The 57,671-nt window shown below is 62.0% G+C and carries 49 protein-coding genes and 1 pseudogene (2 of these 50 running past the window's edge); 21 read left to right on the forward strand and 29 right to left on the reverse strand.

The window, feature by feature from the left end:
- The 8 genes from HKK54_RS04595 to HKK54_RS04630 all read left to right on the forward strand — a co-directional run.
- Window positions 1-1,248, forward strand: the 3' portion of a protein-coding gene (locus HKK54_RS04595; protein ID WP_010170420.1) for an alginate export family protein. The gene continues 240 nt to the left of window position 1, outside the view; the window shows 1,248 of its 1,488 coding nt (coding positions 241-1,488); its start codon lies beyond the left edge, outside the window; it ends in the stop codon at window positions 1,246-1,248.
- Window positions 1,248-2,840 (forward strand): mannuronan 5-epimerase AlgG, encoded by a 1,593-nt coding sequence (gene algG, locus HKK54_RS04600; RefSeq protein ID WP_029615879.1) that lies wholly within the window; start codon window positions 1,248-1,250, stop codon window positions 2,838-2,840. The genes HKK54_RS04595 and algG overlap by 1 nt, the downstream gene beginning before the upstream one ends.
- An 11-nt stretch (window positions 2,841-2,851) precedes the next feature.
- Window positions 2,852-4,300, forward strand: coding sequence for an alginate O-acetyltransferase (locus tag HKK54_RS04605; protein ID WP_010170425.1), 1,449 nt, complete (start codon window positions 2,852-2,854; stop codon window positions 4,298-4,300).
- Between the two features lie 8 nt (window positions 4,301-4,308).
- Complete coding sequence (locus HKK54_RS04610) at window positions 4,309-5,418, forward strand: mannuronate-specific alginate lyase (protein ID WP_169386266.1); 1,110 nt, start codon at window positions 4,309-4,311, stop codon at window positions 5,416-5,418.
- 145 nt (window positions 5,419-5,563) lie between these two features.
- Window positions 5,564-7,129 (forward strand): MBOAT family O-acyltransferase, encoded by a 1,566-nt coding sequence (locus HKK54_RS04615; RefSeq protein WP_169386267.1) that lies wholly within the window; start codon window positions 5,564-5,566, stop codon window positions 7,127-7,129.
- A gap of 11 nt (window positions 7,130-7,140) precedes the next feature.
- On the forward strand, window positions 7,141-8,325 hold the full coding sequence (locus HKK54_RS04620) for an alginate O-acetyltransferase (RefSeq protein WP_169386268.1): 1,185 nt from the start codon (window positions 7,141-7,143) through the stop codon (window positions 8,323-8,325).
- 16 nt (window positions 8,326-8,341) lie between these two features.
- The gene (locus HKK54_RS04625) at window positions 8,342-8,989 is read left to right on the forward strand and encodes an alginate O-acetyltransferase AlgF (RefSeq protein WP_008434181.1); all 648 of its coding nucleotides are present in this window, start codon (window positions 8,342-8,344) and stop codon (window positions 8,987-8,989) included.
- A gap of 184 nt (window positions 8,990-9,173) precedes the next feature.
- Entirely contained in the window at window positions 9,174-10,625 is a 1,452-nt protein-coding gene (locus tag HKK54_RS04630; protein ID WP_010170433.1) for a mannose-1-phosphate guanylyltransferase/mannose-6-phosphate isomerase, read from the forward strand.
- Window positions 10,626-10,739: 114 nt separating this feature from the next.
- Here the strand turns inward: HKK54_RS04630 and HKK54_RS04635 are convergent, their stop codons facing one another.
- Window positions 10,740-11,231, reverse strand: coding sequence for a hypothetical protein (locus HKK54_RS04635; protein WP_141629496.1), 492 nt, complete (start codon window positions 11,229-11,231; stop codon window positions 10,740-10,742).
- A 211-nt stretch (window positions 11,232-11,442) separates the two neighbouring features.
- Here HKK54_RS04635 and HKK54_RS04640 point away from each other — a divergent pair, with 211 nt between their 5' ends.
- A complete protein-coding gene (locus HKK54_RS04640; protein WP_010170436.1) occupies window positions 11,443-11,907 on the forward strand; it encodes a hypothetical protein in 465 nt (154 codons plus the stop codon).
- Window positions 11,908-11,927: 20 nt separating this feature from the next.
- Window positions 11,928-12,740 carry an SDR family oxidoreductase gene (locus HKK54_RS04645; RefSeq protein WP_169386269.1) on the forward strand — a complete coding sequence of 271 codons (813 nt, stop codon included), beginning with the start codon at window positions 11,928-11,930 and terminating at the stop codon, window positions 12,738-12,740.
- Window positions 12,741-12,800: 60 nt separating this feature from the next.
- Here the strand turns inward: HKK54_RS04645 and HKK54_RS04650 are convergent, their stop codons facing one another.
- The gene (locus tag HKK54_RS04650) at window positions 12,801-13,664 is read right to left on the reverse strand and encodes a LysR family transcriptional regulator (RefSeq protein ID WP_010170441.1); all 864 of its coding nucleotides are present in this window, start codon (window positions 13,662-13,664) and stop codon (window positions 12,801-12,803) included.
- A gap of 111 nt (window positions 13,665-13,775) precedes the next feature.
- Here HKK54_RS04650 and HKK54_RS04655 point away from each other — a divergent pair, with 111 nt between their 5' ends.
- Together HKK54_RS04655 and HKK54_RS04660 are read left to right on the forward strand one after the other, a co-directional pair.
- Entirely contained in the window at window positions 13,776-14,966 is a 1,191-nt protein-coding gene (locus HKK54_RS04655) for an MFS transporter (RefSeq protein ID WP_169386270.1), read from the forward strand.
- Window positions 14,963-15,355 carry a DUF4440 domain-containing protein gene (locus tag HKK54_RS04660; RefSeq protein WP_169386271.1) on the forward strand — a complete coding sequence of 131 codons (393 nt, stop codon included), beginning with the start codon at window positions 14,963-14,965 and terminating at the stop codon, window positions 15,353-15,355. Before HKK54_RS04655 ends, HKK54_RS04660 begins: the two co-directional genes overlap by 4 nt.
- 214 nt (window positions 15,356-15,569) lie before the next feature.
- Here the strand turns inward: HKK54_RS04660 and HKK54_RS04665 are convergent, their stop codons facing one another.
- Genes HKK54_RS04665 through HKK54_RS04680 form a run of 4 tightly spaced genes read right to left on the reverse strand, consistent with a single transcriptional unit; the run spans window position 15,570 to window position 20,336 of the window.
- Complete coding sequence (locus HKK54_RS04665; protein WP_169386272.1) at window positions 15,570-16,430, reverse strand: efflux RND transporter periplasmic adaptor subunit; 861 nt, start codon at window positions 16,428-16,430, stop codon at window positions 15,570-15,572.
- A 10-nt stretch (window positions 16,431-16,440) separates the two neighbouring features.
- Window positions 16,441-16,641 carry a DUF1656 domain-containing protein gene (locus tag HKK54_RS04670; protein ID WP_003216262.1) on the reverse strand — a complete coding sequence of 67 codons (201 nt, stop codon included), beginning with the start codon at window positions 16,639-16,641 and terminating at the stop codon, window positions 16,441-16,443.
- Window positions 16,631-18,814 carry an FUSC family protein gene (locus HKK54_RS04675; RefSeq protein ID WP_010170447.1) on the reverse strand — a complete coding sequence of 728 codons (2,184 nt, stop codon included), beginning with the start codon at window positions 18,812-18,814 and terminating at the stop codon, window positions 16,631-16,633. The genes HKK54_RS04670 and HKK54_RS04675 overlap by 11 nt, the downstream gene beginning before the upstream one ends.
- A 10-nt stretch (window positions 18,815-18,824) precedes the next feature.
- Window positions 18,825-20,336: an efflux transporter outer membrane subunit gene (locus HKK54_RS04680; RefSeq protein WP_169386273.1), complete on the reverse strand. Its 1,512-nt coding sequence runs from the start codon at window positions 20,334-20,336 to the stop codon at window positions 18,825-18,827.
- 191 nt (window positions 20,337-20,527) lie between these two features.
- Between HKK54_RS04680 and HKK54_RS04685 the strand changes: the two genes are divergently transcribed.
- Window positions 20,528-21,496 (forward strand): LysR family transcriptional regulator, encoded by a 969-nt coding sequence (locus tag HKK54_RS04685; protein ID WP_010170450.1) that lies wholly within the window; start codon window positions 20,528-20,530, stop codon window positions 21,494-21,496.
- 13 nt (window positions 21,497-21,509) lie between these two features.
- Here HKK54_RS04685 and HKK54_RS04690 read toward each other — a convergent pair whose 3' ends face one another.
- The 4 genes from HKK54_RS04690 to HKK54_RS04705 are packed head-to-tail and all read right to left on the reverse strand — an operon-like array spanning window position 21,510 to window position 27,831.
- Complete coding sequence (locus HKK54_RS04690; RefSeq protein WP_010170451.1) at window positions 21,510-22,874, reverse strand: heavy metal sensor histidine kinase; 1,365 nt, start codon at window positions 22,872-22,874, stop codon at window positions 21,510-21,512.
- A complete protein-coding gene (locus tag HKK54_RS04695) occupies window positions 22,864-23,541 on the reverse strand; it encodes a heavy metal response regulator transcription factor (protein ID WP_003216255.1) in 678 nt (225 codons plus the stop codon). Before HKK54_RS04695 ends, HKK54_RS04690 begins: the two co-directional genes overlap by 11 nt.
- Window positions 23,542-23,572: 31 nt before the next feature.
- Window positions 23,573-26,668, reverse strand: coding sequence for a multidrug efflux RND transporter permease subunit (locus HKK54_RS04700; RefSeq protein WP_169386274.1), 3,096 nt, complete (start codon window positions 26,666-26,668; stop codon window positions 23,573-23,575).
- Window positions 26,665-27,831, reverse strand: coding sequence for an efflux RND transporter periplasmic adaptor subunit (locus HKK54_RS04705; protein WP_010170455.1), 1,167 nt, complete (start codon window positions 27,829-27,831; stop codon window positions 26,665-26,667). The genes HKK54_RS04700 and HKK54_RS04705 overlap by 4 nt, the downstream gene beginning before the upstream one ends.
- A 214-nt stretch (window positions 27,832-28,045) precedes the next feature.
- Between HKK54_RS04705 and HKK54_RS04710 the strand changes: the two genes are divergently transcribed.
- From HKK54_RS04710 to HKK54_RS04725, 5 genes and pseudogenes are all read left to right on the forward strand, one after another.
- Window positions 28,046-28,288, forward strand: a complete 243-nt coding sequence (locus HKK54_RS04710; RefSeq protein ID WP_010170456.1) for a hypothetical protein — start codon at window positions 28,046-28,048, stop codon at window positions 28,286-28,288.
- A 168-nt stretch (window positions 28,289-28,456) separates the two neighbouring features.
- Entirely contained in the window at window positions 28,457-29,248 is a 792-nt protein-coding gene (locus HKK54_RS04715) for a transporter substrate-binding domain-containing protein (RefSeq protein ID WP_169386275.1), read from the forward strand.
- Window positions 29,249-29,355: 107 nt separating this feature from the next.
- Window positions 29,356-29,637 (forward strand): annotated as a pseudogene (locus HKK54_RS33920) (PAS domain-containing protein); the annotation flags it as partial.
- 237 nt (window positions 29,638-29,874) lie between these two features.
- Window positions 29,875-30,930, forward strand: coding sequence for a methyl-accepting chemotaxis protein (locus HKK54_RS04720; protein ID WP_442962330.1), 1,056 nt, complete (start codon window positions 29,875-29,877; stop codon window positions 30,928-30,930).
- Window positions 30,931-31,089: 159 nt separating this feature from the next.
- Entirely contained in the window at window positions 31,090-32,247 is a 1,158-nt protein-coding gene (locus HKK54_RS04725; RefSeq protein WP_169386277.1) for a transporter substrate-binding domain-containing protein, read from the forward strand.
- A gap of 1 nt (window position 32,248) precedes the next feature.
- Here the strand turns inward: HKK54_RS04725 and HKK54_RS04730 are convergent, their stop codons facing one another.
- The 4 genes from HKK54_RS04730 to HKK54_RS04745 all read right to left on the reverse strand — a co-directional run bounded on the left by HKK54_RS04730 (window position 32,249) and on the right by HKK54_RS04745 (window position 35,638).
- Window positions 32,249-32,992 (reverse strand): YkgJ family cysteine cluster protein, encoded by a 744-nt coding sequence (locus HKK54_RS04730; protein ID WP_169386278.1) that lies wholly within the window; start codon window positions 32,990-32,992, stop codon window positions 32,249-32,251.
- A gap of 108 nt (window positions 32,993-33,100) precedes the next feature.
- Window positions 33,101-33,583: a GNAT family N-acetyltransferase gene (locus HKK54_RS04735; protein ID WP_169386279.1), complete on the reverse strand. Its 483-nt coding sequence runs from the start codon at window positions 33,581-33,583 to the stop codon at window positions 33,101-33,103.
- A 3-nt stretch (window positions 33,584-33,586) separates the two neighbouring features.
- Window positions 33,587-34,489, reverse strand: coding sequence for a chemotaxis protein CheV (locus HKK54_RS04740; protein ID WP_010170462.1), 903 nt, complete (start codon window positions 34,487-34,489; stop codon window positions 33,587-33,589).
- 174 nt (window positions 34,490-34,663) lie between these two features.
- A complete protein-coding gene (locus tag HKK54_RS04745; RefSeq protein WP_169386280.1) occupies window positions 34,664-35,638 on the reverse strand; it encodes a 2-hydroxyacid dehydrogenase in 975 nt (324 codons plus the stop codon).
- Window positions 35,639-35,987: 349 nt separating this feature from the next.
- Between HKK54_RS04745 and HKK54_RS04750 the strand changes: the two genes are divergently transcribed.
- The 3 genes from HKK54_RS04750 (at window position 35,988) to HKK54_RS04760 (ending at window position 40,447) form a co-directional block, all read left to right on the forward strand.
- On the forward strand, window positions 35,988-37,310 hold the full coding sequence (locus tag HKK54_RS04750; protein WP_169386281.1) for an OprD family porin: 1,323 nt from the start codon (window positions 35,988-35,990) through the stop codon (window positions 37,308-37,310).
- Between the two features lie 86 nt (window positions 37,311-37,396).
- Entirely contained in the window at window positions 37,397-38,890 is a 1,494-nt protein-coding gene (locus tag HKK54_RS04755) for a sensor domain-containing diguanylate cyclase (RefSeq protein ID WP_169386282.1), read from the forward strand.
- 51 nt (window positions 38,891-38,941) lie between these two features.
- Window positions 38,942-40,447, forward strand: a complete 1,506-nt coding sequence (locus tag HKK54_RS04760) for a diguanylate cyclase (RefSeq protein WP_169386283.1) — start codon at window positions 38,942-38,944, stop codon at window positions 40,445-40,447.
- Window positions 40,448-40,556: 109 nt separating this feature from the next.
- Here HKK54_RS04760 and lpxC read toward each other — a convergent pair whose 3' ends face one another.
- The 15 genes from lpxC to rsmH form a co-directional block, all read right to left on the reverse strand.
- Window positions 40,557-41,468 carry a UDP-3-O-acyl-N-acetylglucosamine deacetylase gene (gene lpxC / locus HKK54_RS04765; RefSeq protein ID WP_003216227.1) on the reverse strand — a complete coding sequence of 304 codons (912 nt, stop codon included), beginning with the start codon at window positions 41,466-41,468 and terminating at the stop codon, window positions 40,557-40,559.
- A gap of 112 nt (window positions 41,469-41,580) precedes the next feature.
- Window positions 41,581-42,777 (reverse strand): cell division protein FtsZ, encoded by a 1,197-nt coding sequence (ftsZ, locus tag HKK54_RS04770; protein ID WP_010170471.1) that lies wholly within the window; start codon window positions 42,775-42,777, stop codon window positions 41,581-41,583.
- A 66-nt stretch (window positions 42,778-42,843) separates the two neighbouring features.
- Window positions 42,844-44,106, reverse strand: a complete 1,263-nt coding sequence (ftsA, locus tag HKK54_RS04775) for a cell division protein FtsA (RefSeq protein ID WP_003216224.1) — start codon at window positions 44,104-44,106, stop codon at window positions 42,844-42,846.
- A gap of 15 nt (window positions 44,107-44,121) precedes the next feature.
- Window positions 44,122-44,988, reverse strand: coding sequence for a cell division protein FtsQ/DivIB (locus tag HKK54_RS04780; protein WP_029615882.1), 867 nt, complete (start codon window positions 44,986-44,988; stop codon window positions 44,122-44,124).
- A 4-nt stretch (window positions 44,989-44,992) separates the two neighbouring features.
- A complete protein-coding gene (locus HKK54_RS04785) occupies window positions 44,993-45,949 on the reverse strand; it encodes a D-alanine--D-alanine ligase (RefSeq protein WP_010170475.1) in 957 nt (318 codons plus the stop codon).
- The gene (gene murC, locus HKK54_RS04790) at window positions 45,946-47,391 is read right to left on the reverse strand and encodes a UDP-N-acetylmuramate--L-alanine ligase (RefSeq protein ID WP_169386284.1); all 1,446 of its coding nucleotides are present in this window, start codon (window positions 47,389-47,391) and stop codon (window positions 45,946-45,948) included. Before murC ends, HKK54_RS04785 begins: the two co-directional genes overlap by 4 nt.
- Window positions 47,384-48,454, reverse strand: a complete 1,071-nt coding sequence (gene murG / locus HKK54_RS04795; protein ID WP_169386285.1) for an undecaprenyldiphospho-muramoylpentapeptide beta-N-acetylglucosaminyltransferase — start codon at window positions 48,452-48,454, stop codon at window positions 47,384-47,386. Before murG ends, murC begins: the two co-directional genes overlap by 8 nt.
- A complete protein-coding gene (gene ftsW / locus HKK54_RS04800; RefSeq protein ID WP_003216215.1) occupies window positions 48,444-49,667 on the reverse strand; it encodes a putative lipid II flippase FtsW in 1,224 nt (407 codons plus the stop codon). Before ftsW ends, murG begins: the two co-directional genes overlap by 11 nt.
- The gene (gene murD / locus HKK54_RS04805) at window positions 49,664-51,010 is read right to left on the reverse strand and encodes a UDP-N-acetylmuramoyl-L-alanine--D-glutamate ligase (RefSeq protein ID WP_010170481.1); all 1,347 of its coding nucleotides are present in this window, start codon (window positions 51,008-51,010) and stop codon (window positions 49,664-49,666) included. The genes ftsW and murD overlap by 4 nt, the downstream gene beginning before the upstream one ends.
- A 6-nt stretch (window positions 51,011-51,016) precedes the next feature.
- Entirely contained in the window at window positions 51,017-52,099 is a 1,083-nt protein-coding gene (gene mraY / locus HKK54_RS04810) for a phospho-N-acetylmuramoyl-pentapeptide-transferase (RefSeq protein ID WP_010170484.1), read from the reverse strand.
- On the reverse strand, window positions 52,099-53,469 hold the full coding sequence (locus HKK54_RS04815) for a UDP-N-acetylmuramoyl-tripeptide--D-alanyl-D-alanine ligase (RefSeq protein ID WP_010170485.1): 1,371 nt from the start codon (window positions 53,467-53,469) through the stop codon (window positions 52,099-52,101). The genes mraY and HKK54_RS04815 overlap by 1 nt, the downstream gene beginning before the upstream one ends.
- Window positions 53,462-54,925, reverse strand: a complete 1,464-nt coding sequence (locus HKK54_RS04820) for a UDP-N-acetylmuramoyl-L-alanyl-D-glutamate--2,6-diaminopimelate ligase (RefSeq protein ID WP_169386286.1) — start codon at window positions 54,923-54,925, stop codon at window positions 53,462-53,464. The genes HKK54_RS04815 and HKK54_RS04820 overlap by 8 nt, the downstream gene beginning before the upstream one ends.
- On the reverse strand, window positions 54,925-56,667 hold the full coding sequence (locus HKK54_RS04825; RefSeq protein WP_169389246.1) for a peptidoglycan D,D-transpeptidase FtsI family protein: 1,743 nt from the start codon (window positions 56,665-56,667) through the stop codon (window positions 54,925-54,927). The genes HKK54_RS04820 and HKK54_RS04825 overlap by 1 nt, the downstream gene beginning before the upstream one ends.
- A complete protein-coding gene (ftsL, locus tag HKK54_RS04830) occupies window positions 56,667-56,960 on the reverse strand; it encodes a cell division protein FtsL (protein WP_003216203.1) in 294 nt (97 codons plus the stop codon). Before ftsL ends, HKK54_RS04825 begins: the two co-directional genes overlap by 1 nt.
- Window positions 56,957-57,671, reverse strand: the 3' portion of a protein-coding gene (gene rsmH, locus HKK54_RS04835; protein ID WP_010170491.1) for a 16S rRNA (cytosine(1402)-N(4))-methyltransferase RsmH. It continues 233 nt past the right edge of the window; the window shows 715 of its 948 coding nt (coding positions 234-948); its start codon lies off the right edge, out of view; it ends in the stop codon at window positions 56,957-56,959. Before rsmH ends, ftsL begins: the two co-directional genes overlap by 4 nt.

Here is a 57,671-nt window from a genome sequence, read left to right on the forward strand (position 1 = left end):
GGCCAGGCCGTGACGTCCAGCGACATCATCGAGACCGACACCCTGCAACAGTCCTCGGATGACGCCACCCAACAGACCAGCAATGACGACCGCAAGAGCAAGAAAAACTACCTGGCGATGCGCGAGTTCTGGGTCGCCTACGGCGGCTTCACGCCCTACCCCGGCGAGATCCTCAAGCTCGGTCGCCAACGCCTGCGCAATGACGACGGCCAATGGCGCGACACCAACATCGAAGCGCTGAACTGGACCTTCGACACCACCTTGCTCAAGGCCAATGTCGGCGTCGCCGAGCGTTTCAGCGAATACCGCACCGACCTCAAGGAACTGTCGCCCAAGGACAAGGACCGCCAGCACCTTTACGCCGACGCTGCCTATCAGTGGACGCCAGGCCAGTGGATCGGCCTGCGCGCTCACCACACCCATGACGACGGCAAGCTCGACTACCCGCAACCGGGCGTGGCCACCGACTCGCTGGACAAACGCGAGAACGGCGACCTGACCTGGCTCGGCATCGAAGCCAACAGCGACGCCTACAACTGGCGCAACACCAACACCGTCAACTACTGGGCGAGCGTCACCGGCATGCAGGGTGACCGCGACACGGTCAACGCCTTGAACGCCGACGGCACCCGCCCCGCCAATGCCAAGCGCAGCGATGACGTGAATGGCTGGGCCACCGACCTGGGTGTGCGCCTGCGTCTCGACCCGCAGTGGCAAGTGGGCGCGGCTTACTCCCGCGCGAGCGCCGAATACGAGCAGAACGGCCTGCAAAGCAACCGTTCGAACTGGACCGGTACCCAGTCCCGCGTCCACCGCTTCGGCGAAGCGTTCCGTGGCGAAATGAACAACATGCAGTCCATGAGCCTGTTCGGTTCCTGGCAGTTGCGCGAGGACTATGACGCCAGCCTCGTGTACCACAAGTTCTGGCGCGTCGACGGCAACAAGCCGGTCGGCAGCAACGGCATCGATGCCGTGCAGAACAACACCGATGACGTGACCGGCGCGATCCTGTCCAGCACTTCCCTGCCGCTTGAAGACGGCAAGAAAGACCTGGGCCAGGAGATGGACCTGGTGGTCACCAAGTACTTCAAGAAAGGCCTGCTGCCGGCCGGGCTCAGCCAGTCGATCGACGAACCGTCGGCCCTGGTACGCTTCCGTGCCGGTGTGTTCAAACCGGGCGACGCCTATGGCAGCCAGGTCGACTCGTACATGCATCGCGCCTTTGTCGACGTGATCTGGAAGTTCTGATGGGAGCCTGCGCAATGAACCCTCAAGCCCTCAAAGGCTCGGTCAGCCTGCTGGTCGCAGCCATGCTGCTGGCCAGCACTTCGGCCTTCGCCGATGTCGCGCAGCAGGTCAAGGCGCCGACCATCGCCAAAGAGCTGCAACAGGCCAAGACCTACACCATTTCGAGCCCGCCGACCGAGCCGCTGGAAATGGCCAAGCCGGCGCTGCCGGACGTGTCCGGCTACACCGCGGCGAATATCGCGAAGAAAATCGTGCGCAGCAAGCCGGGCAAAATCAGTATCCGCCGGATGATGCAGGAAGACGCCCTGAAGGACTTCATCGGCGGCGACAACAAGATGGCTGAATGGGTGGTGCGCCAGCACGGCATTCCCCAGGCGATCTTCGTCGACGACGGCTACATGAACCTCAAGGACCTGCTGAAGAAAGTGCCCAAGCAGTACTTCAGCGAAACCTCGCCGGGGGTGTTCCTGGCCAAGTTGCCGATCGTGGTGGGCCGTAAAGGCATCCTCGAAATCGACAAGCAGACCCAGGAATTGCGCCTGTCCCAGGAGGCCGGTTCGTTCCTGATCAACGACGGCCAGCTGTTTGTGCGCGACACCAGAATCACCGGCTGGCGCGAGAAGACCAACGGCCCGGCGACCTTCCAGTCGCCCAAGGAGTTCCGCCCGTTCCTGCTGGCCTGGGGCGGCACCGAGACCTACATCGCCAACAGCAAGATGGCCAGCTTCGGCTACGCCAACAGTAAGTCGTATGGCGTGAGTATTTCCCAATACACGCCGAACATGGCCAAGGTGCTCAAGCGTCCCGAGCCGACGGGCTGGATCGTCGACTCCGAGTTCTCGGACATGTGGTACGGCTTCTACTGCTATGAGACCACCGGCTTTGTGCTCAAGGGCAATACCTACAAAGACAACATCGTCTACGGTATTGACCCCCACGACCGGTCACACGGCTTGATCATCACCGACAACACCGTCTACGGCACGAAGAAGAAGCACGGCATCATCATTTCCCGGGAAGTGAACGACAGCTTCATCTTCAACAACCGCAGTTTCGACAACAAGCTCTCGGGCCTGGTGATCGACCGTAACAGCGTCAACAACCTGATCGCCGACAACGAGATCTACCGCAACCACACCGACGGCATCACCCTCTATGAGAGCGGCGATAACCTGCTGTGGGGCAACAAGGTGATCAGCAACCGTCGCCACGGCATCCGCATACGTAACAGCGTGAACATTCGCCTGTACGAAAACGTGGCCATGGCCAACGGGCTGACCGGCGTATACGGCCACATCAAGGACCTGACCGACACCGACCGCGACATCGCCCTCGACCCGTTCGACACCAAGGTCTCGCTGATCGTGGTCGGCGGTGAACTGGCCGCCAACGGCAGCGGGCCGCTGTCCATCGACTCGCCGTTGAGTGTCGAGCTGTACCGCGTGTCGATGCTTGCGCCGACCAAATCCAGTGGCATCAGCTTCTCGGGCGTCCTCGGCGATCGCCAGGAAGAGATTCTCGACTTGCTGGTACGCCAGAAGAAAGCCGTGCTGATCGACCCTGTCGAACGCCAGACCGAAATGCAGGACTGAGGATGACCTTTATGCACCCACACATGATCAAACTGCTCAGCCTTTCGGGTTTGACCCTCGGCCTGCTCGCGGCCAGCCAGGGCGTGCGCGCCGACGAAGTACAGGCCCCGAAGTTCAGCGCCGAGCCGTGCTGCAGCCTGTGCCCGGCCGCCCACGACGCGAAGAATTACACCACGCGCTACCAGCAGAACTTCACCACCCTGGTACAAGCCCAGGGTGACTGGCTGTTCCGTACCCAGGAAGACCTGCGCACCGAATTCGACACCAGCCCCGCCGGCTACAAACGCATGCAACAGCTGCACGATGCGTTCAAGAGCAAGGGCGTGGAACTGGTGGTGGTGTACCAGCCGACCCGTGGCCTGGTGAACCGCAACAAGCTCAACCCGGAAGAGAAAGCCAAGTTCGATTTCGACAAGGCCCTGGGCAATTACAAGACCATGCTCGGCCGCTTCGCCAAGATGGGCTACGTGGTGCCGGACCTGTCGCCGTTGACCAACGAGCAGCTGCCGGATGAGTTGCCGGCCCACGACTTCTACTTCCGCGGTGACCAACACTGGACGCCGTACGGCGCCCAGCGCACCGCCAAAATCGTCGGTGCCAAAGTGCGCGCGATGCCTGAATTTGCCGGCATCCCGCAGCGTGAATTCGAGACCAAACGCTCCGGGCGCATGGGCAAGACCGGCACCCTGCACAACATGGCCGGGCAACTGTGCGGCACCAGCTACGCGATCCAGTACATGGACCAGTTCACCACCGAGCCCAAGGGCGAAGCGGGCGACGGCGACCTGTTCGGCGATTCCGGCAACCCGCAGATCACCCTCGTGGGCACCAGCCACAGCGGCAAGAACTACAACTTCGCCGGCTTCCTGGAACAGGAAATCGGTGCCGACATCCTCAACGTCGCCTTCCCCGGCGGTGGCCTCGAAGGCTCGATGATCCAGTACCTGGGCAGCGAAGAATTCCAGAAGACCCCGCCGAAGATTCTGATCTGGGAATTCTCGCCGCTGTATCGCCTGGACCAGGAGACCATCTACCGCCAGATGATGTCGCTGCTGGACAACGGCTGCGAAGGCAAGACCGCCCAGATGACCGCCAGTACCACGCTGAAACCCGGCAAGAACGAATTGCTGGTGAACAGTTCGAACAAAGACCTGCGCAATGCCAGCCATCAGGTCGACATCCGCTTCGCCGACCCTTCGGTGAAAACTCTGCAAGCCACCCTCTGGTACATGAACGGGCGCCACGAGGACATCAAGATCGAGAAACCCGAAACATCCGATACAGACGGGCGTTTCGCCTTTGAACTGCGCACCGATGAAGACTGGGCCACGCAAAACCTGCTGGCCGTGGAAGTGCAGGGCCCCGAAGCGGGTCAGGCCGCGCAGAAGGTTGAAGCGAAAATTTGCACACGCAACGTATTCCCAAGCGGTGGTCAACAGACCGCCCAACTCGGGCAATGAGGTTACTTATGCAGAAGTTATTGATTCCAACTTTACTGGGCATGGCGATCTTCGCCGGCTCAGTCAACGCCGCCGCGCCACTGCGTCCGCCCCAGGGTTATTTCGCCCCGGTGGAAGCGTTCAAGACCGGCGACTTCAAGAATGACTGCGACACCATGCCTGCGCCGTACACCGGTTCGCTGCAGTTTCGCAGCAAGTACGAAGGTTCGGACAAGGCCCGTTCCACGTTGAATGTGCAATCGGAAAAAGCCTTTCGCGACAGCACCGCCGACATCACCAAGCTGGAAAAAGACACCAGCAAGCGCGTGATGCAGTTCATGCGCGACGGTCGCCCGGAGCAGCTGGAGTGCACGCTCAACTGGCTTACCAGCTGGGCCAAGGCGGATGCGTTGATGTCCAAGGACTTCAACCATACCGGCAAGTCGATGCGCAAATGGGCGCTGGGCAGCATGGCCTCGGCCTATGTGCGCCTGAAGTTCTCCGACTCTCACCCGCTGGCCAACCATCAGCAGGAGTCACAGTTGATCGAGGCCTGGTTCAGCAAAATGGCTGACCAGGTGGTGAGCGACTGGGACAACCTGCCGCTGGATAAAACCAACAACCACTCCTACTGGGCCGCCTGGTCCGTCATGGCGACCTCCATCGCCGTGAACCGCCGCGACCTGTTTGACTGGGCCGTGAAGGAATACAAGGTCGGCGCCAATCAGGTCGACGACCAGGGCTTCCTGCCGAACGAATTGAAGCGTCAGCAACGGGCCTTGTCGTACCACAACTACGCCCTGCCGCCGCTGTCGATGATCGCCAGTTTTGCGCTGGTCAACGGTGTGGACCTGCGCCAGGAAAACAACGGCGCGCTGAAACGCCTGGGTGACAAGGTGCTGGCCGGGGTGAAAGACCCGGAAATCTTCGAGAAGAAGAACGGCAAGGAGCAGGACATGAAGGACCTCAAGGAGGACATGAAATTTGCCTGGCTTGAGCCCTTCTGCACCCTCTACACCTGCGCGCCGGACGTGATCGAGCGCAAGCACGGGATGCAGCCGTTCAAGACCTTCCGCCTCGGGGGTGACCTGACCAAGGTCTTCGACCCGGCGCACGAGAAAGGCAACAAAGGCAGCTGATACAAAGCGCCCACACCTGGACTCGGTCCAAATGTGGGAGCTGGCTTGCCTGCTCCCACACTGAACGCGTACACCCTCCCAGATTCGTGGGGGGTTTGGGGGGGCCGTTGGCCCTTGACTGTTGGTTAAACATGGAGAGATCGGGATGGTTTTCTCGTCCAATGTGTTCCTGTTTCTGTTCTTGCCGATCTTCCTCGGCTTGTACTACTTGAGCGGGCAACGCTATCGCAATCTGCTGCTGCTGATTGCCAGCTACGTGTTCTACGCCTGGTGGCGAGTGGACTTCCTGGCGCTGTTCGCCGCCGTGACGCTGTGGAACTACTGGATCGGCCTCAAGGTCGGTGCGGCAGGCGTGCGCACCAAGCCGGCCCAGCGCTGGCTGCTGTTGGGCGTGGCGGTCGACCTGTGCATTCTCGGCTACTTCAAGTACGCCAACTTCGGCGTCGACAGCATCAACCTGATGATGAAGTCGGCGGGCCTGGAGCCCTTCATCCTGACCCACGTGCTGTTGCCGATCGGGATCTCGTTCTACATCTTCGAGTCCATCAGCTACATCATCGACGTGTACCGCGGCGACACTCCGGCCACCCGCAACCTGATCGACTTTGCGGCGTTCGTGGCGATCTTCCCGCACCTGATTGCCGGCCCTGTATTGCGCTTTCGCGACCTGGCCGACCAGTTCAACAACCGCACCCACACCCTCGATAAATTCTCCGAGGGCTGCACACGGTTCATGCAGGGTTTCATCAAGAAGGTGTTCATCGCCGACACCCTGGCGGTGGTCGCCGACCATTGCTTCGCCCTGCAAAACCCGACAACGGGTGACGCCTGGCTCGGCGCGCTGGCCTACACCGCGCAGCTGTACTTCGACTTCTCCGGCTACAGCGACATGGCAATCGGTCTGGGCTTGATGATGGGTTTCCGCTTCATGGAAAACTTCAAGCAGCCGTACATCAGCCAGTCGATCACCGAGTTCTGGCGGCGCTGGCACATCAGCCTGTCCACCTGGCTGCGTGACTACCTCTACATCACCCTGGGCGGCAACCGTAAAGGCACGCTGACCACCTACCGCAACCTGTTCCTGACCATGCTGCTCGGTGGCCTTTGGCACGGTGCGAACATCACTTACATCGTGTGGGGCGCCTGGCATGGCATGTGGCTGGCGATTGAAAAAGCCATCGGCCTCAACACCGCACCGCGCAGTTTCAACGTCGTCCGCTGGGCCTTCACCTTCCTGCTGGTGGTGATGGGCTGGGTGATCTTCCGCTCGGAAAACCTGCACGTCGCCGGCCGCATGTACGGCGCGATGTTCAGCTTCGGCGAATGGTCGCTGTCGGAACTCAACCGCGCCAGCCTCACCGGCCTGCAAGTGGCAACCCTGGTGGTGGCGTACGCAACCCTGGCGTTCTTCGGCCTGCGGGACTTCTACAGCAACCGTCCACCGGAAAAAACCAAGCCTGCGGTCAACACCCAGGCCGATGGGCCGGCCACTGCCCAACCGGGCTTGATCAAGGCCGTACCGGGCGACAACCCGGGCAGCATCCATGAGCCCGGCTACACCGTGGGCACCGAGGCCACCGTGCAACCGGCCTACTGGAGCGCCACCTGGCCACGCTATGCGATGCGCGCTGCAGTGCTGCTGCTGTTCGTGGCATCGATTCTCAAACTTTCGGCGCAGAGCTTCTCGCCGTTCCTTTACTTCCAGTTCTGAGGGAGCCGACCATGACCCGTTCATTACGCGTCCTCTATATCGCCTTGTTCCTGGCCGTGCTGTTGGCCTTGGGTGCCTGGTCGATGCGCAGTTTCCTGGGCTTCAGCACCAACGCCGACGCGACCGTGCTCAACGGTCGCTGGACCAAGGCCGTCGAGACCCATTACGACGACCAGTTCCCGATCAAGCGCCTGGGCACCAACCTCTGGGCAGCCCTGGACTACAAGCTGTTCAACGAAGGCCGTCCCGGCGTGGTGATTGGCCGCGATCACTGGTTGTACAGCGACGAGGAATTCAACCCCATCGTCAACGAAGACCAGAACCTGCAGGGCAACTACGCCCTGGTGGAAGGCGTGCGCCAGAAGCTCAAGGCCCAGGGCATCCAACTGGTGATGGCGATCGTGCCGGCCAAGGTGCGCCTGTACCCGGAACACCTGGGTGAAGTGCAGCCGGCCAGCATCCACGCAGGCCTGTACCAGGACTTCCATGCCCGCATGGCCGCCGACAAGATCATCGCTCCCGACCTGATGGGCCCACTGCAACAGGCCAAGCTGCACGGCCAGCAAGTGTTCCTGCGTACCGACACCCACTGGACACCGGACGGCGCTGAAGTCGCGGCCAAGCAACTGGCCAAGACGATTAAAGATAAAACCCCACTGAGCGGCGAGCCTCAACGCTTTGTCACCGAAGCCGAGAAGACCGAACCGCACAAGGGCGACCTGCGCCTGTTCCTGCCCCTGGACCCGCTGTTCGAAAACCTGATGCCGCCCAAGGAGCCGCTGCAAAAGCGCGTGACTCACTTGGCCGAATCCAAGGGCGACGACGCGCTGTTCACCGACAGCGAAACCCCGGTGGCACTGGTAGGCACCAGCTACAGCGCCAACCCGAACTGGAACTTTGTCGGCGCGCTGAAGCAAGCCCTGGGCAGCGACGTCATCAACTACTCCGAAGACGGCCACGGCCCGATCCTGCCGATGCTCAGCTACCTGAAAAGCGACGACTTCAAGAACAGCCCGCCCCAGGTGCTGATCTGGGAGTTTCCCGAACGCTATCTGCCCGTGAACAACGAAATCGGCGACGCCGACCCGCAGTGGGTTGCGCAGCTCAAACAAGCCGGTACGCGCCAACAGAACATGGCCCTGAACACCCCAGTTAAAACCCAAAAATCCGAGACGCCCGACCGGGCGCAAAACTGAAAGAGAGGTAACTCACATGACTTTCACTACTAACCTCGCAAAAACTTTTGCCCTCGTCGCCGGCATGAGCGTTGTTTCGATGTCTGCCTTCGCCGGTGGCGACGCCGCGCTCTATGGCCCCGTCGCGCCAAAAGGCTCGAGCTTTGTGCGGGTGTACAACGCCAGCAACCAGGAAGTCAGCGCCACCGTCGGCAGCACCAACCTCAACGAGGTTGCACCGCTGGCCAGCAGTGACTTCAGCTTCATGCCGGGCGGTGACTACAGCGCCAAGGTCGGCAGCCAGACCCTGCCGGTCAAGCTCGCCGCCGACCACTACTACACGCTGGTCAGCAGCGGCAGCGGCCAGCCACAACTGATCGAAGAACCGCCGTTCAAGAACAAGCAGAAATCCCTGGTGCGCGTGCAGAACCTCAGTGACAAGTCGCTGACCCTGAAAACCGCCGACGGCAAGACCGACGTGGTCCAGGCCGTGGCCGCCAAGGGCCGTGGCGAGCGCGAGATCAACCCGGTGAAGGTCAGCCTGGCACTGTACGAAGGCGACAAGAAAGTCGGTGATGTGAAGCCAGTGGCCCTGGAGCGCGGTGAGGCAGCAGTGCTGTACGTCACCGGCACCGGCGCCAACCTGTCGCCAGTGTGGGTGAAACGCCCTGTGTCGACCCGCTGATTTTTTCTCTGAGTTGACACGTCCCCTTGTGGGAGCTGGCTTGCCAGCGATGGCGGTCTTGAAGGCGCCATCGCAGGCAAGCCAGCTCCCACATTGTCAGAATTTCAACTCAGGACCGGACAAAAACAAGAGTGAAACGACAAACCTTCGTAGCTCTGACCCATATCGATTCAAGGAGAAACACATGATCCCAGTAATCCTTTCCGGTGGTAGCGGCTCACGTCTTTGGCCGCTTTCCCGCAAACAGTTTCCCAAGCAGTTCCTGGCCCTGACCGGCGAACACACCTTGTTCCAGCAAACCCTGGAGCGCCTGGTATTCGACGGCATGGACGCGCCCATCGTGGTCTGCAACAAGGACCACCGCTTTATCGTCAACGAGCAACTGGCCGCCCGCAAACTGGACACCCAGCGCATCCTGATGGAACCGTTCGGCCGCAACACCGCGCCGGCCGTGGCCCTGACCGCGATGATGCTGGTCAACGAAGGCCGCGACGAGCTGATGCTTGTGCTGCCCGCCGACCACGTGCTGGACGACCAGAAAGCCCTGCAACGCGCCCTGGCCCTGGCCACCGTGGCCGCCGAGCGCGGCGAGATGGTGCTGTTCGGCGTACCGGCCACCCGTCCGGAAACCGGCTACGGCTACATCAAGTCGACCAACGATTCACTGCTGCCCGAGGGCGTCAGCCGGGTGCAGCAGTTCGTCGAAAAACCCGATGAAAAACGCGCCACCGAGTTCGTCAAAAGCGGTGGTTATTTCTGGAACAGCGGCATGTTCCTGTTCCGCGCCAGCCGCTTCCTGGAAGAGCTGAAAAAGCACGACCCGGACATCTACGACACCTGCCTGCTGACCCTGGAACGCAGCAACCACACCGCCGACACCATCGACATCGACGAATCCACCTTCGCCTGCTGCCCGGACAACTCCATCGACTACGCCGTGATGGAAAAAACCCAGTTGGCCTGCGTGGTGCCATTGACCGCCGGCTGGAGCGACGTGGGTTGCTGGGCATCGCTGTGGGACGTGAATGAAAAAGACGCCAACGGCAACGTCAGCAAAGGCGACGTGGTGATCCAGGACAGCCGCAACTGCATGATCCACGGCAACGGCAAACTGGTGTCGGTGATCGGCCTGGAAAACATCGTGGTGGTGGAAACCAAGGACGCGATGATGATTGCCCACAAGGACAAGGTCCAGGGCGTGAAGCAGATGGTCAACACCCTCAACGAACAGGGCCGCAGCGAAACCCAGAACCACTGCGAGGTGTACCGTCCGTGGGGCTCGTATGACTCGGTGGACATGGGCGGCCGCTTCCAGGTCAAGCACATCTCGGTCAAGCCGGGCGCTTGCCTGTCGTTGCAGATGCACCACCACCGCGCCGAACACTGGATTGTGGTCAGCGGCACCGCCGAAGTCACCTGTGACGAGAACGTGTTCCTGCTCACCGAAAACCAGTCCACCTACATCCCGATTGCCTCGGTGCACCGTTTGCGCAACCCGGGCAAGATTCCCTTGGAGATTATCGAGGTGCAGTCCGGCAGCTACCTGGGTGAGGACGATATCGAGCGCTTTGAAGATATCTACGGTCGGTCTACGCCGATCGAGCGTGGCGTGTCGGTGAAAACCATCGCGCAGTAAACAGAGCAACACAAGAAGCCCTCGCCCCACCGGCTGCGTCCCTATCCGCAGCCGGTGGGGCGGGGGCTTTTTTTCATGCAAGATTCAGACGGTGGCTCGACCCCGTCGCAGGCACTACTTGTTGTTGCTGTTACCGGAATCACCTATCCCCCTACCGGTATAAAAACCTCCAAACGCGTTAGTGTTGCCGCTCGAGCTGCTACTGCTGCCTCCATAGGTGTTTTTGCCGACTTCCTCAGCGGCCCGGCCACCCCAAATCATACCCGCCCCCGCTATTTTTGACCCGAGCCCACCGGCAGAGCCGAGTTTTTTGCCGAGCCCTTGCATCGCCGCGCCCGCTAACGTCATGGCTGCGCCTTTTGACTTGTCATCGTCAAACCCATTAAGCGCGGTTGGAAAGTAAGAAGAGAGCTCTTGATTAATGGCTTGTTTGAGCATATCCGCCAGGCCGGAACTCTCTTGTTCATGAAGGCTCATGGGCGAATAGGCCTGGACTTCAGAACGAATCGCTTGCCTAAGACCTTCTGACAGCATCGGCGCAGTTTCTTTTGCCTCAGGTGCACTGAGAGGGGAAGTCACGGGAAGATCTATAGCGGAAGTTTTCATGGTGGTTCACTTCATTATCTTGCTGGTTGACGCCGTCCTGACTTGAGTAGTGTTATCCATTCACCACCTGTGTGGATAACCTTGGCGAATCAGTTCCTTGGCCTGACTGAAAACATACACATCGCTGTAGGTGAAGGCTTCTCATCAGTGCGGATAGTAAATCCGATAACCGGGCGGGTAGGATGGCTTATCTGTCTGTGAGGTTTTCATCATGTTCTTTGGCGTCTTGCTGATTATCACCTGGCTGATCCTCCTGCTGCGCTACCCGGCCAAGGCGTTGCCGGTTTCCCTCGCGGCTGCCGTCGGGCTGGGCCTGGTGGCGGTATGGGTGGTGTGGCTGGACAACCGCGAAGCCCAGCAATTGGCGCGCCTGGAACTGCGCACCGTCTACGCCCCCAAAGAATGCCCGGCGGACCGCCCGCTCAAGCTCACCTTGAACAACGGCAACAGCGTGCCACTGACTGAACTGCGCTGGCGTGTCGCCGCCTATGCCCCGGGCGATACGGTCAACCTGGCCGACAACGTGTACGCTGCCCCGCGCTATCGCGGCCCCGGCGAGTTGCAAGCCGGCGCCACCTGGGAAGACTGCCTGCCGGTGCCGCCGCTGCGCCCCGGCTACCGTCCGCAAACCCTGGAATTTCGCGCCGAGCATTTGCAAGGCAGCTTCTCCGACTAATCACCACAAAGGACTGATCCATGCCCAACGTACTCATCACCGGGTGTTCCAGTGGCATCGGCCGTGCCCTGGCAGACGCCTTCAAGCACGCCGGTTTTGACGTGTGGGCCAGCGCCCGGCGCACCGAAGATGTCACCGCACTGAGCGCCGCCGGCTTCAACGCTGTACGGCTGGACGTCAACGACAGCACCGCGCTCGCTGAATTGGCCGGGCAGATCGGCGAGCTGGACGTGCTGATCAACAACGCCGGCTACGGCGCCATGGGCCCGTTGCTCGACGGTGGCACCCAGGCGATGCAACAGCAGTTTGAGACCAATGTGTTTTCCGTGGTCGGGGTGACCCAGGCGCTGTTCCCGGCCCTGCGCCGGCGCAAAGGCCTGGTGGTGAATATCGGCAGCGTCTCGGGGGTGCTGGTCACGCCGTTTGCCGGTGCCTACTGCGCCTCGAAAGCGGCGGTGCACGCCTTGAGCGACGCGTTGCGCATGGAACTGGCGCCGTTTGGCGTGCGGGTGATGGAAGTGCAGCCGGGCGCCATTGACACGAGCTTCGCGAAAAACGCCGGTACCCAGGCCGAGCTGTTGATCAATGAGCAATCGCCCTGGTGGCCGCTGCGCGAAAGTATCCGCGCGCGGGCCAAAGCCTCCCAGGACCGGCCGACACCCGCCAGCCAGTTTGCGGCCGACGTGCTCAAGGCCGTGCAACAGACCACCCCGCCACGCCTGTTGCGCTCGGGCAATGGCAGCCAGGCGCTGCCGTGGATGGCGGCGTTGTTGCCCAAGGGGTTGCTGGAGACCGTATTGAAAAAACGCTTTGGCCTGAGCGGCCAGCTCTAAGAGCGCCCGCCTCCCCGTGGCGAGGGAGCTTGCTCCCTCGCCACACGGTTTCTCGGCTGATCAGCCCTTCATGAAATCAATGAAGGCCCGCACTTTCAGCGGCAGGTGCCGGGTGTCCGGGTACAGGGCATACACGCCCTGCGGCGTAAATCGATGATCCGGCAGCAGCCGTACCAAACGCCCGGCATCGAGGTCATCCTGCACCAGCCACTGGGGCAGGATCGCCACGCCATGCCCGCGCACGGCGAAGGCCTGGAGAATGGCGGCACTGTCCGCAACCAGTGAAGCCTTGCCAGGCCCGGGGCGATACAGGTGCTCGTGGCCTGCCGGGTCAACCACCGCCAACTCCGTCAGACGTCCATGGCCGAGCCTGGGCAGTTGCTCCAGTTCATCCAGCGTGGAGATTCCGGCAAACCCCGGCGCGGCCACGGCAAAGATCTCGTAGCTCGACAGCTGCACCGCCCGATGATTGGAATCGAGCATGCGCCCCAACCGGATAGCCACATCAAACCGCTCGGAGATCAGGTCAGCATGACTGGAGGAGGTGGATAACTGAATGTTCAATTCCGGGTGCAGGCCGCGAAAGGTTTCCAGCGCCGGCACCACCACCGCCAATCCGTATTCGACGGTGGTGGTGATACGCAGCGTGCCCTTGAGCTGGCTGTGCTCCGAACGCGCCTCTTCCACTGCCAGGCGCGCCTCTTCCAGCATCCGTGTGCAGCGCAGGTAAAAGCGTTCACCGGCATCGGTCAGCGCCAGTTGGCGGGTACTGCGGGTCAACAGGGTGACGCCCAGCTCGGCCTCCAGGCGCTTGAGGTTGAAGCTCACCACCGCCCGCGTCTGCCCGAGGAAATCCGCGGCTGCGGTCAATGAACCGGCCTCGACCACGGCCTTGAAGGTGTCGAATCGATCGAGGCTGACCATTGGCCACACCCTCCTTTGTCAAAATATTTTTGACAAACTAACAGTCAAACCGCTGTTTCCCAAGTGCCCGCACCCGCCTACCCTGCCGCCATCCACTGCAGGAACAGCGCAATGACCTACCGCTCGAAAGTCACCTGGATCTTTCTACTGGGCTTCGCCCTGGACCTGGTGAACATGTTTGTCGCCACCATCGCCTACCCGGATATCGCCAGCGAGTTGCACGCTTCGGTCACGCAACTGGCGTGGATCGGCAACGCCTACATGCTCGGCCTGACCGTCGTCATTCCCCTGAGTGTGTGGCTGGCGGCGCTGCTGGGTGAGCGCCGGTTGATTGCCGTCAGCCTGTTGCTGTTCGGCGTGGCGTCGGTGCTGGTGGGCCAGGCCGCATCGATTGAAGCGCTGATCGGCTGGCGCCTGCTCCAGGGTTTGGGCGGCGGCTTGCTGATCCCGGTGGGCCAGGCGTTGGCTTATCGGCAATTTCCGCCGGCAGAACGCAGCCAGTTGACGGCCAAAGTCATGTTTGTGGCGCTGCTGATTCCAGCCCTGTCGCCCGCCTTGGGCGGGGTGGTGGTGGACAGTGTGTCGTGGCGCTGGATCTTTTTCGCCAACCTGCCGTTGGCGCTGATCACCCTGATGCTGACGTGGCGCTGGCTGGAGACCGACACCCCGGCTTCCGCGCGCCCGTCCCTGGACCTCGGCGCCATCCTGGGGCAGATTCGCCAGCCAATGCTGCGGGTCGCGATGCTGGTCTACCTGTTCATTCCGGGCGTCTTTATCGGCACCAGCCTGGTGGCGATTCTTTACCTGCACGGCCTGGGGTTTACCGCCAGCCACATCGGCGCGCTGATGCTGCCTTGGGCGCTGGCCTCAGGCGTAGCCATCGCCTTGAGCAAAAAACTGTTCAATCGCTGCGGGCCGAGGCCGTTGTTGTTGGCGGGCATGCTGCTGCAAGCCATTGGCATCGTGTTGTTGATCGAGCCACAGCCGCTGGTCGTGGTGCTCGCCTACACCCTGATGGGCCTGGGCGGCAGCCTGTGCAGCAGCACCGCGCAAACCCTGGCCTTTCTCGATATTCCGGCCGATCGCATGGGCCACGCCAGCGCCTTGTGGAACATCAATCGGCAGTTAAGTTTTTGCCTCGGGGCGGCGTTGCTCAGTGCGGTACTGGCGGCACTGCACTCCTTCACCGCGACCTTCGTGATTGCCGCGGCGTTGACCCTGTTCCCATTATTTGCAGTACTGTGCCTGGATGCGTCCACGGTACGGACACTGCTTCACCCTGCCAGCGAGCCCACACAATGATTGATTACCGCGACTTTTTTGATGAAGTGATCCAGGCCCATGTCGAGATCGAACAATGGTTTGCCGGGACGGCACCCGAGGGAACACTGGAGGTGTTGCTGGGCCGTTTCTCACCGGACTTTTCCATGATCACCCCGGCCGGCAAGCAACTGGACGTTGCGCTGCTCAACCAACTGTTCAGCCAGGCCGGTGGCAAGCGGCCCGGGTTCAAGATCAGCCTCAGCGAGTTTGCCGGGATTGACCGACATGCCCGTGGTGCAACGGTGAGTTATCGCGAGCAACAGGTGGATGGCAGCGGTACACACACCGACCGGCGTTCGACGGTGGTGTTTGAAAAGCAGGCCAGCGGCGCCCTGCTGTGGCGCCACTTGCACGAGACGTTTTGCTGACCTGTGGTGGGGGGGATTGTCTCCTGTTGGGTTGCGCAGCGGCCGCAAAAAAAAGCGGGAGCGCTTCGCACTCCAACGGGGGACAAGCCCCCTCACCACAGGACAAGCCCCCTCACCACAGGACAAGCCCCCTCACCACAGGACAGGCCCCCTCATCATCACAGGACAGGCCCCCTCACCACCACAGGACAAGCCCCCTCATCAACACAGAAAATCAGTTCTGTGCTTGGTTAACAATCACGGTGCAGGTGATGCCCGCCGCCAACAGCACACCCTCCGGCACTTCATCGATGTGAATCCGCACCGGCACCCGCTGGGCCAGGCGCACCCAGTTGAACGTCGGGTTCACATCGGCAATCAGTTCGCGGCTTTCCGGGTTGTCACGGTCGTAGATCCCTCGCGAGATGCTTTCCACGTGGCCCTTGAGGGTTTCGCCGCTCATCAGTTGCATGTCGGCTTTATCCCCGACTTTGACGTGAGGCAGCTTGGTTTCTTCAAAGAAGCCGTACACCCAGAACGAGTTCATATCCACCACCGCCATCTTCGCCTCGCCGATGCGCGCGTAGTCGCCCCGGTGCACGTTGAGGTTGGTGACGTAGCCATCCACCGCCGCCACCACCTGGGTGCGCTTGAGGTTGAGTTCGGCCGCTTCCAGTTGCGCCAGCGCGTGCCGGTAATCCGCCAGGGCGGAGTCGGCGATGTTGCTGGCGTCGTCACGGTTTTCCTTGGAGATCACCAGGGCATCGAGGTCGGCGCGGCGGTGGGCGTTGACCTTGCGCATTTCCCAGGTGGCCTTGCGGGACGCCACCAGCGACTGCGCCTGCTTGACGGCAATCTGGTAGTGCTCGGGGTCGATCTGCATCAGCAGGTCGCCCTTTTTCACCAATTGGTTGTCACGCACCGGGACGTTGACCACCTCGCCCGTCACGTCGGCGGCGACGTTGATGATATCGGCACGCACCCGGCCATCGCGGGTCCAGGGGGTTTCCATGTACTGCACCCACAACGTGCGGCCAATCCAGATCGCCAGGGCCAGTACCAGCAAGGTCGCGAGCAGGCTGAAAAACTTTTTCATCGGGGCATTCTCAACGGTAGACGGTCAGCGCCAGGGCGCCGAACAAGCAAGCGAACAGGCTCAGGCGCAGCAGCGCCGGGTGCCAGAAAAAACGGTACAGGTCAAAGCCGGCCAGGAACCGGTCGAGGGCCCAGGCCAGGCCCGCCGCGATCAGAAACATCAGGGTCATGGTGGGCATGTACACGCCGTGGAAGGCGATTTCACGAGGCATGAGCGGGTCCTTCGGGCTTTAGGGCAGCCAGGGGTGATTGCGGGTCCAGCAATGAGGTGCGGATAAAGTGCAGGTAACTTTTGACCCGGCGCAGGGCCGAGGTGTCGAAGTGCGGGGCGAACGGTTCGTCGGTGGCCTGCACGCGGCTGATGGCATGGTCGACGGCGATCAGGCTGCGCTCCAGGTTGCTGGCGCTGGGTTGCAGGAACAGCCGCACCAATGAACGGCCCATCACCCGGATTGCCTGGCGCCACGGCTGGGACTCGGCATACGCCGGGTGCACCGGCAAGATCGCCTGTTCTTTGCGCAACTCGATAATTGCGTGGCCGACTTCCAGCACCACGAACATCCAGCGCAGCAGGTTGCGTTGCACCTGCGGTTGCCCGGCAGCGAAACCATAGGCCTGATGCAGCAGGTCGCGGGTGCGGCTTTCGAAACCTGACGCCAGGCCCTTGAGCTTGCCGCTGATGGCGAACACCACTTGCTCGCGCAAATCCTGCTCCAGCCGGCGCCACAACCAGCGGCTGTTGGGCGGCAGGATGATCGCGCCCGCGGCCGCACACACCAGCATGCCGATGACCATGGCGATGTAGTCGTTGATGAAGGTGTAGGGGTTGTAGATCGTCAGGTTATCCGGCACCGAGCCGGTGCTGAAGAAGATCAGCAACCCGACGCCGACTCCCGCGTATTGCGGGCGCGAGGCCAGGAACGAGCCGAAGATGATCACCGGGGCGAGCATCACGCACAGCAGCGGGAACCCGTCGATCCAGGGGAACACGAAGAACATCTCGACAAAGCCCACCAGCGCCCCGATCAACGTGCCGCAGGCCATTTGAAACGCCATGCGCTTGGGGTTGGGCGTGGCAGCGGACAAGCCCACCGTCGCGGCAGCGATCAGGGTCATGGTGGCGCCGCTGGGCCAGGCGGTGGCCACCCAATAACTGCCGAGTACGATCAGGATAAATGACGCGCGAATCCCCGAGGCAGCGCAGGCCAGCCAGTTGGTTTTCGGGGTGTAGGGTTCGTCCCAGTGTTCGCGTTCGTGGCTGTGGTCGGCCAGGGAGGCGTGGGTTTGTGCGTAGCTGTGCAACTCGTCGACGAAGCGGTACAGCAGCTCGTAGGCGGTGTGAAAATCCAGCTGCTCGGCGTCGCTGGGGGCGCTTTCCTGAAAGCTCGCCCGCAGGCTGCGGACCTTGGCGGGCAGGCCCTCTTTGTAGGCCGTCAGTTGGCTGACCAGGCGCGCCGCATCGGGGCTGGTGAGGGCGCGACCGGAGAAGCCGTCGAGCAATTCGGCCAGGTCTTGCAGGCCCGGCTTGATGGCCGCCACCACATGATCGGCCTGGTTACTGCGCAGGCGCTCCAGCAATTGGTGCAAGGCGTTGAAACGGGTGGTGATGCCCATGAACTCGCTGTTCAAACGGGTCAGACGGCCATTGCGCCGACGCATGTGCGGGTCTTCGAACACGGTGATGCTGCGTAGCCCTTCCAGGCCCACGGCTTCGGCGATAAAGCGCACGTTGCTGCGTTCAAACCCTTCGCGCTCACTGCGACCGCGCAGGCCGTCGGTGACGAACAACGCAAACACCCCGAAGCGCTGGTACAAGGCATTGCGCATCGCGGCACTGGCGGTTTGCGGCAGGATCGCGGCGCTGACCAGCGTGGAGCAGACAATCCCCAGGGAAATTTCCAGCACCCGCCACACCGCCGCCATGAACGCGCCGTCGGGATGGGCCAGGGCCGGCAGGCCGACCATCGCCGCGGTGTAGCCGGCCAGTACAAAACCGTAGGCGCGGAAGTTGCGGTTGCGGGTCGCGCCAGCGGTGCAGATGCCGACCCAGATCGCCAGCGAACCGAGGAACAGCTCAGTGTTCTGCGCAAACAACGCGATCAGAAACACCATCACCGCCGACCCCGCCAGGGTGCCAAGGAAGCGGTAAAAACTCTTGGCGAACACCTGGCCGCTTTGCGGCTGCATCACGATAAATACGGTGATCATCGCGGTGCGCGGTTGCGGCAATTCCAGGCGCATGGCGAGCCACAAGGTCAGGAAGGCCGCGATCAGCACCTTGAAGATATAGACCCAGGTCACGCCGTCACTGCGTGCCCAATCGAAGAAACCACGGCGCCACTCAAGCGAGTGCAACCAGCGCAGCGGTGCAGGCAAGGGAGTCATCGCATCCTACTCAGTGATCAAACACGGCCAGGGCCGCCGGGGTCTTGCTCGGTAAGGTCTTGCTGTCCTGAGGCACATCGCTGCCGGCGCCCAGGCCACCGCCCAATGCGGTCACCAGTTCGGCGTGGGCACTCAGGCGTGCGGCCTGGACCTGTTGCTGCACCTGCTGCTGGCGGAACAACAGGCTCTGGGCATTCAGCACGTTGAGGTAGTCGGTAAGGCCGCGCTGGTAGGCGATCATCGCGATGTCGTAGGTTTTCTGCGCAGAGGCCACAGACTCGGCGGCGAAGGCCTGCTGCTTGTCCATCGACTCGCGGCGGATCAATTGGTCGCTGATGCCCTTGAGCGCGTTGACCAGGGTCTGGTTGTAGTGGGCCACGGCGATGTCGTAGCCGGCACTGGCTTCACCCAGTTGCGAGCGCAGGCGGCCGCCGTCGAAGATCGGCAGGCTGATGGCCGGGCCGGCGGTGTAATTGAGTTTCTTGCCGGTCAGGAACTCCAGCATGCCGCCGCCGGTGGCGACGTAGCCGAGGCTGCCCACCAGGTCGACGTTGGGGTAGAACCCGGCGTGGGCCACATCAATGCCACGGGCCTGGGCCGCCACTTGCCAGCGGCTGGCGACCACGTCCGGGCGCTGGCCGAGCAGTTCGGCGGGCAAGCTCGAGGGCAATTTCAGCGGCGCACCAAGGGACAGGGTGGGCCGCTGCAACTGCGCGCCCGCCCCCGGCCCTTTGCCTGCCAGCGCAGCCAACTGGTTGCGGCTCAGGGCAATCTCTTCGTCCAGGGCGTCCAGTTGCCGATGGGTTTCCGGCAACGGCGTCTCGGCCTGGCTGACTTCGAAGTGGGTGCCGATCCCGCCATTCAAGCGCTTTTGCGCAAGATCGAGGATCTGTTGTTGCTGTGCCAGGGTGGCGGCGACGATGTCTCGCTGGGCGAAGTGCAGCGAGAGCTGGATATAGGCGCGCACCACGTTGCTCTGCAATTCAAGCTGGGCCTGGCGCGCTTCGGCGGCGCTCATGTGGGCCATGTCCACGGCGCGCTCGGTGGCATTGCTTTCGCGGCCCCAAAGGTCGAGGGCATAGCTGAAGCCCAGGGACGCGTTGTTGTCCCAGGTGGTGGAATTGTCCAGCGCGCCCGGGCCGTAGAATTGGTCGCTCGGCCAGTTATGGCGTTTGAGCGTGGCGTCGCCATTGATCTGCAACGACTCGGCCGACTCGGCAATCCCGGCCAGGGCCCGGGCTTCACGCACCCGCGCTGCGGCCATGGCCATGCTCGGGCTGCCTTGCACGGCGAGGTCGATCCAGTGGTTGAGTTGCGGGTCGCCGTAGGCTTGCCACCATTGCGCAGTGGGCCAGTGGGCGTCCTGGGCAGCGGTTTTGATCGCTTCGTCGGTGGCCAATGTATTGGCGGCGAGTGCCTGCCCTTTGGGGGCAATTCCTCCGGTTCCGATGCAGCCGCTGATTGCTAACGATAAGGCCCAAACACTGAGAGTCTTCAGCTCTCTGCTGATGCGACGCGGCACTGCTGCGAATTCCTGAGAGGGTGTTGCGGGGAAGGTGGCGCAATTCTAAGGGGCGGGCCGGATGGCGATAAGGTGGGATTCTTGTGAATCTTTGTTACCGTTCAGGCGATAATCTTTTGGTAGGTTCATTATTCGCTCTGCAAAAAAAAGAAACTTCGTGTCACAATTTGCCATCTCCCAGAGAGCACCCCATGGACACTTTGCAAAACATGCGCGCCTTCAGTTGTGTGGCCGAAGCCGGCAGCTTCACCGCCGCCGCCGTGCAACTGGATACCACCACTGCCAACGTCTCGCGCGCGGTCTCCAACCTTGAGGCCCATCTGCAAACCCGTTTGCTCAACCGCACCACCCGCCGCATCGCCCTGACCGAGGCCGGCAAGCGCTATTTGCTGCGCTGCGAGCAGATCCTGGCGTATGTCGAGGAAGCCGAGGCCGAAGCCAGCGACGCCCACGCCCGCCCCGCCGGCCAGCTGAAAGTGCACACCATGACCGGCATCGGCCAGCACTTCGTGATCGATGCGATTGCCCGCTACCGCCGCACCCACCCGGACGTGACCTTTGACCTGACCATGGCCAACCGCGTGCCGGACCTGCTGGACGAGGGTTACGACGTGTCCATCGTGCTCGCCAGCGAGCTGCCGGATTCGGGTTTCGTCTCGCAGCGGCTGGGGATAACTTACAGCATCGCCTGTGCCTCGCCGGCCTACGTCAAGGCCAATGGCTGCGCACAACGGCCCAGTGACCTGCTCAACCACGCGTGCCTGCGCCTGGTCAGCCCGGTGATTCAGTTGGACAAATGGTCGTTCAACGGGCCAGAGGGCCAAGAGAGCGTGGCGATCAACAGCTCACCGTTCCTGGTGAACTCGGCGGATGCGATGAAAACCGCGATCACCAGCGGCATGGGCGTTGGCCTGTTGCCGGTGTATGCGGCGATTGAAGGGCTGCGCAACGGCACGCTGGTGCGGGTGATGCCCAACTATCGTTCCCAGGAACTCAACCTGTACGCCATCTACCCTTCGCGCCAGTACCTGGATGCGAAGATCAAGACGTGGGTCGAATACCTGCGCAGTTCACTGCCGGAAATCATGGCCGCGCATCAGGCGGAACTGGCCGCCTATGAGCTGAGTGGCAGTCTGGGCGGGGCCCGGCTGAGTAACTGAAGCTGGTCAGCGGCTACACCGGCAGCGTAATGCCAAAGGTGTTGCCGCCACCCTCGCTGCGCACAAACACATCCCCGCCATGCATCAGCGCGATCGCCTTGACGATCGCCAGCCCCAATCCGTGATTCGCCCCGCTATTGCTGCGGGACGCGTCCACCCGATAGAACCGCTCGAACAACCGAGGCAGATGCTCGCTGGCAATCTCATCGCCCGGGTTGGTCACCCCGATCGCCACGTGGTCCTCCAGCACTTCGATCTTCACCTCGATCACCTGCCCCGGGGCCGTGTGCTGCACCGCGTTGCTCAACAGATTGATCAACGCCCGGCGCAGATGCGCCTTCTCGATCTGCACCTGGGCATCGCCGCTCACGCGTACCTGCACCTGGGCGTCTTCCAGGATGAAGTCGAGGTAATCCAGGGTGGTCGCCACTTCATCCGCCAGTGAACTGGTGATCAGCTTGGTGGCCTTGCTGCCCTGGTCGGCGCTGGCCAGAAACAGCATGTCATTGATGATCGAACGCAGGCGCTCCAGCTCTTCCAGGTTCGATTGCAGCACCTCGAAATAATGCTCGGCCGAACGCCCACGGGTCAGCGCCACCTGGGTCTGGCCAATCAGGTTGGTCAACGGCGAGCGCAGTTCATGGGCCACGTCGGCGTTGAACGATTCCAGGCGCGAGTACGCTTGCTCCACCCGGTCCAGGGTCGAGTTGAAGGAATTGACGAACTGCTTCAGCTCCGGCGGCAATGGCGACAATTGCAGGCGCCCGGAGAGTTTCGGCGGCGCGAGTTTCTGCGCCTCATCCGACAGCTTGATCAACGGCTTGAGGCCGATACGTGCCACCCAGAACCCCAGCAACGACGCCAGCAGCACCCCCACAAACGCCAGGCCGATCAGCGCCACCAGCAGTTGATGTTGGGTGGCGCGGAAATTCTCGGTGTCGACCGCGATCATGAAACGCAGCGGCGGGCGCTGGTCCTTGGCCGGGAACTGGCTGACCAGCACTTTGAACGGATGATGATGGCCCGGCAGGTGCAAATCACGCTTGCCGGTCGGGCCTTCGGCGAAGGCGCGAATCTGCGCGTCCGGGTTGCCATATTCGTAGGTGGGGTCGCTGCTCACCACCCAGAAACGGATGCGCTTGTCTTCCTCACCCAACAGCTTGAGCTTGGCGGTGATCTTGGCCCAATGGTCCGGCGTACCAAAGCGATTCACCGAGGACTCCAGCACGCTGTAACGCGCATCCAGCTCGGCACCGGGCAGCAAGCCCAGGCCTTTGTCCACCTGCTGGTACAGCGCGCCGCCGATCAACAGGAAGATCAGCAGCGCCACCAGCGTGAACATCCCGCTCAGGCGCAGGGCGATGGAGTTAGCCGACACTGCGGTTCTCCAGCACGTAACCCATGCCGCGAATGGTGTGCAGCAGCTTTTGTTCGAACGGGCCGTCGAGCTTGGCCCGCAGGCGCTTGATCGCCACCTCCACCACGTTGGCGTCGCTGTCGAAATTGATGTCCCAGACCATTTCCGCAATCGAGGTCTTGGACAGGATTTCACCCTGGCGCCGGGCCAAAACGCTGAGCAGCGAGAACTCCTTGGCGGTCAGGTCGAGCCGAACCCCGTTGCGACTGGCCTTGCGGCTGATCAGGTCGATCCACAGGTCGGCGATGGTCACCTGCACCGGCTCGTGCCCGCCGCTGCGACGGGTCAGGGCTTGCAGGCGCGCCACCAGTTCAAGGAACGAGAACGGCTTGCCGAGGTAATCGTCCGCCCCTTCGCGCAGGCCACGGATGCGGTCTTCCACGCGCTCGCGGGCGGTGAGCATAATCACCGGCGTTTGCTTGCGGGCCCGCAGCGCGCGCAATACGCCAAAGCCATCCAGGCCGGGCAGCATTACGTCGAGCACGATCACCGCGTAATCGTTCTCCAGGGCCAGGTGCAACCCTTCGACGCCTTCACGGGCAACGTCGACGGTATAGCCCTGCTCCGTCAGCCCGCGGTGCAGGTAGTCGGCGGTTTTTTCTTCGTCTTCAATAATCAGTACACGCATGAGCCTTTTGTTCCAGGACGGGGCCTCAGCCTCAGTGTGTGGTTGCCAGCTGGGGAGCTGGTTTGGGTCTATGGAAAAACTTCTCGAGGTACAAGTATATGACCGGCGTGGTGAACAGCGTCAGCGCCTGGCTCACCAGCAACCCGCCCACCACCGCGATACCGAGGGGTTGGCGCATTTCCGCACCGGGGCCTGAGCCCAGCATCAACGGCACCGCACCCAGCAGCGCGGCCAGGGTGGTCATGATGATCGGCCGGAACCGCGTGACGCACGCTTCATAAATCGCCTCTTCAGGCGGCAGGCCGCGTACGCGCTGGGCGTCCAGGGCGAAGTCGATCATCAGGATACCGTTCTTCTTCACGATCCCGATCAGCAGCACCAGGCCGATCAGCGCCATGATCGAGAAGTCCTGGCCCATCAGCGACAACATGATCAGCGCCCCAAGCCCCGCCGACGGCAATGTGGAAATGATCGTCAGCGGGTGCACGAAGCTCTCGTACAGCACGCCCAGGATAATGTAGACCGCCACCAGTGCCGCGAGGATCAGCCAGGGCTGGCTGGCCAGCGAACTCTGGAACGCCTGGGCCGCACCCTGGAAGTTGCCGATGATGGTGGTCGGCATGCCGATTTCATTCTTGGCCTGGTTGAGCATGATCACCGCATCCCCCAACGCGACGCCCGGCGCCAGGTTGAACGACAGGTTGGCCGCCGGGAACATGCCGTCATGGCTGATGGACAACGGCCCGACCGTAGGCGGGTCGACCTTGGCCAGTGCCGACAGCGGCACCATCTCGTTGGTCAGCGGCGAGCGCAGGTAGAAGTAGTTCAGGCTTTCGGCCTTGCCGCGCTGCTGGGTGTCCAGTTCCAGTACCACTTGGTATTGGTTGATCTCGGTCTGGAATTCGTTGATCTGGCGCTGGCCGAAGGCGTCGTACAGCGCCTGGTCCACATCGGTGGCAGTGAGGCCAAACCGCGCGGCGGCCTGACGGTCGATGCTGATGTGGGTGATGCTGCCCCCCAGTTGCAAGTCGTTGGACAGGTCGCGGAACGCCGGGTTGGCCCGCAGTTTTTCGGTGAGGCGCTGAGTCCAGGTATTCAGCGTGGGGCCGTCATTGCTCTTGAGCACGTACTGGTACTGGGCGCGGCTGGGGCCGGAGCTCAAGTTGATGTCCTGGCCGGCACGCAGGTACAGCACGATGCCCGGCACTTTCGCCAGTTTTGGCCGGATACGGTCGATAAACTGGCTGGCCGACACGTCGCGGTCCCCGCGATCCTTCAAGGCGATCCAGAACCGGCCGTTGGCGATGGTCTGGTTGCTGCCGGTCACGCCCACCGAATGGGAGAACGCTTCCACTGCCGGGTCGTCCTTGACGATCTCGGCGAGCGCCTTGTGCTTGGCGACCATGTCCGGGAACGACACGTCGGCCGCCGCCTCGCTGGTGCCGAGGACGAAGCCGGTGTCTTGTACCGGGAAGAAGCCCTTGGGAATAAACACGTAGCCAACCACGGCCAAGGCCAGGGTCACCATAAAGATCGCGGCCATGGTGCGTTGGTGGGCCAGGGCGCGGCGCAGATTGCGCGCATAGCCGGCGAGCAGGCGTTCGCTGAAGCCGGGTTTGTCGTGGGCGTGATGGGTCGGCGCGCGCATGAACAAGGCGGCCAGGGTCGGCGCCAGGGTCAGTGAAACCACCACCGAGATCAGGATGGTCGACGTGGCCGTCAGCGCAAACTCCTTGAACAACCGCCCCACCACACCGCCCATGAACAGCAGTGGAATAAACGCCGCCACCAGCGAGAAGCTGATGGACACCACGGTAAAGCCGATTTCCCCCGCGCCCTTGATCGCGGCTTCGCGCTTGTCGAGGCCCGCCTCCAGGTGCCGGTGAATGTTTTCCACCACCACGATGGCATCGTCCACCACAAACCCCACGGCGATCACGATCGCCACCAGGGTCAGGTTGTTCAGGCTGAAGCCCATCAGGTACATCAGCGCAAAACTGGCCACCAACGACACACCCAGTACGCTGGACACGATCAACGTGGCCGACAACTGGCGCAGGAACAGCGCCATCACCGCCACCACCAGCAGGATCGCGATCAGCAGGGTCACTTCCACTTCATGCAGGGACGCGCGGATGGTCTTGGTGCGGTCGGTCAATACGCTGACCTGCACCGAGGCCGGCAACATGGCTTGCAGGCGTGGCAGCTCGGATTGAATACGGTCCACGGTCTCGACGATGTTCGCGCCGGGCTGGCGGGAGATCACCAGGTTGACGCCCGGCGTGTCGCCGGACCACGCCTGCACGTAGGCGTTTTCTGAACCGTTGATGACTTTAGCGATGTCGCGCAGCTGGACCGGTGCCCCATTCTTGTAGGACACAATCAACTGGGCGTATTCCTCGGGATGGAACAGCTGGTCGTTGGTCGACAGGGTCGACACGCTGTTATCGCCGTAGATCGCGCCCTTGGCCAGGTTGAGGCTCGATTGCTGGATGGCCAGGCGCACGTCGGCCAGGGTCAGGCCGATGGCCGCGAGTTTATCGGGCGACGCCTGCACGCGGATGGCCGGGCGTTGCTGGCCGGTGATGTTGATCTGGCCGACTCCGTCGATCTGGCTGATCTGACGGGCCAGCAGGGTTTCCACGTAGTCGCTCAGCTCGGTGCTGGGCATGCTGTCGGAGCTGACGCTGAGGATCAGCACCGGGCTGTCCGCCGGGTTGACCTTCTTCCAGGTCGGCAGGCTCGGCATGTCGCTGGGCAGTTTGCCCGACGCGGTGTTGATCGCCGCCTGCACTTCTTGCGCGGCGGTGTCGATGCTCTTGTTGAGGGTGAATTGCAGGGTCAGCAGGCTGGAGCCCAAGGCACTGCTGGAGGTCATCTGGGTCATGCCGGGGATGGCACTGAATTGCACCTCCAGCGGGGTGGCCACGGAGGAAGCCATGGTGTCCGGGCTGGCGCCGGGCAGCGTGGCGCTGACCTGGATCGTCGGAAACTCGGCTTCCGGCAGTGGGGCGATGGCCAGGCGCGGGAAGGCAATCATCCCGAGCAACACCAGGGCGAAGGTCAGCAGCAAGGTGGCGACCGGGTGGTCGACGCACCAGGCCGACGGCGAACGACTGCCACTCATGGCTGCACCTTGGCATCAACCGTCTGGATCGCTTGTGGCGGTTCCTTGAGCACGTCGACCTGAGCGCCGGCCTTGAGCCGCGACTGGCCATCGCTGACCAGTACATCACCGGCCTGCACACCCCGGAGGATGTTGATGTCGCTGTCCTGATACACCACTTGCACCGGCACGATGTCGACCTTGTCACCGTTGACCCGGTACACGAAGTGCGAATCCAGGCCGCGTTGCACCACCGTGGTCGGCACCACCAGGGCGTTCTTGTGCAGGGCGGTCTGGATCTTAATGGTCACCAACTGCCCCGGCCAGAGTTTTTGCGCACCGTTGCTGAACTCGGCCTTGGCGCGGATGGTGCCGGTGGTGCCGCTGATCTGGTTGTCGATCAGGCTCAGGCGGCCTTCGCCCAGCAGGTCGCCGGTCTCGCCATCGGTGTCGGCGCCCATGTAAGCGTTGACGTCGGCAGGCAGTTGCGCAGCGATCAGGCCTTGCAGGGTCGGGAGCATTTGTTGCGGCAGGGAGAACTCCACGGCAATCGGGTCAATCTGAGTGACGGAGAACAACCCCTGGGTGTCGCTCATGCGCAGGAAATTGCCTTCATCCACGGTGCGAATCCCGACACGGCCGGTGACCGGTGAGCGAATCTGGGTGTACGAAAGCTGCACCTGGGCCGAGTCAATAGCGGCCTGGTTGCCTTGGGCCGTGGCCTTGAGCTGATTGACCAAGGCTTGCTGCTGGTCATAGGTCTGCTTGGACACGCCGTCGTCGATGCTCAGTTCCTTGTAGCGCTTGAGGTTGACCAGCGCCACTTGCAGTTGCGCCTGGCTTTCCCCCAGTTGCGCCTTGGCCTGGTCCAGGCTGGCGCGGATCGAACGGTCATCAATGGTCGCCAGCAGGTCGCCGGTTTTCACCAGTTGGCCTTCCTTGACCAGCAATTTGGTGAGGATGCCGTCGATCTGCGGGCGAATCACCACGCTGTGCAACGACAGCACCGAGCCAATACCGCTGACAAAACGCGGGATGTCCTGCTCTTTGACGCTGATCACCCGCACCGGAATCGCCGTGGGCGCGGTCAGTTTGGTCTTGGCCGGGCGGGTCAGCGCCCAGGCAACCACGGCCAGTACCACGAGGACGCCCACGATCAAGGCAGGTTTTCGTTGAATGTGCATGGGGTGAGGCGCCAGGGCAAAGGATCGGAAGAATGAAGGTTCTTTATAGCCCGCCAACCCGGTCAGCAAGGTGACTGCTAACTGACAGCGCCGTCAGTAAAGTCCGACCATTCGTACGAGCAGTGGTTAAAGATCCGAGGCGCGCAGGTATACTGCGCGCCGGTGTGGCCTGCAAGTCGGGCCCGCGTCATTTTCAGTACTCCCCGGAGCCACCATGAATTCCCCGACACAACCCGCTGCTGAAGCGGTCGACATCGACCCACAGGCCAATCCTGACAGCGTCGAAGGCGAAACCAAGGCCGAGATCCCGGCGTTCAAGTTTCCGTTCAAGCCGGGCGAACTGGCCGGGGCGAAAAATGCCAGCCAGCCGTGGTACAAAAACGGCGCGAAGAACGGTCATACCAAGAGCCCGGGCATGGCACCTCCCGGCACCCGTCGCTCGATGGGCAAGCGCTGACCGGTAACAATTCCCTCGCAATCGCGATGAGTGCCTACAACGTTTACTGACGTTTCGCCTTGTAGGCCTGCGTCCAATTCTTGAAAGCTTGCACGACACCCGCGGGCCCCGATTCTTATTCCCGGGCCCCGCCGCGGTGACGCTGGTTTTCCGGAAAAGGACGTTCCCGTGATTCTGATACGCAGCTGCGTTGTGCTGGGCCTGTCGCTGACGGTCGGTGTTTTTTCCACCGCTGCGGCCGTAGAGCAACCACGGCATGAAATTCGTTTCGCCGTCGCCGCGCAATTCCCTCCTTTCCAAAGCCGCAATCAACAAGGCCAACTGGTCGGGCTGAACATCGAATTGGGCAACGCCTTGTGCGTACAGCTCAATGTGCGGTGCACCTGGGTGGATCAGGTCCTTATGGAGAATTTCCCCGCCCTTGAAGCCAGGCAATTCGACGCGATCATGGGCATGGCCCCTACGTCGAAGCGGCGCCAGCGGGTGAGTTTCACCGACGACCTTTATCCGATCACCACGCGTCTGGTGGCCCGCAAGAAATCAGGCTTGATGCCGACCCCTCGGTCGCTGAAGGGTAAGCGCGTGGGCGTGCTGGTGGGCAGCAACCGCGAGGCCTTCGCCCTGTCGAAGTGGGGGCCGAGGGGCGTCATCATCAAGGGTTTCTGGCGCAATGACGAACTGATCCGCAGCCTGTTGGCGGGCGACATCGATGCCACGCTGCAAGGCACGGTGGAGATCCGTGAGGCACTGCTCGACACCGACGAGGGCCAGATTTTCGACTTCCTCGGCCCCGCCGTCATCACCGATCTGTTGGGCAACGGCGTAGCGATTGCGCTGCGCAAGCCCGACACTGCCTTGCGCAATGCCCTCAACGGCGCCCTTGAGCAACTGATGCAGAGTGGCGAGTACCAACGCATCGTCCAGCCCTATCACCTGGAGGCGCCGCCCTCCAAACCGTAATGGCCAATTAATTGCGCAGAACATGAGCTGGATCAGTATTTGCCCAAACGGTGCGCTTAGAGTCGACGCCCTGCCGACTCCTCCAACAATCACGAGCGCGCGTTTCCATGAAGATCAATCTGCCGGTCACCGATCGAAATGTGGACTTTGCCCCCGACGCCAACATCCTCTCGACCACCGACCTGACCAGCGCAATCACCTACGCCAACCAGGACTTCATCGACATCAGCGGCTACACCCGAGAGGAGTTGCTGGGCGCGCCCCATAACCTGCTGCGCCACCCGGACATGCCTGCGGCTGCCTTTGCCCACATGTGGCAGGTGTTGAAAAGCGGCCGCTCGTGGATGGGCATGGTGAAAAATCGCTGCAAGAACGGCGATCACTACTGGGTCAGCGCCTATGCCACACCGGTCACCCGGGAGGGCGTGACGGTGGAGTATCAGTCGGTGCGCACCAAACCCGATGCGCGGCGGGTGCACGTGGCCGAGCGCGCTTATGCCCGCCTGCGTGCCGGCACGCGGCGAGTACGGCCCGTGGTGGGCATGCCCCTCAAACTGTCGGCCTGGGTTTTGGGGGCTTGCGCCGCCACCTGGGCATTGGGTCTGGGGCTTGCGAGCTACCCGGTGATCTGGCAACTGCTGGCGGTAACGGCCGCGTGTGCCGTGGGGGTAGCGGGCGTTCACGGGTTGTTGCGGCCCCTGGCCCGGTTGAACCGGCGAGCGCGGTTGATTGCTGACAACCCGCTGAGCCAGGCGATCTACACCGGGCGTGAGGATGAGTTCGGGCGCATCGAGTTTGCCATGCAGATGCTGGAAGCCCAGGTGGGCGCCGTGGTGGGGCGTATTGGCGACGCCTCGCAACGCTTGTCCGGGCATGCCGCAGCTTTGGTGCGGCAGTTGGACAGCAGCCACAGTAGCAGCCTCGGCCAACAGACCCAGACCGATCAGGTCGCCGCCGCGGTCAATCAAATGGCCGCCAGCGTGGCCCAAGTCGCCGAACACGCGTTGCAGGCCTCAAAGGCCGCTGACCAGGCCGGCAGCGAGACCCGGGAAGGCCACCAGCGCGTGGATGAAAGCCGCGACGCGGTGCTGCGGCTTTCCCAGGAACTGGCGCGTGCCACCGAAGTGATCCATCAACTGGAAAGCCACAGCGGCGATATTTCCGGGGTACTGGAAGTGATCCGCGCGATTGCCGAGCAGACCAATCTGCTGGCACTCAATGCCGCCATCGAAGCAGCACGGGCCGGAGAACAGGGACGCGGGTTTGCCGTGGTGGCCGATGAAGTACGCGGCTTGGCCCAGCGCACGCAGCAGTCGACCAATGAAATCCAGCGCATGATCAGCACCCTGCAAGGCGGCGCCCGGGACGCGGTGCAGGCGATGGCGCAAAGCAGCCAGCATGTCGAGGCCAGCGTCGATCAGGCCCAGCGCGCTGCTGCCGCGCTGGACGGGATCAGCCAGCGGGTGACCCGGATTACCGCCATGAGCCAGCAAATCGCAGCAGCGGTGGAAGAACAGAGCGCGGTGAGCGAAGACATCAACCGCAACATCATCGGCATTCGCAACGCCGGGGAAGTGACGGTCACAGCCGGCCAGCAAAGCCAGCTCAGCTCGGGGGATGTGGCAGGGCTGGCGGATGACTTGCGGCGGCTGGCGGAGGAGTTCTGGGGCAAGCGGCGCTAGGTCGAAAAATGTCCGATACGATTTTGAGTCAGCTCCTACAGGAAAGAAGGAAGTGTCTTGATTGAAGGCCTGGGTGTGTCTGTTAAAGCTTCTGAGCAGGTCAGGCGCCGGAGACGGGGCCGGAACGGCCTCCCATTTTTCTTCCTACAGGACAGGCAAATGACATCCCTGAGAATACTGTTGGCACTGGTTTTATCTGCGGTCACAGGAACCCTGTGCTCCGTGACGTACGCGGCTGAAAAAACGCTGGCCGAGATACGTTTCGGGGTAGAGGCCTTGGTACCACCGTTTGAAAGCCGCAATGCCCAAGGTGAGTTGATCGGGTTGAACATAGAGCTGGGCAACGCCTTGTGTGCAGAGCTCAAGGTGCGTTGCGTGTGGGTTGATCAAGACTATTCAACCAATCTTGCAGCACTCGAGGCGCGTCGATTCGATGCGATCATGCCTATGTCGGCCACCCCGGCACGGCGGGAGAAAATCGACTTTACCGATAATCTCTACCCACTGGAAACGAGGCTTGTCGCACGCAAGCGTCTCGGGCTGGCGCCTGAGGCCAACGCACTTCAAGACAAACGGATTGGCGTCCTGGCGGGTACCAGCCGAGAAGCCTATGCCTTGGCGCGGTGGGCTCCCCATGGCGTGGTAGTCCGAAGTTTCAACCTGAATGCGGAGCTGATCAGCAGCCTGCTGGCTGGCGACATAGACGCAACCTTGCAAGACACCCTCGAGATCTCCGACGCCTTGCTGAAAACGCCCGAAGGCGCCGACTTTGAGTTCGCGGGTATCGGCATTGTCGATGAAATGCTCGGCAATGGTGTGGCCATCGGGGTTCGCAAAGACGAGCCCGATCTGCGATTGGCCCTGAACCAGGCCCTGCAACGTCTGAAGGAAAGTGGCCAATACGCGCTGATTACCCAGCATTATCTACGGACTTCAAACAGCGATCCGACCCCGATGTTGTACACACCGGCAGGCGGCGACTTGCCTTTCTCACAAACGGTGCAAGTGGGGCAAACCCTCTATATCTCCGGGCTGCTGGGACTCGATGAGCACGGCAAACTGGTGAGAGGAGGCATTGGTGCACAAACAGCCAAGGCCCTGGAAACATTACGCAGCACACTCAAGGACAAAGGGCTGGCCATGGACAGGGTCGCAAAATGTACGGTGATTCTTGTCGACATCGACGATTTCGCGGCCATGAACAATGTCTATGCCAGCTACTTTCCAGCGGATCGCCTTCCCACCCGAACGACCTTTGCTGCTGCCAAGCTAGTGCTGGATGCCCGGGTCGAAATCGAGTGCCTGGCCAGCTTTTAGCTCAAGCCGCGCGCAACGAAATGAACGCATAGTTGGCCGGCACCTCGGTGGCAATCCGGGCGCCGGCATCCAGCAACTGCTCTGCAATGTCCATCCCGGACACGTGAAACACCCACTCATTGGCCTGCACCGTCTCGTGCAGCGCCAGCTCGATGGCCTGGGCAAACAGGCCCATGTCCGGCAGGTACGCGGTAAACCCGTCACCCTTGAGCGCGGTGGTGTGAATGCCCAGCAGCCCACACACCGCTTCCTTGGCCTGGATATCGTCGCGGTCAGCCTGGCGTGAACGGCGGATCAACTCGGCCAGTTCCTTGTCCATCAACTCGCCGCCGACGATCAGCGCCGGCCCCTGTTCCCAGGATTCCGGCGGGCAATCCTTCGCACCCGGGTTCAACGGGATATGCGGGTTGATCTCCATCGGGTAGATACGGCACACCAAAGGCCGGCGCTCATAGATGCCGCAACGGTTGTCTTCGTCAAGATTCCGGCAGCGCCCGGCGTTGTAGGCGGCAAAGGTGATTGCCACATACGCCTCGGTATTGCCGCTGGGCACGACGGCGGACCGGCGTTGTGCATGCTCGCGCTGCAACTCGGGCAGCCCCAGGCCACTGCCGAGGAATCCTTCCACCAGCACGATGACATTGCCGCCGTCAGCCGCCCAGCTGCGGGCTTCTTCAAGGGTCAGGGGTACATGGTGGTCGGTGCAGCATTTGCCGCAACCGACGCAGGAAAAATGGGTATTCATGGAGGATCTGTCACCAGGCAAGGTCAGAAGGCACTCATCAACGGTGGCGGGTTTTTGCCTCTGTTCACCGTTCTGCCCCTGTACAAAGCAAGTTATGCGCCAGCGCCTTCAGTCCTCGGGGGCGATGTCCCGCAGCACAAACACCATGCCCGCACGCTCATACACGTGCCGGGCCCGCTGGTTGGACTCCAGCACCTTGAGGTCGACAAACGCCTCGCCACGTTGCTTGAACACCTGGAACGTGTGCAACAGCAAGGCCCGGCCCAGTCCCATGCCCTGGGCGCACGGATGAATGGCCAGGTTCTTGATGTAGGCGCTGGTCCAGCATTGCGACACCCCAAGAATGCCGCTGGCGTTACTGGCCACCAGGCACAGCTTCGGGTCGAACTCGGCGTCAGTGACGAACTGCTGGCGCCAGTGCTCAAGAGGGCCCACACGCCCGCCACCCTGCTCCTGGGCCAGACTTAATACCGCGTGAATCGCCGGGGCCAGTGCTTCGTGGTAATGATCCAGCTGAATGTCTGCCGGCCATTGCGGGGCGGGCAGGCTGCCGGTGAGGTCCCGGCGCAGGAGCTGGAAGTATTCACCCACCGGTCAGATGCCCTGTTGCGCCACGGTCTGGGCGGCGATCACCAGGCACTTGGTCAGTTCAGGCGACGAAAATTTGGTGAGCACCGCGTTGGCGCCGGCCAGACGGGCTTTTTCGCTGTTCATCGCACTGTCCAGGGAGGTGTGCAGCAGCACATAGAGGTCCTGGAAGTCCGGGGTTTCCCGCAAGGTGCGGGTGAAGGCGTAACCGTCCATTTCAGACATTTCGATGTCCGAGACCACCACGTTGATTTGCTCGACCGTGCCTTGCAGCTCCAGCAAACGGTCGATCGCTTCCTTGGCGCTGCGGGCGGTGTGGCAAGTGAGGCCGAGGTTGCGCAAGGTGTGCACCGACTGCTGCAGCGCCACCTGACTGTCATCCACCACCAGGATTCGGGCGTTGCCCAGCACTTCGGCTTCTTCCATGGTCAGGTCGGTGGGCGCCGCTTCGATCTGCGCCGGGGCGATGCCATGGATGACTTTTTCGATGTCCAGTACCTGCACCAGAGCGCCCTCAACCTGGGTCACGCCGGTGATAAACGAACGCGTGCCGCCAGAGCCAAACGGTGGCGGGCGGATATCCGTGGTCAGGCAGTGCACGATCTTGCTCACCGCCTGCACATGCAGGCCTTGCTTGGAACGGCTCACATCGGTGACGATCAGGCAGCCGCCGTCCGGGTCTTGCAGGGGCATTTCCCCCAGCGCCCGGCTCAGGTCGATCACCGACAAGGCCGCGCCGCGCAAGGTGGCGATGCCTTTGACGTGGGGGTGCGACTCCGGCAGCTTGGTCAGCGGTGGGCAGGGAATGATTTCACTGACTTTCAGCAGGTTGATCGCCATCAGCTTGCCGCTGCGCAAGGTAAAGAGCAGAAGCGAGAGTGAGTCTGCGCGGACTTTGGTGGTGGACATAAAAACCTTCTGTGGATCACGGATGACGATCTATAGACCGTTATCGACCCCACGACCAAAAACTGTAGGAGCGGGCTTGCCCGCGAAAAATGTCAACGATAACGCGGGCAGCCTGAATAAACACAGCGCCCTCAGGTTCTTCGCGAGCAAGCTCGCTCCTACAAAAAGCAGTGATCAGCCCTTCCACACCTGCGGGTTGACCAGATCCTGCGGGCGCTGGCCCAGCAAGGCGCTGCGCAGGTTTTCCAGGGCGCGGTTGGCCATGGCTTCGCGGGTTTCATGGGTGGCCGAGCCGATGTGCGGCAGAGTCACGGCGTTGCTCAGCTGGAACAGCGGCGACTCGGACAGGGGCTCCTGCTCATACACGTCCAGGCCTGCACCACGGATGGTCTGGTTTTGCAGAGCCTGGATCAGCGCCGGCTCATCCACCACCGGGCCACGGGAGATGTTCACCAAGATCGCGCTGGATTTCATCAGGCCCAGTTCACGATGACTGATCAGGTGACGGGTTTTCTCGCTCAACGGCACCACCAGGCAGACGAAGTCGGCCTCAGCCAGCAACTGATCGAGGCTGCGGAATTGCGCGCCCAGTTCCTGTTCCAGTTCGGTCTTGCGGCTGTTGCCGCTGTAGAGAATCGGCATATTGAACCCCAGGCGCCCCCGACGGGCGATGGCCGCGCCGATGTTGCCCATGCCGACGATGCCGAGGGTCTTGCCGTGCACATCACAGCCAAACAACGGCGCACCCACGCTGGCTGTCCACTGACCGGCCTTGGTCCAGGCGTCCAGCTCGGCGACGCGGCGGGCGCTGCTCATCAGCAGGGCGAAGGCCAGGTCGGCGGTGCTTTCGGTGAGTACATCGGGGGTGTTGGTGAGCATGATCCCGCGTTCATTGAAGTACGCCAGGTCGTAGTTGTCATAGCCCACCGACACACTGGAGACCACTTCCAGCTTGCTCGCGCCTTCCAGTTGCGCGCGCCCCAGTTTGCGTCCTACGCCAATCAGGCCATGGGCATGAGGCAAGGCTTCATTGAACTGGGCGTTGATGTCCCCCAGCTTGGGGTTGGGGGCGATGACATCGAAATCCTGTTGCAGGCGTTCGATCATTTCCGGGGTGACGCGGCTGAAGGCGAGGACAGTCTTTTTCATGGAAGGCGGGCTCATCGACTACGTGGGAATGGCAAGCACGCTAACATTCTTGCGTGGGGTTGTCAGGACGCCCCGCAGCCTTACCACCAGACTGTTGTGATTTGGGCAACAGTCATTATCTTGTTACACTCTGTATCGCACCGCTCACCTGCGCTAATTTGTCGCATCGATGAGCGCAGCGGTTAAGACCGACCCGCTCTCCCCCGATTTCCCTCGACTTATTTCCAGGGCTCTACACTGGGAATCTGTCTTAAAGCCGCTGAGTTCAGCGGCTTTTTTTTGCGCTGAAAAAAGGCCAGGAACCCCAACAACACTGGCCGGTTACGATTGACCCAAAGGAGCTCCACCGGTGAAAACCTCGCTGACGTTCACCCCGTTATTCCTCGCGATTGCTGCAACGATCGTTCCCCTTGCCCACGCGGCAGACACCCCGGCCGCCGACGGTTTCGTCGACGGTGCAAGCTTCAAGATCAACACCCGCAACTACTACATGAACCGCGACCGCCGTGACATTCACACCGATGACAGCAAGGAATGGGGCCAGGGCTTCATCGGGATCTTCGAGTCGGGCTACACCCCCGGCACCGTCGGCTTTGGCCTGGACGCCAACGCCATGCTCGGCCTCAAGCTCGACGGCGGTGGCGGCACCGACGGTTCCAGCATCCTGCCGGTGAGCTCCGGCAACGGCAAAGCCCCCGGCTCGTTCTCCACCGCCGGCGCCACCCTGAAAATGCGCGCCTTCGACACCGAGCTGAAAGCCGGCGACCTGTTTCTCAACAACCCGGTGATCGCCGGCGGCATGACCCGCATGCTGCCCCAGACGTTCCGTGGCGTCAGCCTGACCAATCACAGCCTCGACGGCTGGATGTTCGAAGGCGGCCAGGCCAGTTTCACCAAGCTCTACAACCAGAGCGGCCACCGGCGCATCGGCACCAGCTACGGTGCATTGCCCAGCGGCGAAGACAGCCGGCACCTGGACTGGGCCGGCGTGTCCTTCAGCGGCGTGCCGGGGTTGAGCAGCAACCTGTACGCGTCCGAGCTCAAGGACATCTGGAACCAGTACTACTACGACCTCGACTACACCTGGCAACTGAACGAACTGGTCAGCCTCAACCCGGGCCTGCACTACTACCACACCCAGGAAACCGGCAAGGCCCTGCTGGGTAACATCGACAACAACACCTACAGCCTGCATTTCACCGTGGGCGTAGGCCATCACAGCGTCACCGCCGCTTACCAGCGGGTCAACGGCAACACCCCGTTCGACTACATCAGCCAGGGCGACAGCATCTACCTGGATAACTCCCAGCAATACTCCGACTTCAACGGCCCCAACGAGCGTTCGTGGAAGCTCAAGTACGCCTATGATTTCGTCGGGCTGGGCCTGCCGGGCCTGACCTCGGCCGTGTCGTACATCAGCGGCAAGACCGACCTGACCACGGTCGACCCGGACAGCCGTGGCTATTCCTCCTGGTACAGCGCCGACGGCAAGAACGCCAAACACTGGGAGCGCGACATCGACCTCAAGTACGTGGTGCAAGGCGGCAAGGCCAAGGACCTGGCCGTGCGCCTGCAATGGGCGACCAACCGCGGCGGCAATGGCTACGCGGCCGTGGACCGGGACGTGGATGAATACCGGGTGATCGTCGACTACCCGATTGACGTTTTTTAACGTTCGGGCTTTCTTTTTGCGGCGACGACTTATTTTTCACAGCATGGAACTAAACTGCCAGCATCTTGAGTGCCGAAGCCAGTCCCATGAGTCAACGCCGCGCCTTCACCCTGCCTGCACGCCCGGAGCTTTTGCTGATTCTGGGCAGTGGCCTTACCGTCACGCTGATCGTGATCATCGTTGCTGTCCTGCTGATTCGCGAACACGCCAGCGCCCTGCAGGCCGCCAAACGTTCCACCAGCAACATCACGCAGTTGATCAACGCCGATGTGTTGCGCAACGTTGAACTCTACGACCTCGCCCTGAACGGCCTGATCACCGCGACCACCCGCAACGACTTGCCCCAGGTCTCGGCCGAAGTGCTGCACATGGTGCAGTTCGACCAGTCCACGGCCGCGCCTTTCAAAGGCGAAGTCCTGCTGCTGGACAAGGCCGGTGAGGTCACCGCCGACTCCTCGACGCTGACACCCTCGCCGCGCAACTTTGCCAACCGCGACTATTTCCAGGTGCACCAGCAGAACCCCGACGCCGGGTTGTTCATCAGCCGTCCCTTCAAAATCCGCTGCGACTGCGATCAAGTCTGGCGCATTGCGTTCAGCCGCCGCGTGCCCGGGCCGAACGGCGAGTTTGCCGGGGTGGCGGTGGCGACCATGCACCTGGCGTACTTCGACCAGTTGTTCAACAGCCTCACCATCGGCAGCGGCAGCAGCATCAACCTGCTGAACAACGACGGCATTCTGTTGGCCCAGCAGCCCCTGCTCGAAAAAGACATGATCAACAAGGACCTGAGCGCGCGACCGAACTTCAAACGAATGCTGCGTGAAGGCAGCGGCAGCTTCAGCGGCGTCTCCGCCATCAGTGGCACGCAACGGCTGTACACCTTCACCAACGTCGGCGCACTGCCGCTGATTGTGGTGGTGGCGCTGTCCAGCGATGACGTGTTTGCCGCCTGGAAGCGCGCGGCCCTGCTGATCAGTGGCGCCACCGGCGTGCTGTGCGTGGGCCTGTTGTGGCTGACCTGGATGCTGCGCCTGGAGCTGCGCCGTCGTTATCGCGCCGAAAAGGTCTTGTCTGAACTGGCAGCCACCGATGGCCTCACCGGCCTGGCCAACCGCCGCACCCTGGACCAGCGCCTGCGCCTGGAGTGGGAGCGTGCGCAACGCTCCGGCGAGCCGCTGGCCCTGCTGATGATCGATGTCGACCACTTCAAGGCCTTCAACGACCGGCACGGCCATCAGGGCGGTGACGAGGCATTGCGTAACGTGGCCCGGGTCATCGGCAGCAACATTCGCCGCCCCGCCGACCTTGCCGCCCGTTATGGCGGTGAAGAGTTCGCAGTCATCCTGCCGGACACCGACGGCGACGGCGCGAGCGTTATCGCCGAACATATCCGCAGCGCCGTGGAGCACTTGCCGCCCGCCGACGGTGACGCGCTGTCGGTGACGGTCAGCGTCGGCGTCAGCACCTGGGACAAACGCAGCCGTGGCGCACTGGAAGAGCTGCTGCTGAGTGCCGACCGGGCGCTGTATGAAGCCAAGCATTCCGGGCGCAACCGCATCGTTCACAGTCAGGCCACATGAGCCGTTATCAGCAACTACGCTAAGGGCATCCTCGAAGCAGAAGTACGCCCGATGAGCCCAAGCACCACCCGCCCGCCCCGCCCGACCCACCGTCCGGAGCTGCTGCTGATTATCGGCAGTTGCGTCACGGTGCTGCTGATCCTGTCAGTGGTCGCAGTGTTGCTGATCCGCGAACACGCCAACACCTTGCAGGCCGCCCAGCGCACGGCCAACAACATCACCCAACTGATCGACGCGGACGTGCTGCGCAACGTGGAGCTGTACGACTTGTCGATCAAAGGCCTGATCGCAGCCGCCGAACGCAGCGATTTGGCCGACGTATCGGCCAGCATCCGCCATCTGGTGCTGTTCGACCGCTCGGAGGCGGCGCCGTACAAGGGCGATATCCTGCTGCTGGACAAGAACGGCGAGGTGATTGCCGACTCTTCGCTGCTGACGCCTAAAGCCGCCAACTTCGCCGACCGCGACTACTTTCAGGCCCACCGGCAGAACCCTGACCTGGGCCTGTTCATAAGCCGGCCCTTCATCGCCCGCTGCGTGTGCGACGACCAATGGCGCATCGCTTTCAGCCGCCGGGTTTCCGGGCCCGACGGGCGATTCCTCGGGGTTGCCGTGGCGTCCATGCGCCTGTCCTATTTCCAGCAGCTGTTTCGCAGCCTGAATATCGGCAATGACAGCACCATCAACCTGATTAACCAGCGAGGCATCCTGCTGGCCCAACAGCCGTTGCTGGAACGGGACATGATCGACAAGGACCTCAGCCAGCGCCCCAACGTCGCGCGCATACTGCACGACGGCGACGGCAGCTTTCGTGGCACCTCCAGTGTGGATGAGGAGAGCCGCCTCTACACCTTCTCGACCGTGGGGGACTTACCACTGATTGTCGTGGTGGCCCTGTCCACCAACGACATATTCGCGCCCTGGAAGCGTGCGGCGTTGCTGATCAGCGGTGCCACCGGGGTTTTGTGCATCGGCCTGCTGTGGCTGACCTGGATGCTCTGCATGGAACTGCGCAGGCGCCACCGCGCCGAGCAGGTACTGTCAGAACTGGCAGCCACCGATGCCCTCACCGGCCTGGCCAACCGCCGCACGCTGGACCAGCGCCTGCGCCTGGAATGGGACCGCGCCCAGCGTTCGGGCGAGCCGTTGACGGTGCTGATGATTGATGTGGACCACTTCAAGGCCTTCAACGACCGGCATGGCCACCAGGGTGGCGACGAGGCATTGCGCACGGTGGCGCAGGTGGTCGAGGGCAATATCCGCCGCCCTGCCGACCTCGCGGCGCGGTATGGCGGTGAAGAGTTTGCGGTGGTGCTGCCGCATACCGACAGCCAGGGTGCGTTGTTGATTGCCGAACATATCCGCAGCAGCGTCGAGCACCTGCCAAGGGTCGGCGGGGACAGGGTGCCGATTACCGTCAGTATTGGCCTGAGTACCTGGACCAAAAAAAGCCGTATCACCCTGGAAGCGTTACTGCTCAGCGCGGATCAGGCGTTGTATGAGGCCAAGCACACCGGGCGTAATCGCATTGTGGATGCGTCCGCTTTAAAGGCGTGACGCGGAGCGTCACAGGAGGCGTTCCCACGCAGAGTGTGGGGAACGATCAGGCATAAAAAAAGGCCACCCGAAGGCAGCCTTTAAAAACAAAAGGAAAGAGAGTTGTTACTTACACCGCCGCGACGGGACGCATGTAAGAGATCGGTGCGGTGCTGGCATCTTCGAAGGTCACGACTTCCCAGGCATCTGTCTGTGCAATCAGCTTGCGCAGCAGTTGGTTGTTCAGGGCGTGGCCCGACTTGAAGCCTTTGAACTCGCCTATCAGGCTATTGCCCAGCAGGTAGAGGTCACCGATTGCATCGAGGATCTTGTGCTTCACGAACTCGTCTTCATAGCGAAGGCCGTCTTCGTTCAGTACACCATCCGCGTCGACCACAATGGCGTTTTCAACGCTGCCGCCGAGTGCGAGGTTGTGCTTGCGCAGGTACTCGATGTCACTCATGAAACCAAAGGTACGGGCGCGGCTGACTTCTTTTACGAACGAAGTGCTGGAAAAATCCACGCTTGCACTTTGGGTGCGGTCACGGAATACCGGGTGATCGAAATCGATCTCAAAGCTCACTTTAAAGCCTTCGAACGGGACGAAGGTGGCGCGCTTGTCGCCGTCTTCTACTGTCACTTCCCGCAGAATGCGAATGAACTTCTTGGCTGCGTCCTGTTCTTCCAGGCCGGCAGATTGAATCAAGAATACGAAGGGTCCAGCGCTGCCATCCATGATTGGGACTTCGGACGCGGAGAGCTCGACGTAGGCGTTATCGATGCCCAAACCGGCCATGGCCGAGAGCAAGTGCTCCACCGTGTCCACTTTGACGTCACCGTTGACCAACGTGGTCGACATCGTGGTTTCGCCAACATTTTCCGCGCGAGCAGGAATCTGCACCACAGGGTCCAGGTCGGCACGAACAAACACGATGCCGGTGTCGACAGGTGCGGGCTTGAGGGTCAGGTATACCTTCTCCCCGGAGTGCAGACCTACACCTGTGGCACGGATAATATTCTTCAGGGTGCGTTGTTTAATCATGGCTTGGACCGCTTCAGCGCAAATTGCGAACTGGTATCAACAAAGGCTGGCGATAATAGCAGACCAGACCTTTGCTGAACACCAATCACCTTCATAGCCCTGATACATTCCATTAATCGGCCTGACGACGCAGGAAAGCCGGGATGTCCAGGTAGTCCAGGTCATCTTGCGGATTCGGGCTACGGGAGGCAGCAGCACCGGCCTGAGCCTGGTTGCGCATCACGGTCGGACGATCCAGGTCACGGTAGTTCACAGACGGCAGTTCCTGGCGCGCAGGCGCTGGAGCGGCAGCTTGCTGGCTGGCGTGGCTGGTATGGACGGTATTGTCGATGACCTTCACAGGCTTCTCGATTTTTGCACCCAGGCCGGTAGCAACAACGGTCACGTGCAGTTCGTCGCGCATGTCCGGATCGATAACCGTACCGACCTTGACCATGGCGTGCTCGGAAGCGAAGGCTTCGATGATGCTACCCACGTCGGAGTACTCACCCAGGGACAGGTCAGGACCGGCGGTGATGTTCACCAGGATGCCGCGTGCACCTTGCAGGTTCACGTCTTCCAGCAACGGGTTGCGGATGGCCGCTTCAGTGGCTTCACGTGCACGGTTCGGACCGCTGGCGCAGCCAGTGCCCATCATCGCCATGCCCATTTCGCTCATCACGGTACGTACGTCGGCAAAGTCGACGTTGATCATGCCCGGACGCTTGATGATGTCGGAGATACCGCGAACGGCACCGGCCAGTACATCGTCAGCCTTGGCGAAAGCCGACAGCAGGCTGGCGTCTTTACCGAGGATGGTCAGCAGCTTCTCGTTGGGAATGGTGATCAACGAGTCGACGCTTTCGGACAGCAGACGGATGCCTTCATCGGCGATCTGCATGCGCTTGCGACCTTCGAACGGGAACGGACGGGTCACGACGGCAACCGTCAGGATCCCCATTTCCTTGGCCACTTCGGCAATGATCGGCGCAGCACCGGTACCGGTACCACCGCCCATGCCCGTGGTGATGAACACCATGTTGGTGCCTTGCAGCACTTCAGCAATGCGCTCGCGGTCTTCCAGAGCGGCTTGACGGCCGACTTCCGGATTCGCGCCGGCACCCAGGCCCTTGGTCACGGCTGTGCCCAATTGCAGGATGGTGCGTGCACCGATGCTTTTGAGGGCCTGGGCGTCAGTGTTGGCGCAGATAAATTCAACGCCTTCAATGTTGCTCTTGACCATGTGGTTGACAGCGTTGCCGCCGCCACCGCCGACGCCGATCACTTTGATGACCGGGCTTGCGGGGATGTTGTCTACGAGTTCGAACATTTTCCCTCTCCTTTCATTTCTCTAGTTTTTTCGCCTACTGCTTTGAAACGGTGTTGCGGTAAATCGTCAGAAATTGCCTTTCACCCAAGCCTGCAACCGCTCGAACAACGGCGCTTTCGCTTCGTCGTCGCTTCTGTAGCTGTCGCGGTTGCTCGGGCCCGACAGGGAAATGCCGTCGGTCTGCTTTTGCAGCCCGTACAACAGCAAGCCCACACCGGTGGAATAAATCGGGTTGCGCACTACGTCGCCCAGGCCTTTCACGCCATGGGGCACGCCCAGACGGACCGGCATGTGGAAGATTTCCTCGGCCAGTTCGACCGCGCCTTCCATCTTCGAGGTGCCACCGGTCAGCACGATGCCGGCCGGGATCAAATCTTCGTAGCCGCTGCGGCGCAGTTCAGCCTGAATCAGGGTGAACAGCTCGTCGTAGCGCGGCTCGACCACTTCGGCCAACGCCTGGCGCGACAGTTCGCGCGGTGGACGGTCGCCCACGCTCGGCACCTTGATGGTTTCGCCGGCACCGGCCAGCTTGGCCAGGGCGCAGGCGTAACGGATCTTGATTTCTTCGGCGTACTGGGTCGGTGTGCGCAACGCCATCGCGATGTCGTTGGTCACCTGGTCACCGGCAATCGGGATCACGGCGGTGTGACGGATCGCACCCTCGGTGAAGATCGCGATGTCAGTGGTGCCGCCGCCGATGTCCACCAGGCACACGCCCAGTTCTTTTTCGTCGTCGGTCAGTACCGAATACGCGGAGGCAAGCTGCTCGAGAATGATGTCGTCGATTTCCAGGCCGCAGCGACGCACGCATTTTTCAATGTTCTGTGCAGCGTTGACGGCGCAGGTCACCACGTGAACCTTGGCTTCCAGACGCACGCCCGACATGCCCAGGGGCTCACGAACACCTTCCTGGTTATCGATCACGTAGTCCTGCGGCAGGGTATGCAGCACGCGCTGGTCAGCCGGGATCGCCACGGCTTGCGCTGCGTCGAGCACCCGCTCCAGGTCAGCCGAGCTGACTTCGCGGTCGCGAATCGCCACGATGCCGTGGGAGTTCAGGCTGCGGATGTGGTTGCCGGCAACGCCGACGAATGCCGAGTGAATCCGGCAACCGGCCATCAGCTGCGCTTCTTCGATGGCGCGCTGGATCGATTGCACGGTGGATTCAATATTCACCACCACGCCCTTCTTCAGGCCCCGGGACGGATGCGTGCCGATTCCGACGATTTCCAGCGTGCCGTCGTCCGCGACCTCGCCTACCAGCGCCACCACCTTGGAGGTGCCGATATCCAGACCGACGATCATTTTGCCGCTTTGCACGTTTGCCATGGGTCCTGCCTCTTCTTAATTCTTCGCGACAGCAGGTTGCGCTGCCGTGGGCGCCGCAGGGGCCCGCCAGCCGACGGCAAGGCCGTTGGCGTAACGCAGGTCGATGCTCGCAATGTTCGTAATCTGTTCTTTCAAGGTCTTTTCATAGATGGCGATAAAACGGCGCATCTTTTCTACCAGGTTGCCGCGTCCCAGCAGCAACTCGATACCCGGGCCGGAACTGCCTGCACCCGTGGTCAAAAACCAGCTGCCCCGCTCACGCAATTCCAGTCGCGCAATCGAGAAACCCAATGGCCGCAGCATCTGGCTCAAGGCCTGGTACTGCTGCATCACTTGCTGTTGCGCCCGCTGCGGCCCGAACAACTGCGGCAGGTGTTCGTAATTCGCCACTTCGCGAGGCGCAAACGCCTGGCCCTGGTTGTTCAACAACTGCCCATCTCCCCAACGGGCCACGGGCAGTTGTTCTTCCAGGCGGATCGTGACTTGATCCGGCCACACACGACGTACTTCGGCGTGGGCAATCCATGGCATCTGTTCCAGCTCGGAACGCATGCCGGCCAGGTCGATGGTGAAGAAGCTCGACGCCACAAACGGGGCGATTCGCTGCTGCACGGCCTGCTGGCTGATGTAGCTCAAGTCGCCCTGCACGCTGATCTTGGTGATCGGCCGGTCGGCATACGGCAACAGACGCTGGGCGCCTTCGTATGTACCAAACCCCAACGCCACCAGAATCACCGGCCAGAACAGCGCCTTGAGAAAACCAAAGTTGGCTTTCGGCATGCGCGCCGACATCGGCTCTTTAGCCACCATTCGGCTGGCACCACGCGGCACCGGCTTGCGGCCGGGAGCGGGTTGCTGATGACGAAGCGATGCGCCGTTCATGGTCTTAGCCTCGTGGCTCTATGCTTGCTGCCAGGATCGCCAGCACTAACTGCTGGAAGTCCAGGCCCGCGGCACGAGCGGCCATGGGTACCAGGCTGTGGTCGGTCATCCCAGGTGCAGTGTTGACTTCAAGGAACCAGAAATTCCCTTGGTCATCCTGCATCACGTCTGCCCGCGCCCAACCGGCGATACCCAGCGCCTCACAGGCTTTCGCCGTGAGGTCCATCAATTCCTGTTCCTTGGTTGCGTCGAGGCCGCACGGGATCCGGTACTGGGTATCGGAAGCCACGTACTTGGCGTCGTAGTCGTAAAAGGTGTGGGGCGTGCCCAATGCGATAGGCGGCAATACCTGGCCACGCAGCGTAGCGATGGTGAACTCGGGACCTTGAATCCACTGTTCCACCAACACTTGCGAATCGTAGGTACTGGCCGCTTTCCATGCGTCAATCAATTCGGCGGCTGAGTTCACTTTAGCCATGCCGATACTGGAGCCTTCATGGGCTGGTTTGACGATCAAAGGCAGGCCCAGTTCCTTGGCTGCAGAAATACAATCGTCTTCGCTGCACAGCACGCTGTGACGCGGGGTCGGAATACCCAGGCTGTGCCACACCTGTTTGGTGCGCAACTTGTCCATGGCCAGCGCCGACGCCAGGATGCCGCTGCCGGTGTAAGGAATGCCCAGGCACTCCAGCAGGCCCTGCATGCTGCCGTCTTCACCGCCACGGCCGTGAAGGATGATGAACGCGCGGTCGATTTTCTCGGCCTGCAGGCGCGACAGGAAGTCATCGCCCACGTCGATGCCAAATGCATTCACGCCGGCGCTCTGCAGTGCTTCCAGCACGGCATTGCCGGACTTCAGCGACACTTCACGTTCAGCGCTCTTGCCACCGAACAGCACTGCAACACGGCCGAAGTCGGCAGGTTGAATCGTCGAGAACAGGGAGCCGTAGTCAGTGGTCATTTCGACTTCCCCTTTACCGCGGCAAACAGCGGGCTTGCCAGCAATTTAGGAGCGAGACCACCGATATCACCGGCGCCCTGGCACAGCAGGATGTCGCCGCCACGCAGCAGCGGCTTGACGATCGGTGCGAGGTCCACACCGCGCTCGATGTAGATCGGGTCCAGCTGGCCGCGTTGACGGATGCTGTTGCACAACTTGCGGCTGTCGGCACCCGGGATCGGCTCTTCACCGGCCGGGTAGACTTCCATCAGCAGCAACACGTTGGCGTCCGCCAGTACATTGACGAAGTCGTCGTACAGGTCGCGGGTACGGCTGTAGCGGTGCGGCTGATACACCATCACCAGGCGGCGCTCCGGCCAGCCACCGCGTACGGCCTTGATCACCGCAGCGACTTCCGTCGGGTGGTGACCGTAGTCGTCCACCAGCATCACGTTGCCGCCGTCCACCGGCAGCTCGCCGTAGACCTGGAAGCGACGACCCACGCCGGCAAAACCCGACAGGCCTTCAACGATGGCTTCATCGCTGACGCCTTCGTCGGAGGCGATGCAGATGGTCGCCAGGGAGTTGAGTACGTTGTGGTTGCCCGGCATGTTCACCGAGACATCCAGCGGCTCGCGGTCAGGGCGCAGCACCGTGAAGAAGGTCTGCATGCCTTGCTGGCGCACATTGATTGCGCGCACGTCGCAGTCTTCGCTGAAGCCATAGGTCACGGTCGGGCGCTTGACCAGCGGCAGGATTTCACGCACCACCGGATCGTCCAGGCACACCACGGCCAAACCGTAGAACGGCAGGTTGTGCAGGAACTCGACGAAGGTTTTCTTCAGTTTGTTGAAGTCACCGTCGTAGGTCGCCATGTGGTCGGCGTCGATGTTGGTCACCACGGCCACCAGCGGTTGCAGGTGCAGGAAGCTGGCGTCGCTTTCATCGGCTTCGGCGATCAGGTAACGACTGGTGCCGAGCTGTGCATTGGTACCGGCTGCATTCAGGCGGCCACCGATGACGAACGTCGGGTCCAGGCCACCGGCGGCGAACACCGAGGCGATCAGGCTGGTGGTGGTGGTCTTGCCATGGGTACCGGCAACGGCGATGCCGTGGCGGTAGCGCATCAGCTCGGCCAGCATTTCGGCACGCGGCACTACGGGAATGCGGCGCTCAAGGGCAGTGGCCACTTCCGGGTTGGAGGTGTTCACGGCACTGGAGACCACCAGCACGTCGGCTTCGGCAGCGTTCTCGGCACGGTGGCCGATAAAGATTTTTGCGCCGAACGATTCCAGGCGCTCGGTGACCGGCGACATTTTCAGGTCGGAGCCGGACACCTGGTAACCCAGGTTCAGCAGCACTTCGGCGATGCCGCACATGCCCACGCCGCCGATGCCGACGAAGTGGATGCGACGGATGCGGCGCATTTCCGGTTGTGGCATGGCTTTCTGATTCTCAACCATGGGCCACCTCCAGGCAGATATCGACCACGGTGCGGGTTGCGTCAGGTTTGGCCAGGCGGCTTGCGGTGCTCGCCATGCTGTTCAGTCGTTCCGGTTGCATCAATACCTCGGTCAGGCGTGCGGCCAAATCGGCGGCGCCAGTCGTTCTTTGCGGCAGCAGGAAGGCAGCGCCCTCCCCGGCCAAATATTCGGCGTTGCGGGTCTGGTGGTCGTCGATGGCGTGGGGCAAAGGCACCAGCAAGGACGGCAGACCGGCGGCGGCCAGTTCACTGACGGTCAACGCACCTGCGCGACAGACCACCAGGTCGGCCCAGCCATAGGCTTGGGCCATGTCTTTGATGAAAGGCTGCACATTCGCCTCCACGCCCGCATCGCGATAACGCGTAGCGGTCACTTCATCGTGATTCTTGCCGGCCTGATGGAAGATCTCGGGCCGCAGTTCCAGAGGGAGTTGCGACACTGCTTCAGGCAGCAATTTGTTCAAGGGTTCGGCACCCAGGCTCCCGCCCAGGATCAGCAGGTGCGCCTTGCGACCGGCCAACGGTTGGCGGGCGATGTCCATGAACAGTTCAGTACGTACCGGATTGCCGGTGGTGCGCAGTTTGTCCGCGGCGCCAAAGGTTTTCGGGAAGGCCTCGCAGACCCGGGCAGCCAATGGCACCAGCAGGCGGTTGGCTGTGCCGGCCACGGCGTTCTGCTCGTGGACGATCACCGGCACGCCGGCGAGTCTTGCCGCGACGCCGCCGGGGCCGGTGACGTAGCCACCAAAGCCCAGCACGCACACCGGCTTCACTTCACGGATCACCTTGCGCGCTTGCCATACCGCCTTGAGCAACACGAACGGCGCCTTGAGCAGGGACAATTTGCCCTTGCCACGCAGGCCGGTGACGTTGATCAAATGCAGGGGCAAGCCGGCATTCGGTACCAGGTCATTTTCGATGCCACGGGGCGTGCCGAGCCAATGCACGGTGTAGCCGCGGTTCTGGAATTCGCGGGCACAGGCCAGCGCCGGGAACACATGGCCACCGGTGCCGCCTGCCATGATCAGCACGTTAGCGCCCATGGTTCGGCTCCTCGGCGAAGTCGCTTTCGCTAAACTCCATCTCTTCGCTGCCCAGGTGGGTTCGACTCTCCCACTCGATGCGCAGCAATAACCCGAGACAGGCGCAGCAAATCACCAACGAACTGCCACCGTAACTGAGGAACGGCAGGGTCAAGCCCTTGGTCGGCAGCAGGCCGACGTTCACCCCGATATTGATCAGGAACTGGCCGATCCACAGGAACGACAAGCCGTACGCCACGTAGGCGGCAAAATATTGCTTGGCCTTTTCGGCCCACAAGCCGATGTACATGCCGCGCACACACACAAACACGAACAGCGCGACGGTGCACAGCGAACCGACCACGCCCAGCTCTTCGGCGAGTACTGAGAACACGAAGTCGGTGTGGGCTTCCGGCAGGTAGAACTGCTTCTGCACACTGTTGCCCAGGCCCACGCCCAGCCACTCGCCGCGACCGAAGGCGATCAACGCTTGGGTCAACTGGTAGCCGGAACCGAACTGATCGGACCACGGGTCGGTAAAGGTAATCAGGCGCGCCATCCGGTAGGGTTGCGCCTGCACCAGAATCGTCACGGCGGCCACCGCCAGCACCACCATCAAGGTGAAGCGGAACAGGCCCACGCCACCGAGAAACAGCATGGCCGCCGCCGCGCCCATCATCACGACAGTGGCACCGAAGTCCGGCTCCATCAGCAGCAGGCCGGCCATGGGCAGCAGCACGATGAACGGCTTGAAGAAGCCCATCCAGCTTTCGCGTACTTCTTTCTGACGCCGCACCAGGTAACCGGCGAGGTAGATCACCACGAACACCTTGGCAATTTCCGACGGCTGCACGTTGAACGCGCCGAAGCCAATCCAGCGCATCGAACCGTTCACCTCACGCCCGATGCCGGGCAGGATCACCATCACCAGCAAGCCGAACGCGCCCACCAGCATCAACCAACCCAGGCGCTGCCAGGTGGCGATCGGGATCATCATGGTGACAATGCACGCGCCGAGGCCGATCACCAGGTACACCAAGTGGCGAATCATCATGTAAAGGGTATTGCCCGACTGCACCGCGGCCACTTCCGAGGACGCCGAGGTGATCATCACCAGGCCCAGGCCCAGCAACGCGAGGCAACCGGCGAGCATCGGGAAATCAAGGTCGATACCGCGCCCGGTAATGATCGGCGACGGGTACGGCTTGATGATGTTCCGGAAATTGATACTCATGCCAAGGCCTCCACGGCGCGGGCGAACAGCTGGCCGCGCTCTTCGTAGTTCTTGAACATGTCGAAACTGGCGCAGGCAGGCGACAGCAGCACCACATCACCCGGCTGGGCCAGGGATCTGGATTGAGCGATGGCGTCGTCCAGGGATTGCGTACGCACCTGCGGAACCGCGTCGCCCAGCGCATCGGCAATCAAGCCGGAATCACGGCCCATCAGCACCACGGCGCGGCAGTGGGCAGCGACTGGCCCCTTGAGGTCCTTGAAGTCAGCACCCTTGCCATCGCCACCGGCGATCAGCACAACCTTGCCTTGAATATCGGCACCCAAACCTTCGATGGCAGCAAGCGCCGCACCGACGTTGGTGGCCTTGGAATCGTTGTAATAGCCGACGCCGTCGAGGTCGCGAACCCACTGGCAGCGATGCTCAAGCCCGGCAAAGCTACGCAGGGCCGACAGCATGGCATCGAACGGCAAACCGACCGCGTGGCCAAGCGCCAATGCGGCCAGGGCGTTGGCCTGGTTATGGGCGCCACGGATTTTCAGTTCGCGCACCGGCATCAGGTTCTGGAATTCGAAGGCCAGGTATTTCTCTCCGTTCTCTTCCCGAAGCCCGAAAGCCTTGAAGTCAGGTTTGTTCAGGCCGAAGGTCCAGCACGGCAAACCTTCGCCGATCAGCGGGCGGCTCAGGGCATCCTGGCGGTTGACCACCACTTGCCGCGCGCCACGGAAGATCCGGTGCTTGGCCAGGTGATAGGCCGGCAGGCCGCTGTAGCGGTCCATGTGGTCTTCGCTGACGTTCAGCACGGTGGCCACTTCAGCGTTGAGCTGGTCGGTGGTTTCCAGCTGGAAGCTCGACAACTCCATCACGTACAGCTCGACGTTGTCGTTGAGCAGGTCCAGCGCCGGCGTACCAAGGTTGCCGCCCACCGCTACACGCTTGCCGGCCGCAGCCGCCATCTCGCCCACCAGGGTGGTGACAGTGCTTTTTGCGTTGGAACCGCTGATGGCCACGATCGGCGCCTTCGCGTTACGCGCGAACAGCTCGATATCGCCGGACAACTTCACGCCACGGGCCGCAGCCGCTTGCAGGGCCGGGGTCGCCAGCGCCAGGCCGGGGCTCACGTAGAGCTCGTCGGCACGGCACAGAAACTCCACATCCAGCTCGCCACAACGCACTTCCACGTGCGGGTAGTCACGGCGCAGCGTGACCAGCTCCGGTGGATTTTCCCGCGTATCGGCCACGGCAAACGACGTGCCCCGGTTCGCCAGGAAGCGAACCAGGGACATGCCGCTCTTGCCGAGGCCGACAACGATGCGGAAGTGGTCTGAAGCGATCAGGGACACTCGTTTCTACCTCAGTTTCAGGGTGGCAAGGCCGACCAGGACCAGAATCACGGTGATAATCCAGAAACGGACAATCACCCGCGGCTCAGGCCAGCCCTTGAGTTCAAAGTGGTGGTGAATCGGCGCCATGCGGAACACGCGGCGCCCGGTCAATTTGAAGGAAGCAACCTGGATCACCACCGACAGGGTTTCCATCACGAACACACCGCCCATGATGAACAGGACGATTTCCTGACGGACGATCACCGCGATGGTGCCCAGGGCCGCGCCCAGCGCCAGTGCACCGACGTCGCCCATGAACACTTGTGCCGGGTAGGTGTTGAACCACAGGAAGCCGAGGCCCGCACCGATCAACGCGCCGCAGAACACAATCAGTTCACCCGCGCCCGGTACATACGGGATCAGCAGGTATTCAGCGAATTTCACGTTACCCGACAGGTAGCAGAAGATGCCGAGCGCGCCGCCCACCATCACCGTCGGCATGATCGCCAGGCCGTCGAGGCCGTCAGTCAGGTTGACCGCGTTGCTGGATCCCACGATCACGAAGTAGGTCAGCACCACGAAGCCGACGCCCAGTGGAATGCTGGCATCCTTGAGCATCGGGATGATCAGGGTGGTCTCGACCGCGCTTGGCGCCGTCGTATAAAGGAAGATCGCTGCCGCCAGGCCGAACACCGACTGCCAGAAATACTTCCAGCGGCTTGGCAGCCCCTTGGAGTTCTTCTCGATCACCTTGCGATAGTCATCCACCCAACCGATGGCGCCGAACAGCAAAGTCACCAGCAGCACGGTCCAGACGTAGCGGTTATGCAGGTCAGCCCAGAGCAGCGTACTGATGCCGATGGACGACAGGATCAGCGCGCCGCCCATGGTCGGGGTGCCGGATTTGGACAGGTGCGACTGCGGGCCGTCGTTGCGCACGGACTGGCCGATCTGCAGGTTTTGCAGGGTACGGATCATCCATGGCCCGAGGAACAGCGACAACGACAGCGCGGTCAGCACACCCAGAATCCCGCGCAGGGTCAGGTACTGAAAGACCGCGAAGCCTTTGTGGAACTGTTGCAGATACTCAGCCAGCAGCAGCAGCATTAATGTTTCTCCGTACTTGAGCCACACAAGGCCACGACGACGTTTTCCATCACCGCGCTGCGCGATCCCTTGATCAAAATAGTGGTGTGTTTGTCTTGTTCAGCCGCACTCAGCGCCTGGATCAGCTCAGCCTGGTTGGCAAAATGCCGGGCGCCCGGCCCGAAGGTCTCCACGGCGTGAAGCATGTTCGGGCCCACGGCGTACACAGCATCGACCTTGCCGGCGGCATAGGCGCCGACTTCACGGTGAGACTGTTCGGCCCACTCGCCCAATTCGGCGATGTCCCCCAGCACCAGCACCTTGCGCCCGTCGAAGGCCGTCAGCAGGTCGATGGCGGCGCAGATCGAGGACTGGTTGGCGTTGTAGGTGTCATCAATCACGCGCATGCCGTTGCTGGCCAGTTGCGCGACGGTACGCCCCTTCACCGGTTGCACGGCACCAAGGCCGGTGGCAATGCCAAACAACGACACCCCCAGCACGTGGGCGGCGGCGGCGGCGGCCAGGGCGTTGGCGACGTTGTGGTTGCCCAGCAGGTTCAGCTGTACGTGCTCATCACCTTGCGGGGTGTGCAGGGTGAAGGCCGGGCAGCCACGGGCGTCGACGGTGATAGTCGAGGCATGGAAATCGGCCGCGGCGTTGTGCACCGCGAAGCTCAAGACCTTGCGACCGGCGGCACGTACACGCCAGGTTTCGAAGGCTTTGTCGTCGAGGTTCAGTACCGCGGTGCCGGATGCGTCGAGGCCTTCAAGGATTTCGCCCTTGGCTTCGACGATCTTCTCAGGGCCGCCAAACTCGCCCACATGGGCAGTGCCCGCGTTGTTGATCAGCGCAACGTGAGGCTTGGTCATGGCCACGGTGTAAGCGATTTCACCGATGCGCGAAGCACCCAGCTCAATCACGGCCGCCGTGTGTTCCGGGGCCAGTTCGAGCAGGGTCAACGGAGCACCGAAGTCATTGTTCAGGTTGCCACGGGTCGCCAGGACCGGGCCGCGCGTGCGCAGGATGCCCGCCAGCAATTCCTTGACGGTGGTTTTGCCGCTGGAGCCGGTGATCGCCGCAACCGGCTTGGTGAAAGCGGCACGGTTCAGGGCACCCAGTTGGCCGAGGGCCAGGCGGGTGTCGGCCACCAGCAACTGCGGAAGCGTCGAGTCAGCGACTTCGCGCTGCACCAGAGCGCCGACAGCACCTTTGGCAGCGACGTCGTTCAGGTAGTTATGGCCATCAAAACTCGGGCCAGCCAAGGCGACAAACAGTTGCCCAGGCTTGATCGTCCGGCTGTCGATGCTCACGCCATCAAAGCTGCAATCGGCCGACAGCACACGGGCCGACAACGCCTGGGTCAGTTCGCTGAACTTGAGCGCCTTAAGCATGGGCCACCTCCCAAGCGGTCAGGGCGTGATCGGCCTCGACCAGATCGGAGAAAGCGTGGCGTTCGCCGTTGATTTCCTGGTAGTCCTCGTGGCCTTTACCGGCCAGCACTACCACGTCGTCAGGGCTGGCGCTGGCGATCAATTGGGCGATGGCTGCACCGCGACCGGCCACGAAAGTCGCCTTCGACGCGTCTTTAAAGCCGACACGAATGTCATCGAAAATCTGGCCTGGGTCTTCGCTGCGCGGGTTGTCGTCCGTCACCAGAACACCGTCGGCCAGACGCTCGACGATTTCAGCCATCAACGGACGCTTGCCGCGATCGCGGTCACCGCCACAGCCGAACAGGCACAGCAGCTTGCCCTTGGCATGAGGACGCAGGGCCAGCAGGATTTTTTCCAGGGCGTCCGGCGTGTGGGCGTAATCGACCACCACCAGCGGCTGGGTGCCACCCCCCAGGCGCTGCATGCGACCGGCCGGGCCTTCCAGCTTCGGCAGCACGCGCAGGATTTCGTCCAGGGCGTAATCCAGGCCGAGCAAGGCGCCGACGGCAGCCAATACGTTGCTCAGGTTGAAACGCCCGAGCAAGGTGCTGCGCAAATGGTGCTCGCCCTGCGGCGTTACCAGGGTGGCGCGCACGCCTTCGTCATCAAAGGTGGCTTCGCGGCAATACAGGTAGGCACTGGAATCTTCCAGGCTGTAGCTGATCAGGCGGCCCTCACCGTTTGCGGCGGCCAACTGACGACCGAATTCATCGTCCAGGTTGACCACGCGACACTTCAAATCATTCCAGGCAAACAGCCGGGCCTTGGTGGCGGCGTACGCCTCCATGGTGCCGTGGTAATCCAGGTGATCGCGGGACAGGTTGGTCATCACCGCCACGTCGAACGCCAGGGCGGTCACGCGGCCCTGGTCCAGGCCGTGGGAGGAAACTTCCATGGCAACCGCCTTGGCACCGGCCTTTTTCAGGTCGGCCAGGGTCGCCTGCACGGCAATCGGGTTAGGCGTGGTGTGCAGGCCGCTTTGCAGCGCGCCGTAGAAGCCGGTGCCCAGGGTGCCGACGATGCCGCAGTGCTGGCCCAGCAGGTCAAGCGCCTGGGCGACCAGTTGGGTCACGCTGGTCTTGCCGTTGGTGCCGGTCACGCCTACGAGGTTCAGGGTGCGGCTCGGGTCGCCATAAAAGCGCCCGGCGATGTCCGACAGTTGCGCCGCCAGGCCCTTGACCGGAATCAAAGGCACGTCGGTGATCGGCAACACGGTGGCGCCTTCCACTTCATAGGCCACTGCCGCGGCGCCGCGCTTCAACGCGTCGGCGATATGGTCACGGCCGTCGAACTTGCCGCCCGGCACAGCCAGGAACAGGTCACCGGCACGCACGTTACGGCTGTCCAGGGTCAACTCGCGAATCAGCAGATCGCGGCCAGCGTGGGCAAAAATCTTGTTCAGGCTAAGAGACATCAGCCGCGCCCTCCATTGGCTTTTGCAGCAGCGGCCGGCGGTCCGGCGTTCGCTTGTTGGGTCGTCGGCAGGTTGTCCGGCGTGATGTTCATCAGGCGCAGCGTCCCGGACATCACCTTGCTGAACACCGGCGCCGATACCAGGCCACCGAAGTAACCGGCTTTGCTCGGCTCATCGATCACCACGACGATGGCGTAACGCGGATCGCTCATCGGGCCGAAGCCCGCGAACAGCGAACGGTAGGAGTTTTCGGCATAGCCCTTGGTGCCCACGGCGGTTTTACGCGCAGTACCGGACTTGCCTGCCACGTGATACGCCGGCACCTGGGCACGGAATACGCCGCGCGGTGCTTCGATCACTTGTTGCAGCATGCCTTGCATGGTCTTGGCGACGTTTTCCGGGATCACCTGGGTCGCAGGCGGTGCCTCGTCCAGGTGGATCAGGCTCAGCGGCACCATGCGGCCATTGTTGGCCAGCACGGAGAAGGCATGGGCCAGCTGGATGGCGGTCACCGACAGGCCATAACCGTAGGAAAGCGTGGCCGTCTCGGCCTTTTTCCAGTCACGGTAGTTCGGCAGGTTGCCTACACGTTCACCCGGAAAGTCCAGGCCGGTAGGTTGCCCCAGGCCGACTTTCTGCGCGAGGTGGTAGATGGCTTCGCCGCCGATATCGAAGGCGACCTTACTCATGCCCACGTTACTGGAGTTGATCAGGATACCTGTCAAATCCAGCACCGGACCTTCGGTGCGCGACACGTCGCGAATGGTGTATTTGCCCAGCTGCAGGGTACCCGGGTAAACCTCGACCTTGTCGGCCGGTTTCCAGCGCCCGGTCTCCAGGGCGGCACTCATCGAGATGGCTTTCATGGTCGAACCCGGCTCGAACACGTCGATCATCGCGCGGTTGCGCATCATCGCCGGTTGCAGGTTGCGACGGTTGTTGGGGTTGTAGGTCGGCTGGTTGACCATGGCGAGAATCTCGCCGGTCTTCACGTCCATGATCACCAGGCTGCCGGCTTTCGCGCCGTTCTCGATGATGGCGTTACGCAGCTCACGGTTGGCCAGATATTGCAGGCGCAGGTCAATCGACAACGCCAAGGGCTTACCGGCCTTGGCGTTTTTGGTGACCTGGACATCCTTGATCAGTCTGCCGCGCCGATCCTTGATGACCTGTCGTTTGCCGGGGACCCCGGCCAGCCATTCGTCGTAGGCAAGCTCGACACCTTCGCGACCGTGATCATCAATGTCGGTGAAACCCACCATATGGGCAGTGGTTTCGCCGGCTGGGTAGAAACGCCGAAATTCCTCGATGCCGTAGACACCGGGGACTTTAAGGTCGAGCACTTGCTGGCCTTGTTCGGGGGTAAGCCCGCGAACCAGGTAGATGAATTCTTTATTGGCCTGGGCTTCGAGGCGTTCGCTCAGGGCTTTGGGGTCCTGGCCCAGGGCGGCGGCCAGTTCCGGCCACTTCTCCTTGGCGGTCTGCATTTCCTTGGCGTTGGCCCACAGGGTGGTCACCGGCGTACTGACGGCCAGGGGCTCGCCGTTACGGTCGGTGATCAGGCCGCGGTGCGCAGGAATCGGGATATGACGCAGGCTGCGGGCATCGCCCTGGCCGATCAGGAAGTCACGGTCCACCACTTGCAGGTCGATAATCCGCCAGGCGATCGCGCCCACCATCAGTGCCAGCAACCCCAGCACTACACGGAAACGCCACGGGTAGAGTGCGCCCTCGAGTTTCATCATGGCGCCACCATGCGAACTTCTGCAGCGCCCGGGATATGCATCTTCAGCTGTTCAGTGGCCAGCACTTCGATGCGGCTGTGGGCGGTCCAGGTGCTTTGCTCCAGGATCAACCGGCCCCACTCCGCCTGCGCCTTGTCGCGCACACTCAATTCCCCGTACAGGGTATTGAGCAATTGACGGTTGTAGTGGGCGCTATAGGACACCGCAATCGCGGACACCAGCACGCCAACAAATAACAGCAACATAAAGAAGCTGCCGCCCGGAAGGGGCTTGGCGAAAAGCTTGCTCACCGCAACTTCTCCGCAACGCGCATGACAGCGCTACGGGCACGAGGGTTGGCCTTGAGTTCGGCTTCGGAAGCGAACTGCGCTTTGCCATGGATTTTGATTTTCGGCACAAAGGCTTCGTAACGTACCGGCAGGTTGCGCGGCAGGTTGTCGGATTCGCCCTTGACCAGACGACGCATGAACAATTTGACGATGCGGTCTTCCAGGGAGTGGAAGCTGATCACCACCAGGCGACCGCCCACTTCCAAGGCGTCCAGGGCAGCTTCGAGGCCGGCTTCCAGATCGCCCAATTCGTTGTTGACGTGAATGCGCAGGCCCTGGAACGCACGGGTAGCCGGGTTCTTGCCCTTCTCCCACGCCGGGTTGGCGACTTTCAGCACTTCAGCCAGGTCGGCGGTGCGTTCGAACGGCTGGATTTCCCGACGCTCGACCACGGCGCGCGCCATACGGCCAGCGAAACGCTCTTCGCCGTATTCCTTGAACACACGGGTGATTTCTTCGTGGGGCGCGGTGGCGATGAACTGCGCGGCGCTGATGCCACGACTCGGGTCCATGCGCATATCGAGCGGGCCGTCGTTCATGAAACTGAAGCCGCGCTCAGGGTCGTCCAGCTGCGGCGAAGACACGCCCAGGTCCAGCAGAACCCCGGCCACCTTGCCCGCCATGCCACGTTCGGCGACTTCTGCGCCGAGCTCGGCAAAGCTGCGCTGCACA

It is taken from the genome of Pseudomonas sp. ADAK13 (assembly GCF_012935715.1).
Taxonomy (GTDB): Bacteria; Pseudomonadota; Gammaproteobacteria; order Pseudomonadales; family Pseudomonadaceae; genus Aquipseudomonas.

Bases quoted from the DNA above. Each gene is read 5' to 3' on its own strand.
- HKK54_RS04815 (WP_010170485.1), bottom strand. From the start codon at position 53,469: ATGCTTAAGGCGCTCAAGTTCAGCGAACTGACCCAGGCGTTGTCGGCC.
- lpxC (WP_003216227.1), bottom strand. From the start codon at position 41,468: ATGATTAAACAACGCACCCTGAAGAATATTATCCGTGCCACAGGTGTA.
- HKK54_RS04615 (WP_169386267.1), top strand. From the start codon at position 5,564: ATGGTTTTCTCGTCCAATGTGTTCCTGTTTCTGTTCTTGCCGATCTTC.
- HKK54_RS04620 (WP_169386268.1), top strand. From the start codon at position 7,141: ATGACCCGTTCATTACGCGTCCTCTATATCGCCTTGTTCCTGGCCGTG.
- algG (WP_029615879.1), top strand. From the start codon at position 1,248: ATGGGAGCCTGCGCAATGAACCCTCAAGCCCTCAAAGGCTCGGTCAGC.
- HKK54_RS04665 (WP_169386272.1), bottom strand. From the start codon at position 16,430: ATGAAAAAGTTTTTCAGCCTGCTCGCGACCTTGCTGGTACTGGCCCTG.
- HKK54_RS04675 (WP_010170447.1), bottom strand. From the start codon at position 18,814: ATGACTCCCTTGCCTGCACCGCTGCGCTGGTTGCACTCGCTTGAGTGG.
- HKK54_RS04780 (WP_029615882.1), bottom strand. From the start codon at position 44,988: ATGAACGGCGCATCGCTTCGTCATCAGCAACCCGCTCCCGGCCGCAAG.
- HKK54_RS04825 (WP_169389246.1), bottom strand. From the start codon at position 56,667: ATGAAACTCGAGGGCGCACTCTACCCGTGGCGTTTCCGTGTAGTGCTG.
- HKK54_RS04820 (WP_169386286.1), bottom strand. From the start codon at position 54,925: ATGTCTCTTAGCCTGAACAAGATTTTTGCCCACGCTGGCCGCGATCTG.
- HKK54_RS04645 (WP_169386269.1), top strand. From the start codon at position 11,928: ATGCCCAACGTACTCATCACCGGGTGTTCCAGTGGCATCGGCCGTGCC.
- HKK54_RS04710 (WP_010170456.1), top strand. From the start codon at position 28,046: ATGAATTCCCCGACACAACCCGCTGCTGAAGCGGTCGACATCGACCCA.
- murG (WP_169386285.1), bottom strand. From the start codon at position 48,454: ATGGGCGCTAACGTGCTGATCATGGCAGGCGGCACCGGTGGCCATGTG.
- HKK54_RS04635 (WP_141629496.1), bottom strand. From the start codon at position 11,231: ATGAAAACTTCCGCTATAGATCTTCCCGTGACTTCCCCTCTCAGTGCA.
- HKK54_RS04725 (WP_169386277.1), top strand. From the start codon at position 31,090: ATGACATCCCTGAGAATACTGTTGGCACTGGTTTTATCTGCGGTCACA.
- HKK54_RS04625 (WP_008434181.1), top strand. From the start codon at position 8,342: ATGACTTTCACTACTAACCTCGCAAAAACTTTTGCCCTCGTCGCCGGC.
- HKK54_RS04650 (WP_010170441.1), bottom strand. From the start codon at position 13,664: ATGGTCAGCCTCGATCGATTCGACACCTTCAAGGCCGTGGTCGAGGCC.
- HKK54_RS04660 (WP_169386271.1), top strand. From the start codon at position 14,963: ATGATTGATTACCGCGACTTTTTTGATGAAGTGATCCAGGCCCATGTC.
- HKK54_RS04670 (WP_003216262.1), bottom strand. From the start codon at position 16,641: ATGCCTCGTGAAATCGCCTTCCACGGCGTGTACATGCCCACCATGACC.
- HKK54_RS04760 (WP_169386283.1), top strand. From the start codon at position 38,942: ATGAGCCCAAGCACCACCCGCCCGCCCCGCCCGACCCACCGTCCGGAG.
- murC (WP_169386284.1), bottom strand. From the start codon at position 47,391: ATGGTTGAGAATCAGAAAGCCATGCCACAACCGGAAATGCGCCGCATC.
- HKK54_RS04695 (WP_003216255.1), bottom strand. From the start codon at position 23,541: ATGCGTGTACTGATTATTGAAGACGAAGAAAAAACCGCCGACTACCTG.
- HKK54_RS04745 (WP_169386280.1), bottom strand. From the start codon at position 35,638: ATGAAAAAGACTGTCCTCGCCTTCAGCCGCGTCACCCCGGAAATGATC.
- HKK54_RS04740 (WP_010170462.1), bottom strand. From the start codon at position 34,489: ATGTCCACCACCAAAGTCCGCGCAGACTCACTCTCGCTTCTGCTCTTT.
- ftsA (WP_003216224.1), bottom strand. From the start codon at position 44,106: ATGGCAAACGTGCAAAGCGGCAAAATGATCGTCGGTCTGGATATCGGC.
- HKK54_RS04755 (WP_169386282.1), top strand. From the start codon at position 37,397: ATGAGTCAACGCCGCGCCTTCACCCTGCCTGCACGCCCGGAGCTTTTG.
- HKK54_RS04685 (WP_010170450.1), top strand. From the start codon at position 20,528: ATGGACACTTTGCAAAACATGCGCGCCTTCAGTTGTGTGGCCGAAGCC.
- HKK54_RS04785 (WP_010170475.1), bottom strand. From the start codon at position 45,949: ATGACCACTGACTACGGCTCCCTGTTCTCGACGATTCAACCTGCCGAC.
- HKK54_RS04730 (WP_169386278.1), bottom strand. From the start codon at position 32,992: ATGAATACCCATTTTTCCTGCGTCGGTTGCGGCAAATGCTGCACCGAC.
- HKK54_RS04605 (WP_010170425.1), top strand. From the start codon at position 2,852: ATGCACCCACACATGATCAAACTGCTCAGCCTTTCGGGTTTGACCCTC.
- HKK54_RS04610 (WP_169386266.1), top strand. From the start codon at position 4,309: ATGCAGAAGTTATTGATTCCAACTTTACTGGGCATGGCGATCTTCGCC.
- HKK54_RS04630 (WP_010170433.1), top strand. From the start codon at position 9,174: ATGATCCCAGTAATCCTTTCCGGTGGTAGCGGCTCACGTCTTTGGCCG.
- HKK54_RS04640 (WP_010170436.1), top strand. From the start codon at position 11,443: ATGTTCTTTGGCGTCTTGCTGATTATCACCTGGCTGATCCTCCTGCTG.
- ftsW (WP_003216215.1), bottom strand. From the start codon at position 49,667: ATGAGTATCAATTTCCGGAACATCATCAAGCCGTACCCGTCGCCGATC.
- HKK54_RS04655 (WP_169386270.1), top strand. From the start codon at position 13,776: ATGACCTACCGCTCGAAAGTCACCTGGATCTTTCTACTGGGCTTCGCC.
- mraY (WP_010170484.1), bottom strand. From the start codon at position 52,099: ATGCTGCTGCTGCTGGCTGAGTATCTGCAACAGTTCCACAAAGGCTTC.
- HKK54_RS04700 (WP_169386274.1), bottom strand. From the start codon at position 26,668: ATGAGTGGCAGTCGTTCGCCGTCGGCCTGGTGCGTCGACCACCCGGTC.
- ftsZ (WP_010170471.1), bottom strand. From the start codon at position 42,777: ATGTTCGAACTCGTAGACAACATCCCCGCAAGCCCGGTCATCAAAGTG.
- HKK54_RS04705 (WP_010170455.1), bottom strand. From the start codon at position 27,831: ATGCACATTCAACGAAAACCTGCCTTGATCGTGGGCGTCCTCGTGGTA.